The sequence below is a fragment of the Streptomyces cyanogenus genome (assembly GCF_017526105.1).
Classification (GTDB): Bacteria; Actinomycetota; Actinomycetes; order Streptomycetales; family Streptomycetaceae; genus Streptomyces; species Streptomyces cyanogenus.
The window spans coordinates 3,367,111-3,424,781 of sequence record NZ_CP071839.1 but is presented as its reverse complement, the minus strand read 5'-3'; the positions used below and the strand labels follow the sequence as shown (position 1 = coordinate 3,424,781).

The following is a 57,671-nucleotide window of genomic DNA, read 5'->3' as shown; positions in this document are numbered from 1 at the left end:
GCGGAAGCACCACCGTGGTCGGCCGACTCGCCCTGGGCATCACCCTGTTGGCGTTCGGGCTCGGTACCACCGGTGTCATCGACGGCGTGGCCGTGTCCGACGCCGTGTCAGTGGCCCACTACGTGGGCGGAGTTGCCCTGTTCCTCATCGGTCTGCTGGCCCTCCGGGACCGTGACGGCTTTTCCGGTACGGGCTTCGCGGCCCTCGGCGCCCTGTGGTTCACCTGGGCGGTCGCCGGGCACTCGTCCGCCAACGCGGGCGGGCTCTTCCTGCTCCTGTTCGCCCTCGTGGCGCTCACGCTGACCCTCGCCGGCGGGGACAGCCTCGGCCAGGTCGTGCACGGCCTGCTGTTCCTGGCGATGCTCGTGCTCGCCGTGGCGCAGTTCACGGACAGCTCGGCCCTGACCAAGGTCGGCGGCTGGGTGGCCGCCGTCTCGGGGGCGGTGGCCTGGTACGCGGCCACGGCCGCGCTGGCCCACTGGCCGACGGCCCTTCCGGGGCGTGCTGCGGGCCGGGGGGTGACGGCCGCCGGCTGATGAGCAGCAGCACGGGAAGGACCCCCGTGTGAAGGTGGCCGCACGGGGGTCCCTTTTCTGCGCCTGAACCGGGGCGTCTTACTCCACCGTGACCGACTTGGCGAGGTTCCGCGGCTTGTCGATGTCCCGGCCCAGGGCCTTCGCCGTGTGGTAGGCGAGGAGCTGGAGGGGGATGCCCATCAGGATGGGGTCGAGTTCGTCCTCGTTCTTCGGGACGAGGATCGTCTGGTCCGCCTTCTCCTGGTGCCGGTGGGCCACCGCCAGGATCTTGCCCTCGCGGGCCTTGATCTCCTCCAGGGCCGCGCGGTTCTTCTCCAGCAGGTCGTCGTCGGGGACGATCGCGACCGTGGGGAGCGCCGGCTCGATCAGGGCCAGCGGGCCGTGCTTCAGCTCGGAGGCGGGGTAGGCCTCGGCGTGGATGTAGGAGACCTCCTTGAGCTTGAGGGACGCCTCGCGGGCCACCGGGTAGCCCCGGACGCGGCCGATGAAGAGCATCGAGCGGGCTTCGGCGTAGCTCTCCGCCAGCTGCCTGATGTCCTCCTCCTGCTTGAGGATCTCGGTGATCTGCTCGGGCAGCTTGCGCAGGCCCGCGATGATCCGCTTGCCGTCGCGCACCGACAGGTCGCGGGTGCGGCCCAGGTGCAGGGCGAGCAGGGCGAAGGCGACCGTGGTGTTGGTGAAGCACTTGGTGGAGACGACGCAGACCTCGGGGCCGGCGTGGACGTAGATGCCGCCGTCGGCCTCACGGGCGATCGCGGAGCCGACCACGTTGACCACACCGAGGACCCGGGCGCCCTTGCGCTTGAGCTCCTGGACGGCGGCCAGCACGTCGTACGTCTCACCGGACTGGGAGACCGCGACGTACAGGGTGTCGGGGTCGACCACCGCGTTGCGGTAGCGGAACTCGGACGCCGGCTCGGCGTCGGCGGGGATGCGGGCCAGCTCCTCGATCATCTGGGCGCCGATCATGCCCGCGTGGTACGAGGTGCCGCAGCCGAGGATCTTCACGCGGCGGATCTGCCGGGCCTCGCGGGCGTCCAGGTTCAGGCCGCCCAGGTGCACGGTGGAGAAGCGGTCGTCGATGCGGCCGCGCAGCACGCGGTCCACGGCGTCGGCCTGCTCGTGGATCTCCTTGTGCATGTAGGTGTCGTGGCCGCCCATGTCGTACGACGCCGCCTCCCACTCCACGGTGGTCGGTTCGGCCGAGGTACGGGTGCCCTCGGTGGTGTACGTCCGGAAGTCGTCGGCCTTGAGGGTGGCCATCTCGCCGTCGTCGAGGGTCACTATCTGCCGGGTGTGGGCGACCAGCGCGGCGATGTCGGAGGCGACGAACATCTCCTTCTCACCGATGCCGAGGACGACCGGGGAGCCGTTGCGGGCCACCACGATGCGGTCGGAGAAGTCGGCGTGCATCACCGCGATGCCGTAGGTGCCCTCGACCACCCGCAGGGTCTCGCGGACCCTGTCCTCCAGCTTCTCGGCCTGCGAGCGGGCGATCAGGTGGACGAGGACCTCGGTGTCGGTCTCGGAGAGGAACTCGACGCCGTCCGCCTCCAGCTTGCGGCGCAGGTCGGCGGCGTTGTCGATGATGCCGTTGTGGACGACGGCCACCTTCTGGTCGGCCGACATGTGCGGGTGGGCGTTCACGTCGGAGGGGGCGCCGTGGGTGGCCCAGCGGGTGTGGGCTATGCCGGTGGTGCCCTTGAAGCGCGCCGGGACCTTGGCCTCCAGGTCGCGCACCCGGCCCTTGGCCTTGACCATCTTCAGGCCGGGCGTCTTCGGGGAGGTGACGACGATGCCCGCGGAGTCGTAGCCGCGGTACTCCAGGCGCTGGAGACCCTCCAGCAGGAGGGGGGCGACGTCACGCTTCCCGATGTATCCGACAATTCCGCACATATATAGAGGTATCCCTTGGCTGTCGCTGGTCCGGCTCCGGCTGGTTTCAGCCGTAGACCATGCGGCGCAGCTGCCTGAGCGTCAGCTCCGGCGGCGCCACCGCCCGGTATTTCAGGTCCGCCTCGATCCGTTCGAAGATCTCCGTGTTCACCAGGCCCTGGGCCTGGAGTTCGCGGTGGCGGCGACGGACGTACTCCTGGGCCGTCTCGTCGAAATAGGCGAGCACGTCCTGGACCACGCGCAGCGCCTCGCCCCGGCTGAGGGGCGTGGACCGCGTCAGATGATCAAGAAGTTCGTCGTGCACCCGGTAGATCCTGGAGTACCGGCGCGTCTTTCGCAAGATTCGTGCCCGATTCCGGGCAAGTGACTGTTGAAAGTCTCATGGCGCTCTGTTCGCAAGCTGTCCATCCGGTGTCTTGCGTCTCGTTGCCCGGACGGACGAGTTTCAGACGTCATGGACATTCCTCGTATGGGAGTACCCGAGAAGCTGGCCGCGCGCATGAGCATGGCCGAACAGCACGAGTACCTGCGCGCCAGATTCTCGCGGCGCACCATGATCAGGGGCGGCGCCGTCACGCTGGGCGCCGTCGCCGGTGGCGCGTTCGTGCCGGGCGCCACCGCCCGGGCCGCCGTGCCGGCCCTGGGGGCACCTCCCACGCCGTTCAGGCAGTGGGGGAGCACCGCCTCCGCCCCCGCGGCCGTCGACGGCTCCCTCGTCGCACCCTTCGGCCGCCATCTGGCCTGGGGCAACGACCCGCGCACCGAGATCACCGTCTCCTGGCAGGTCCCGGTCGCCGTGAAGAAGCCGTTCATCCGCATCGGCGCCCATCCCTGGGACCTCTCCCGGAAGATCGAGGCCGAGGTGCGCACCCTGTACACCCCGGCCGGTGTCGGTGCGAGCGGCGACCACACCCAGTACTACCTGCACGCCAAGCTGACCCACCTGCGCCCCGGCCGGACCTACTACTACGGCGTCGGCCACCAGGGCTTCGACCCGGCCGCACCGCACCTGCTGGGCACCGTGGGCACCTTCACCACCGCCCCCGCGCACAAGGCGCCGTTCACCTTCACCGCCTTCGGCGACGAGGGTGTCGGCTACCACGGTCTGGCCAACAACAGCCTCCTCCTCGGCCAGAACCCGGCCTTCCACCTGCACGCCGGCGACATCGCCTACGCCGACCCGTCCGGCGCGGGCAAGACCTCCGACGCCGGCTTCGACTCGCGCACCTGGGACTCCTTCCTCGCCCAGACCGAGTCGGTCGCCAAGCAGGTCCCGTGGATGCCCGCGTACGGCAACCACGACATGGAGGCCTGGTACTCGCCCAACGGCTACGGCGGCGAGGAGGCCCGCTGGAACCTGCCGGACAACGGCCCCGACAAGAAGAACCTGCCGGGCGTCTACTCCTTCGTCTACGGCAACACCGCGGTCATCTCGCTCGACGCCAACGACGTCTCCTTCGAGATCCCGGCGAACCTGGGCATATCAGGCGGAACGCAGACGAAATGGCTGGAAGGCCAACTGAAGAAGTTCCGCGCGTCGAAGGACGTGGACTTCATCGTCGTCTTCTTCCACCACTGCGCCTACTGCACCTCCACCGCACACGCCTCGGAAGGCGGTGTGCGCCAGGAGTGGGTGCCGCTGTTCGAGAAGTACACCGTGGACCTGGTCATCAACGGCCACAACCACCAGTACGAGCGCACCGACGTCATCAAGGCGGGCAGGGTCTCCAAGGAGCTGCCGATCGGCGGCACCGCCTACCCCGAGACCGACGGTGTGGTGTACGTCACCGCCGGCGCGGCCGGCCGCAGCCTGTACGCCTTCTCCGCCCCGGACTCCTACGAGGGCCACGAGCACAAGACCGACTCCGTGGCCTCCTTCGTCAACACCAAGGACGGCAAGGTCGACGAGACCGTCGCCTGGTCCCGGGTGCGGTACCTGAACTACTCCTTCCTGCGCGTGGACGTCACGCCCGCCCCCAGGGGCCGGCAGACCACGCTGAAGGTGTCGGGCATCGCCGAGACCGGCAACCGCATCGACCACTTCACGGTGTCCCGCAAGGCCCAGTAGCCCCTGGCGCGGGCGGTCCTCACAGGCGCTTGAGGACCGCCCGCTTGGCCAGGGTGAACTCCTCGTCCGTGAGCACCCCGTCACGGTGCAGCTCGCCCAGCTCGCGCAGCCGGCGCAGCAGGGCGTCGTGGTCGTCCCCGGCCCGCTCCCCGGCCGGCTGCGGCGGGATCCTCCGCGGGTCCGGCCCGGCCGCCGAGGGGTGCGGCAGGCGCGCCTGCACGGCCGCCGCCACCAGGGCCGTCAGCGGGTCCTTCCGGAAGCCCCACAGCTCCACCGCGTTCGGGTCGTACTTGGGCGGCGCGGTGACCGGGGCGCCGCGCACCAGGAACCGCAGATGGCCGTTCTCCAGGCCGGCCGCCGGCTGCCACTCCACCCCGGTGATGTCCCCGAGGGGGATCGTGCGCGGGCCGGCGGAGGCCTTGGCGCCCTCCGTCTTCCAGTTCCACTCCAGCCGCACCCGCTCCCCGTCGAAGCCCGCCGTGCCGTCCCCGGCCGACACCGACACCGGCAGCGACGGGCCCGGCAGCAGGTAGGAGCCGGACGGTTCCGGGGACACCCCCGCCAGCGCCAGGGCCCTGCGCAGCTCGTCGGCGACGTACTCGGCGACGCCGTACCGGTCCGGCTCCACGGCCAGCTGGTACGGGTCGTGCGGCTCGGTGAGCCGGCCGGCGGTGGCCTGGAGCAGCGGGTCGGCGCCGTCGCGCAAGCGCAGCCTGAGCCGCCCCGCCTTCCGGCCCTGTTCGAACGAGACACCGGCCAACGCCTGAAGCGGTACGGCGAGTTCCCCCAGCTCGCGGCGGAGCAGGCCCACGTTCCTGTCCCGGCCCGGGGTGAGGCGCAGGGTGTCGCCGTCGAAGGCCCAAGTGCCGTCCTTCTGGATGATTTCCGCCATGCGGGGATTGTTCCACCCGGTCTGCGGGACAGTGGTCTCGACCATGTCAGATGGTCACCCCTTCCGAAGGGAGTGCTTGTGAGACGGAACCACAGCACGACTCCCCGCTTGTCCCGGGTCCTCGGATCCCTGCTGCTGCTCGCGGCGGCCGGCGTCGTCACCCTCGGCGCGGCCCCCTCGGCGCAGGCCGCCGCCCCGGTCCCGCTGGACCGGGTGGTCCCGGCCCCCGCCTCGGTCACGCCGGGCGGAACGCCGTACCGCATCACCCGGGACACCCGGGTCCGCGTCGACGGAACCGCCGAGGTCCGCCGCATCGGCGCCTATCTGGCCGGCCTGCTCCGCCCGGCCACCGGCTACCCGCTGCCGGTCACCGACCAGGGCACCGGCGGTATCCGACTCGCCCTGGCGCAGGGCGACTTCGGTGCCGAGGGCTACCGGCTGCACAGCGGCGCGGACGGTGTCACCCTCACCGCCCGCACCCCCGCCGGGCTCTTCCACGGCGTCCAGACGCTGCGTCAGCTCCTCCCGGCCGCCGTCGAGAAGGGGACCGTGCAGCCCGGGCCCTGGCCGATCGCCGGCGGCACCGTGCAGGACCACCCGCGCTACGCCTACCGGGGCGCCATGCTGGACGTCGCCCGGCACTTCTTCACGGTCGCCCAGGTCGAGCGCTACATCGACCAGTTGGCCCTCTACAAGATCAACGAGCTGCACCTGCACCTGAGCGACGACCAGGGCTGGCGCATCGCCGTCGACTCCTGGCCGCGCCTGGCCTCCTACGGCGGCTCCACCCAGGTCGGCGGCGGCCCCGGCGGCTTCTACACCAAGGCCGACTACCGGGAGATCGTCCGGTACGCGGCCTCCCGCTACCTGGAGGTCGTGCCCGAGATCGACATGCCCGGCCACACCAACGCGGCCCTCGCCTCCTACGCGCAGCTCAACTGCGACGGGGTGGCGCCCCCGCTGTACACCGGCACCCAGGTCGGCTTCAGCTCGCTGTGCGTGCCCCGGCAGGTCACCTACGACTTCGTGGACGACGTGATCCGGGAGCTGGCCGCCCTCACCCCCGGCCGCTACCTGCACATCGGCGGCGACGAGGCGCACTCCACGAGCCACACCGACTACGTCGCCTTCATGGACCGCGTGCAGCCGGTCGTCGCCTGGTACGGCAAGACGGTCATCGGCTGGCACCAGCTCGCCGGCGCGCACCCGGCCCGCGGTGCCCTCGCCCAGTACTGGGGCCTGGACGGCACCAGCGCGGCGGAGAAGGAGCAGGTCGCGCAGGCCGCCCGGAACGGCACGGGCCTGATCCTGTCCCCGGCCGACCGGGTCTACCTCGACATGAAGTACACGAGCGACACCAGGCTCGGCACCAGGTGGGCGGGCCTGGTGGAGGTGAGGCGCTCCTACGACTGGAACCCCGGCGCCTACCTGCCGGGAGTCCCGGACACGGCGATCCGGGGCGTCGAGGCGCCGCTGTGGACCGAGACCCTGGCCCGGTCCGCCGACCTGGAGTACATGGCGTTCCCGCGCCTGGCCGGTGCCGCCGAGCTGGGCTGGTCACCGGCGGCCACGCACGACTGGGAGGCCTACCGGGCGCGGCTGGCCGCCCAGGCCCCGCGCTGGGACGCCCTCGGCATCCACTACTACCGGTCGCCCCAGGTGCCCTGGCCGACCCGCTGACCACCTGCCGACGGGCACCCCGGAGGACCGTACTCCGGGGTGCCCGTCCGTCCGGGGTGCCGTCAGAGGCCGGCGATGGGGTTCTTCAGGGTGCCGACCAGCTGGAGCGCGCCGGAGGGGTCGGCGAGGTCCACCATCTGGCGGTTGTTGCGCAGCTGGAGCCGGTTCAGGCAGGACAGGGCGAACTCTGGGGCGAACATGTCGTACTGGCGGAACCGGTCGGCCAGCTCCGGGTTGGCCTCCTGGTACTCGCGGGTGACCTCGGCGACCGTGCGCCAGAAGCCGTCCTCCGTCAGGATGCCGTCGGCGGCGAGGCGGGCGGCGAGGAAGCGGAAGAAGCAGTCGAAGACGTCCGTGAAGACCGACAGCAGTTTCGTGTCCTCGGGGACCTCGACGCGGATCCGCCGCACCTCCGGCGGCAGGGCCGCGTCCGGGTCCATGACGGCGATCTCCTCGGCTATGTCCTTGTAGACCGCCCGCTGCACGGCGCCGTCCTTCAGCACCAGCACGACGTTCTCGCCGTGCGGCATGAACACCAGGTCGTAGGCGTAGAAGCTGTGCAGCAGCGGGACGTAGTAGGCCCGCAGGTACTGCCGCAGCCACTCGGCCGGAGGCAGGCCGGAGCGCTCGATCAGCGCGCCCGCGAGGGAGGCGCCCCGGTGGTCGACGTGCAGCAGGGAGGCCATGGTCGCGAGGGTCTCGCCGTCCCGCAGCGAGGGCACCGGGCTCTCCCGCCACAGCGCGGCCAGCATCTTGCGGTACGGCGAGTAGCGGTCGGTGGCCCGCTCGTACTCCAGGTGCCGGTAGCCGACGGCGGCCCGCTCCCGGATGATCGACAGGCCGGTGGACTTCAGTACCGGGTCGCTGTCGATGAGCCGGGCCAGCCAGTCGTTGATCGCCGGGGTGGCCTCCATGTAGGTGGCCGACAGACCGCGCATGAAGCCCATGTTGAGCACCGACAGGGCCGTCTTCACGTAGTGCTTGTGCGGGGCGCTGGTGTTGAAGAAGGTCCGGATCGACTGCTGGGCCAGGTACTCGTCGTCGCCCTCGCCGAGGCAGACCAGCAGCTCACGGGCGACCTCGGCGGCGAACGTGACGCTCAGCTTGTTCCACCACTGCCAGGGGTGGACCGGGATGAACAGGTACTCGGCCGGGTCCAGGCCCCGGCCGGTGAGGACGGCACGGAACCGCTCCACCGTCTTCTCGCCCAGCTCCTCCCGCAGGAACGACTCGTACTCGATGCCGGCGCCGGCCGTGAAAGCGGCCCGCGAGCGGTGCGCGGCCAGCCACACCAGCCGGACGGGGCTCGCCGTCTCGGGGGCGTACGACAGGTACTCGTGGATCCCGAAACCGAGCCGCCCGTTGTTGGCGACGAAGCACGGGTGGCCCTCGGTCATCCCGGCCTCGACCTCCTGGAAGCCGCTCCGGGCCAGCTCGGCGGAGGTCACCTGCGGCTTGGTGAGCTTGTAGCAGGTGCCCGACAGTGTCGAGGAGATCTCCTCCAGGTACACCGGCAGGATCTCGTCGCTCAGCCCCAGCGACTCCTTCAGCTCGATGAAGAAGTCCAGCGCGGCCAGCGGGAGTTCGGTGCCGTCGCGGTGCCGGGTGACGGAGTCCGGGTCGATCTCCCAGTGGTCCAGGGCCCGCCGTACGGCGCTGAACCGGTAGCTGGTGAGCCCGTCGTCGCTGCGGACGACGTACCGGTCGCCGTCCTCCTCCGGGGTGATCAGGCGCTCGTGCGCGAACTCGGCGAGCGCCTTGCGCAGCAGCAGCCGGTTGGCGGTCGCCCAGCGCCCGGGCGACAGATGGGCCACGGCGTCGGCGAGGGTCATGCGGCCACCGCCTTCTCGAACTGCTCGCGGGTGCAGAAACTCAGCAGCGCCCGCTTCTCCGGCTTGTCGATCTCCCGCTCGGGCACGAAGCCGACGGCCGCGTTCAGGGCGTGCACGGCCGTGTTGCGCACGTCCGGCTCGACGACGACCCGCCGCACCGACGGGTCCTCGAAGAGACGGAACATCACGGCGGTGATGACCGACCTGGTGAACCCGTGCACGGGGGAGTCGGTGGCCGGCACCAGGAAGTGCATCCCGACGTCCCCGGACCGCGGCTCGTACAGCCCGACCAGCTCCCGGTGCGCGGGGTCGTAGTGCTCCATCAGGAACGCGGGCGTGCCGTCCCTGGTGAGACCGAGCAGCGCGTGGTGGTGCTCGTCCGCCGCGATCTCCATGTAGGCGCGTTCGACGTCTTCCAGCTTCGCGTCCTGCATCATCCAGAACGCGGCCTTGGGGTGGGTGACCCACTGGTGCAGGAGCTCGGCGTCCTTCAGGGGATCGAGGGGGCGGAACGTGAAGGTCATACGGCGAACTCCTGGAAGGCGATGGTCTTCTCGACCGGGTAGTACTCCGTGCCGAGCAGCTCACGGATGATGTACGCGTTGCGGTACGCGCCCATGCCCAGGTCGGGGCTGGTGACGCTGTGCGTGTGGACGCCGGCGTTCTGCAGGAAGACCCCGCGGCCGGTGACGTCGACGGCGTAGTTGCGGGCGACGTCGAAGCGGCCGTGCCCGTCGAAGCGGAGGCGGTCCCGGACCGGGTCCAGGAAGGCCGGCGGGGTGTAGTGGTAGCCGGTGGCCAGGACCAGGCCCTCGGTGCGGATCTCGAAGTCCTTGCCCTGCTCGTCCTGGTGGAAGCCGAGCGTGTAGGTGCCGTCCTGGTACGTCGCCGTGCGCAGCGTGGAGTTCGTGAGCAGCCGGGTGGGCACCGGACGGTCGCCGCTCTCGACGTTCTTCTGGTACAGCAGGTCGAAGATCGAGTCGATGAGGTCCGAGTTGATGCCCTTGAACAGGCCCTTCTGCTGCTTCTCCAGCCGGTAGCGGGTCTCCTCGGGCAGCGCCCGGAAGTAGTCGACGTAGTCCGGGGAGGTCATCTCCAGGGTCAGTTTGGTGTACTCCAGCGGGAAGAACCGCGGGGAGCGGGTGACCCAGTTGAGCTGGTAGCCGTGGACGTCGATCTCGGCGAGCAGCTCGAAGTAGATCTCGGCCGCGCTCTGCCCGCTGCCGACGATCGTGACGGACCTCTTCTTCAGCAGCTCCGCCTTGCGGTGCACGTACCGGGAGGTGTGCAGGAAGTCCCCGCCGAGCCCCCGGCACGCCTCCGGCACGAAGGGGACCGTGCCGGTGCCGAGCACCAGGTGCCGGGCGCGGTAGGTGTCCCCGGCCTCGGTGCGGACGACGTACAGCTCGTCCTCGTACGTCACCTCGGTGACCGTGGTGCCGAAGCGGATGCTGCTCAGCTGCCCCGCGGCCCAGCGGCAGTAGTCGTCGTACTCGACCCGCAGCGGGTAGAAGTTCTCGCGGATGTAGAATGAGTACAGTCTGCCCTTCTCCTTCAGGTAGTTCAGGAAGGAGTACGGCGAGGTCGGGTCGGCCAGGGTGACCAGGTCCGACATGAACGGGGTCTGGAGGTGGGCGCCGTCCAGGAACATGCCGGCGTGCCACTCGAAGTCGGGCTTGGACTCCAGGAAGACGCCGTCCAGCTCGGCGATCGGCTCGGTCAGGCAGGCGAGGCCGAGGTTGAAGGGGCCGAGCCCGATCCCCACGAAGTCGTGGGTCGTGCTGTGGGCTTCAGGACGCGCGGTCAAGGGACTCTCCCAGGTACTGCTCGGCGTGGCCGGCGATCAGATCGAGGACGGCGGCGATGTCGGCCGTCCGTGTCTCGGGGTTGAGCAGGGTGAACTTCAGGTAGTGGCGGCCGGCCACCTTGGTGCCCGCGACCACGGCGTCACCGGAGGCGAACAGGGCCTTGCGGGCGTGGAGGTTGGCGCGGTCGATCTCGGCGGGGTCGGTGACGGCGGCCGGGACGTAGCGGAAGACGAGGGTGGACAGGCTGGGCTCGACGACGACGTCGTAGCGGGGGTCGGCGGCCAGCAGCTTCCAGCCCTCCCGGGCCAGGTCGCACACCTCGTCGAAGAGCTGCCCGACGCCGTCGGCGCCCATCGTGCGCAGCGTCATCCACAGCTTGAGGGCGTCGAAGCGGCGGGTGGTCTGGAGCGACTTGTCCACCTGGTTGGGAATACGTTCCTGCACCATGCGGCGCGGGTTGAGGTACTCCGCGTGGTAGGTGGCGTGCCGCAGCGTGGCCGCGTCCCGGACCAGCACGGCGGAGGAACTGACCGGCTGGAAGAAGGACTTGTGGTAGTCGACGGTGACCGAGTCGGCGCGCTCGATGCCGTCGATGCGGTCCCGGTACTTCAGGGAGGCGAGCAGTCCGCAGCCGTAGGCCGCGTCCACGTGCATCCAGACGCCGTACTGGGCGCACAGTCCCGCGATCTCCGGCAGCGGGTCGATGGAGCCGAAGTCGGTGGTGCCGGCGGTGGCGACGACGGCCATGGGGACCAGGCCGTCGCTCGCGCAGCGCTCCAGTTCGCGGGCGAGGGCGACCGTCTGCATGCGCTTGTCGTGGTCGACGGGGATCGAGACGACGGCGTCCGGGCCGAGGCCGAGCAGTTTCGCGGACTTCTTCACGCTGAAGTGGCTCACCTCGGAGGCGAAGACGCGCAGCCTGCCGAGGGAGTTCCCCTCTTCCCACCCTGTCCGCCCCGGCTTGGCCTCCTCCCTCGCCAGCAGCAGTGCCTGGAGGTTGGACTGGGTGCCCCCGGAGGTGAAGACGCCGTCGGCGGCCGGGCCGAGGCCGATGCGGGCGGCCGTCCAGTCGATGAGCCTGCGCTCGATGAGGGTGCCGCCGGCCGACTGGTCCCAGGTGTCCAGCGAGGAGTTGACCGCGGAGAGCACGGCCTCGCCGAGCACCGCGGGGATGACGACCGGGCAGTTGAGGTGGGCGAGGTAGCGGGGGTGGTGGAAGTAGACCGCGTCCCGGAGGTAGACGTCCTCCAGTTCGTCCAGCACGGCGGTGGTGTCGCCCAACGGGCGGTCCAGGTCGATCGCGTCGATGGCGGGGGAGAGGGCGTCCACGGTGACGCCGGTGAACGGACGGTCGGTGGTGGCGAGTTTGGCCGCCACCCGCTCGACTCCTTCGGTCACGGAGCGGCGGTAGTGCTCCGCGGTGAGGCCATTGAGCAGGTGCGAGCGCATGTGGGGGTCCTCCGAGGGGACGGTCCGTGCGGGATCAACTTAGGTTAGCCTAACCTAACTTCACGGGCTCGGGGCGCCCCTCTCCAGGAGCGGTGTCACGGAAGGGGTGCGCCCGCTGCTACTCCGCGGCCCGGAGCTGTTCCTCCGTCATGCCCCGCCGCCAGTAGCCGACGAAGGTGACGCGCCGCCGGTCCACCCCGCGCTCGCCGACGAAGTGCCGCCGCAGCGCCTTCACCCGGCCCGACTCGCCCGCGAGCCACACGTACGCCCGCCCGGTGTCCGGCAGCCGGGCGGCCCGTACGGCGTCGACGGCCATGGGGGACCCGTCGTGCCGTACGAGCCACGTGATCTCCGCGTCCGCCTCCGTGCGCACGTCCTGGACGTCACCGGCGTGCGGGACCTCCAGCCAGGCCCGGACCCGGGTACCGGCGGGCAGGGACTCCAGGATGGCGGTCGCGGCGGGTACGGCGGTCTCGTCGGCGCACAGCACGACGAGCCCGGTGTCCTCGGGCGGGCGGAACCGGATCGCCCGGTTGTCGGCGACGGCGGGCCCGAGCAGCAGCACCCGGTCGCCGGCGGCGGCCCGCGCGGCCCAGCGGGAGGCCGGTCCGGCGGGCGCGGCGGCATCCGGTCCGACACCGTGCAGCGCGAAGTCGATGTCGACCTCGTCGGGGTCCCGGCGCAGCGCCCGGAGCGTGTACGAGCGCATCACCGCGCGCACGTCGTCCGGCAGTTCCCGCCAGCCCTGCCACCAGCTGTCGCCCAGCTCCAGTGGCACGACGGGTTCGGTCTGCCCGGGATGCGGGAGGAAGAGGGACAGCGACTGGTCCCGTCCGTCCGAGTGGAAGGCGTGCAGATCGGCTCCGCCGAAGGTGACCCGGACCAGGGACGGACCGAGCCGCCTCGTCCGTACGACCTGAAGAGCGAAGAAACGGAACGGGGCGGCTACGGCCGTCGTCATGTGGGCTCCTGAGAGTGGGGGTTCAGGGCTCTGTGAGGGGTTTCGCCGGGGGTCAGCCGACCTTCTCGGCCTTCTCCAGGGCCTCGGCCAGATTCGTCAGCAGCGGCACGCACTTGTCGTACGACAGGATCGGCTCGGGGGAACGGGAGACGACCTGCCCGGCCTTGACCGCGGGCAGCTTCTTCCACGTGGCCTTGGTGATGTCGGCGGGCTGGATGGCCGAGGAGCGGTCGTCCATCATGATGATGTCGGCCTGGTACTTGTCGACGTTCTCCCAGCTGAGCGACTCGTACCAGCCGCCGCCCTGCTTCTTGGCGCTCTCCGGCGGCTCCACGAAGTTCACGCCGAGGGACTTGAAGTACTCCAGGTCGATGGAGAGGTTGGTGCCGGAGACGTAGAACAGCTGGTCGCTGGCGCTGCCGGCCATCACCTTGAGGTTCGGCTTGGCCTTGGCGGCCGCGCGCAGCCGGGCGGCGGCGTCCTCGAAGCGCTTCCTGGCGTCGGTGACCTTCGCCGCCTTCATGTCCGCGCCGAGCGACTCCGCGAGCTCCCACATGCGCTGCAGCGGCTGGGTGAGCTGACGGTCGTAGACGGAGATGCCGACGCTGGGGGCCAGCTGGGCGATCTTCTTCTTCGACTCCTCGGGGACGTACCAGAGGGTGCCGGCGGCGTCGAACATCGTGGTGATGAGCACGTCCGGGGCGAGCGAGGCGTACTTCTCGATGCTGAACTGGCCCCAGGCGTTGCCGAGGACCGTCACCTTGCTGATGTCCATGTCGCCGGCCTGGACGTCGGGCTTGCCGGCGGTCGTCCTCGTCGGACCGAAGACGCCCTTCACCTGGATGCCGTAGTCGTACAGCGCGGCGCCGACACCGGTGAACGCGACGACGTTCGCGGGGACCTTGTCCAGCTTCACGGTCGTGCCGCGGTCGTCCTTGAAGGACCAGGGCCCCGACTTCCCGGACTTCCCCTGAGCGCCCGAGCCGCTGTCTTTGCCCTTGTCGTCCCCGCAGGCGGCGAGCGCGGCACCGAGACCGAGGGCGCCGCCGGCGGCGAGCAGGCCGCGGCGAGTGACATGGGTGGCACGGGCAAGGGGCATGGGTATGACTGCTTTCGAACGGGGCGAAGCGCCCGTCGGACAAGTTCCAAGGTAGGTTAGCCTAACCTCAGCTGATGTCCAGGGGGCGGATACCTGCCCGTCCGGCCGGTGCGCGCGTCGCGGACGGCTCCCGGACGGCCCGGAGTTGGCGGTACGTCACCGCGGCGGCCGCACACACGACACGGGACCGGCAGCCGTGTGCTGCCGGTCCCGTGCGGGGTGAGCGTCCCGTCAGCTCACCAGGCCCAGTTCGCGCGCGATCAGCATGCGCTGGACCTCGCTCGTGCCCTCGCCGATCTCCAGGATCTTGGAGTCGCGCCACATGCGGGCCACCGGGTACTCGTTCATGAAGCCGTAGCCGCCGTGGATCTGGGTGGCGTCGCGGGCGTTGTCGACGGCGACCGTGGAGGAGTGCAGCTTGGCCAGGGCCGCCTCCTTCTTGAAGGGTTCGCCGGCCACCAGACGGCTGGCCGCGTCCCGCCAGGCCAGGCGGGCCGTGTGGGCCTTCATCTCCATGTCGGCGATCTTGAACTGGATGGCCTGGTTCGCGCCGATGGGCCTGCCGAAGGCGTGGCGTTCCTTGGCGTACTTCACCGACTCGTCCACACAGCCCTGGGCCAGGCCGGTGGCGAGCGCGGCGATCGCGATGCGGCCCTCGTCCAGGATGCGCAGGAACTGGCCGTAACCCCGGCCCCGCTCGCCCAGCAGGTTGGCGGCGGGCACCCGGACGTCGGCGAAGGACAGCTCGCGGGTGTCGGAGGCGTTCCAGCCGACCTTCGAGTACGGCGCCGCCACCGTGAAGCCCGGCGTGCCGGACGGGACGATGATCGCCGAGATCTCCGGCCTGCCGTCCGGCTTGCGGCCGGTCACGGCGGTCACCGTGACCAGGCCCGTGATGTCCGTACCCGAGTTGGTGATGAAGCACTTCGTGCCGTTGATCACCCACTCGTCGGTGTCCGGGTCCAGCCGGGCCGTCGTACGGGTCGCCCCCGCGTCGCTGCCGCCGTCGGGTTCCGTGAGGCCGAACGCGCCCAGGATCTCTCCGGAACAGAGCCGGGGCAGCCACTGCCGCTTCTGCTCCTCCGTGCCGAAGAGGTGGACCGGCATCGCGCCCAGCGACACCCCCGCTTCCAGCGTGATGGCCACCGAGGAGTCGACGCGGGCCAGCTCCTCCAGCGCGATGCCGAGGGCCAGATAGTCGCCGCCCATCCCGCCGTACTCCTCCGGGAACGGCAGCCCGAACAGGCCCATGCGGCCCATCTCGCGGACGATCTCGTACGGGAACTCGTGCCGCTCGTAGAAGTCGCCGATCTTGGGCGCCACGACGTCGTGCGCGAACTGCTCGACCGTACGGCGGAGTTCCTCCAGCTCGGGGCTGAGGCGGTGGTCCATGCTGATCACTGGTCCTTGTGGGAGAGAGCGCGGACGGTACGGGACGGGCTGGGCCGGCCCAGCTGTTCGGCCATCCACACGCTCGTGGCGGTCAGACGGCCGAGGTCGACCCCCGTCTCGATGCCGAGCCCGTGCAGCATCCAGACGAGGTCTTCGGTGGCGAGGTTGCCGGTGGCGGACCTGGCGTACGGGCAGCCGCCCAGTCCGCCCGCGGAGGCGTCGACCGTGGTGACGCCGTGCTGCAGCGCGGCCAGCGTGTTGGCGAGCGCCTGACCGTAGGTGTCGTGGAAGTGCACGCCGATCACGTTCGTCGGCACACCCTCCTCGTTCAGCAGGGAGAGCAGTTCGAGCACATGGCCCGGGGTGGCCACCCCGATCGTGTCGCCGAGGCTCAGCTCGTCGCAGCCCATGTCCCGCAGGGCCGTGCAGACGCGCGCCACCTGGTGCAGCGGCACCGCGCCCTCCCACGGGTCGCCGAAGCACATCGACACATAGCCGCGCACGTGCACGCCCCGGTCCTTGGCCTGCCGCACCACCGGCTCGAACACCGCGAGGGACTCGTCCAGCGTGCGGTTGAGGTTGGCCTTGGCGAAGGACTCGGTGGCACTGGCGAACACGGCGACGCGGTCGGCGCCGAGGGCCAGCGCCCGGTCCAGCCCGCGCTGGTTGGGCACCAGCACCGGAAGGTCGGCGCCCAGCTCCCGGACCAGCGGGAACAGCTCCTCGGCGTCCGCCAGCTGCGGCACCCACTTGGGGTGCACGAAGCTCGTCGCCTCGATCGTGGTCAGGCCCGCCCCGGCCAGCCGGCGGATGAACTCCGCCTTCACCTCGGTCGGTACGGCCGTCTTCTCGTTCTGCAGCCCGTCGCGCGCGCCGACCTCGTGGATCCGCACCCGCGCGGGCAGGGCCGGGGCCGGTACGACCATGGGAAGTTCTCCGGCGGTCACTGCGCCACCTCCTCGTGCGGTGCGACGACGGCCAGCACCTGGTCCATGGCGACCGTGGTGCCCGGCGTCACGTCCAGCTCGGCGACCGTGCCGGCGTGCGGGGCGGAGATGACGTGCTCCATCTTCATCGCCTCGACCACCAGCAGGCTCTGCCCGGCGGCGACCTCGTCCCCGACGGCCACCTTCACCACCGTCACCGTGCCCGGCATGGGCGCGGTCAGCGAGTCGGCGCCCGCGTGGGCCGAGCGGTTCAGGGACGCGGCGACCGGGTCGTGGTCGCGCACGTGCCAGGCGTCCCCGTCACGGCCCAGCCAGTCACCGGCGCGGCGGAAGGTGTGCCGGACGCCGTCGAGGGTGACGGACACCCGGTCCCCGGTGACCGCGTGGGAACCCCGGGGGGTGTGGGTCACCGGTTCCTGCACCCGCAGCGGGAAGGACGGCGGCTTCGGGGTGCCGCCCAGGCGCCAGCCGCTCGGCACCGAGAAGGGGTCGGTCCAGCCCTCCGCGCGCGGGTGCAGCGCCGCCAGCCGCACGGCCGCCGCCGCCTCGTACACCTCCTCGGGCACCTCGGCGGGGACCAGCTCGTCCACCACCCGCTCGACCAGCCCGGTGTCCAGCTCGCCGGCCACCACCGCCGGATGGGCCAGCAGCCGGCGCAGGAAGCCCGCGTTGGTCTGCACGCCCAGCGTGACCGTCTCCGCGAGGGCCGTGCGCAGCCTGCGCAGCGCCGTCGCGCGGTCGGGGCCGTAGGCGATCACCTTGGACAGCATCGGGTCGTACAGGCTGCCCACCTCGGTGCCCTCGCTCAGCCCCGAGTCGGTGCGGACACCGTCGCCCTGCGGCTCGTCCAGCAGCAGCACCGTGCCACCGGACGGGAGGAACCCGCGCGCGGGGTCCTCGGCGCAGATCCGGGCCTCCACCGCGTGCCCGGTCAGCCGCAGGTCCTCCTGCGCGAAGCCCAGCCGCTCCCCGGCCGCCACCCGCAGCTGCCACTCGACCAGGTCGAGCCCGGTGACGAGTTCGGTGACCGGGTGTTCCACCTGGAGGCGGGTGTTCATCTCCATGAAGTAGTACGACGAGGGGTCGCCGCCCGGCACGATGAACTCCACCGTGCCCGCGCCGCGGTACCCGCACGAGCGGGCCGCCTGCACGGCCGCCGCGCCCATCGCGGCCCGGGTCCCCTCGTCCAGGAGGACGCTCGGCGCCTCCTCGATGATCTTCTGGTGGCGCCGCTGGAGGGAGCACTCGCGCTCGCCGAGGTGGACCACGTTGCCGTGGCCGTCGGCCAGTACCTGGATCTCGATGTGCCGGGGCCGGTCGACCCACCGCTCCACCAGCAGGGTGTCGTCGCCGAAGGAGGCGCGGGCCTCGCGGCGGGCGGCGGCGATCTCCTCCTCCAGCACGCTCATGTCCCGCACCAGCCGCATGCCCTTGCCGCCACCGCCGGCGGACGGCTTCAGCAGCACGGGCGCCCCCAGTTCGCGGGCCGCCGCGGCCAGTTCGGGGTCGCGCCCGCCGGGTACCACCGGCACCCCGGCCGCCTTCACCGTCTCCTTGGCACGGATCTTGTCGCCCATGAGCGCGATCGCGTCCGCCGGCGGGCCGATGAAGACCAGCCCCGCCTCCTCGCACGCGCGCGCGAAGCCCGCGTTCTCGGCGAGGAAGCCGTACCCCGGGTGGACGGCCTGGGCGCCGGTGCGGGCGGCGGCCTCCAGCAGCCGCTCCACCGACAGATAGCTCTCGGCGGCCGGCGCCGGACCGATCCGTACCGCCGTGTCGGCCGCCCGGACGTGCCATGCGTCGGCGTCGGCGTCGGAGAAGACCGCCACCGAGCGCACGCCCAGCGAGCGGAGCGTACGGATGACGCGTACGGCGATCTCGCCCCGGTTGGCCACCAGCACTGTGTCGAACACGGTTCCCCTCCTCACATCCGGAAGACGCCGAACTGGGGCTCTCCCAGGGGCGCGTTGGCGCAGGCCGTCAGGGCCAGACCGAGGACCTGACGGGTGTCCAGCGGGTCGATCACGCCGTCGTCCCACAGGCGGGCGGTGGCGTAGTAGGCGTTGCCCTGGCGCTCGTACTGCGCGCGGATGGGCGCCTTGAAGGCCTCTTCCTCCTCGCCCGGCCACTCCTCGCCGCGCGCCTCCAGCTGGTCGCGCTTGACGGTGGCGAGGACGCTGGCGGCCTGCTCGCCGCCCATGACGGAGATCTTGGCGTTGGGCCACATCCACAGGAAACGGGGGGAGTAGGCCCGGCCGCACATCGAGTAGTTGCCCGCGCCGTAGGAGCCGCCGACGACGACCGTCAGCTTCGGCACGCGCGTGCAGGCCACCGCGGTCACCATCTTGGCGCCGTGCTTGGCGATGCCGCCCGCCTCGTAGTCCTTGCCGACCATGAAGCCGGAGATGTTCTGCAGGAACACCAGCGGGATGCCGCGCTGGTCGCACAGCTCGATGAAGTGGGCGCCCTTCTGCGCGGACTCGGCGAACAGGATGCCGTTGTTGGCGACGATCCCGACCGGGTGGCCGTGGATCCGGGCGAACCCGGTGACCAGGGTCTGCCCGAACTCGCTCTTGAACTCGGCGAACCGGGAGCCGTCGACCACGCGCGCGATGATCTCGCGGACGTCGTAGGGGGTGCGGGAGTCGACCGGGACGGCGCCGTACAGCCCGTGGGGATCGACCTTGGGCTCGACGGACGGCTGGACCTCCCAGGGCAGGGAGCGCCGGGCGGGCAGCGTGGCCACGATGTTCCGGACGATCCTCAGGGCGTGCGCGTCGTCCTCCGCGAGGTGGTCGGTGACCCCGGAGATCCGCGAGTGCACCTCGCCGCCGCCCAGCTCCTCGGCGGTGACGACCTCGCCGGTGGCCGCCTTCACCAGGGGCGGCCCGCCGAGGAAGATCGTGCCCTGGTTGCGGACGATCACGGCCTCGTCGCTCATCGCCGGGACGTACGCCCCGCCGGCCGTGCAGGACCCGAGGACGGCCGCGATCTGCGGGATGCCGGCGCCGGACATCCGGGCCTGGTTGTAGAAGATCCGGCCGAAGTGGTCCCGGTCCGGGAAGACCTCGTCCTGCATCGGCAGGAAGGCCCCGCCGGAGTCGACCAGGTAGACGCACGGCAGCCGGTTGTCCAGGGCCACCTCCTGCGCGCGCAGGTGCTTCTTCACCGTCATCGGGTAGTACGTGCCGCCCTTGACCGTGGCGTCGTTGGCCACGATCACGCACTCGCGCCCGCTGACCCGGCCGATCCCGGCGATCACCCCGGCGGCCGGGGCCTGCCCGTCGTACATCCCGTCGGCCGCGAGCGGGGCCAGCTCCAGGAAGGGCGAGCCCGGGTCGAGCAGCGTGTCCACCCTGTCCCTCGGCAGCAGCTTGCCGCGCGCGGTGTGCCGCGCCCGTGCCTTCTCGCCGCCGCCGAGGGCCGCAGCGGCCAGCTTGGCGCGCAGCTCCTCCACGAGGGCGAGATGGGCCTGTTCATTGGCCCGCCAGGCCTCCGACGCGGGGTCTGCCGCGCTCGTCAGCTCCGGTGCCTCCTGCATCCTGCGGTCCCCTCACCCGGTTGTTCGAACCTGTTAATGAGCGTTAACCATTTCCTTCAGGTTAACGACCGCTAACCTCGCTGTCTAGAATTGGCTGCATGGCCACCAGAACCGACGCCCCGACCCGCCGCGAGCAGATCCTCAAGGAGGCCGCCCGGCTCTTCGCCGAGCGCGGTTTCCACGGCGTCGGTGTCGACGAGATAGGCGCCGCCGTCGGCATCAGCGGCCCCGGTCTGTACCGGCACTTCCCGGGCAAGGACGCGATGCTCGCCGAGCTGCTGGTCGGCATCAGCGGGCAGCTGCTGACCGGTGCCAAGCGGCGGCTGGCCGAGGCCGACGGGGTGCCGGCGACCCGCATCCTCGACTCCCTGATCGAGGGCCACATCGACTTCGCCCTGGACGACCGCCCGCTCATCACCCTGCACGACCGCGAGCTCGACCGCCTGCGCGACAGCGACCGCAAGCTGGTGCGGCAGCTCCAGCGGCAGTACGTCGAACTGTGGGTGGAGGTGGTCCGCGAGGTGTATCCGGGCCTGACCGAGCCGGCCGCCCGCTCCGCCGTCCACTCGGTCTTCGGCCTGCTCAACTCCACCCCGCACCTCGGCCGCGCCGGCACCCTCCCCGGCCGCCAGACGACGGCGGCCCTGCTGCACCGGATGGCGCGGGGAGCGTTCGAGGCGGCCGGTGCGGAATAGCGGGTTCCGGCTGTTCCGGCGGGTCGGCGGCCGGATCTGATTCCCTCCGCCCCGGACGAGGGGGCCGTGGACACCGCCCGCGGCCGGAAGGGCGACGCCCCCGTCCTGACGCCCCGGCGTGACGAGCGTTACGGCGGAACCCCCCTGGACGGCGTTCCGTACTCACCGGTACGGTTGAGTGAGCAAGCGCTTAGACATGCCGATGTCAGGTACGTGGAGGTGGCGGCGTGCGCCGTACGGTGTTCAACGAGGATCACGAGGCGTTCCGGGAGACCCTTCGCGCCTTCATCGAGGCCGAGGTCGTACCGGTGTACGACGAGTGGTTCGCCGCCGGCCAGGCGCCGCGCGACTTCTACTACAAGCTCGGTGAGCTGGGCGTCTTCGGCATCAGCGTGCCCGAGGAGTTCGGCGGCGCGGGCCTGGACACCCACAAGTTCGAAGCGGTCATCTACGAGGAGACCGCCCGCGCGGGCATCAACTTCGGCGGCTCCGGCGTGCACGTGCTGCTCGCCCTGCCGTACATCAAGATGCTCGCCACCGACGAGCAGAAGAAGCGGTACCTGCCGAAGTTCGTCACCGGCGAGGAGATGTGGGCCATCGCGATGACGGAGCCGGGCACCGGTTCCGACCTCGCGGGCATGAAGACCACCGCCAGGCTGAGCGAGGACGGCACGCACTACGTCCTCAACGGCGCCAAGACCTTCATCACCGGTGGCGTGCACGCCGACAAGGTGATCGTCTGCGCCCGCACGGCCGCGCCGACCGCCGAGGACCGCCGTCACGGCATCTCCCTGTTCGCCGTGGACACCAAGTCCGAGGGCTACTCCGTCGGCCGCAAGCTGGACAAGCTCGGTCTGCGCACCTCCGACACCGCCGAGCTGGCGTTCGTCGACGTCAAGGTGCCGGTCGAGGACCTGCTCGGCGAGGAGAACAAGGGCTTCTACTACCTCGGCCACAACCTGGCCTCCGAGCGCTGGGGCATCGCCTTCGGCGCCTACGCGCAGGCCAAGGCCGCCGTCCGGTTCGCCAAGCAGTACGTGCAGGAACGCACCGTCTTCGGCAAGCCGGTCGCCCACTTCCAGAACACCAAGTTCGAGCTGGCCGCCTGCCAGGCCGAGGTGGACGCCGCCGAGGCCGTCGCCGACCGCGCGACGGAGGCCCTGGACGCCGGTGAGCTGACCCCGGCCGAGGCCGCCTCCGCCAAGCTGTTCTGCACCGAGGTCGCGCACCGCGTGATCGACCGCTGCCTCCAGCTGCACGGCGGCTACGGCTACATGAACGAGTACCCGATCGCCCGCCTGTACGCGGACAACCGCGTCAACCGCATCTACGGCGGCACCAGCGAGATCATGAAGACGATCATCGCCAAGGACATGGGCCTGTAAGGCCCGCGACACCGACACGCGATCACTGGCCGGTACAACTGACGCCATGAGCCAGGCACTCCAGGATCTCCTCGATCTGCTCGACCTGGAGCAGATCGAGGAGAACATCTTCCGCGGCCAGTCCCGCTCCGCAGTCGTCCCGCGCGTCTTCGGCGGGCAGGTCGCGGCGCAGGCACTGGTCGCCGCCGGGCGGACGGTCCCCTCGGACCGGCCCGCCCACTCCCTGCACGCCTACTTCCTGCGCCCCGGCGACCCGGGCGCGCCGATCGTCTACACCGTGGACCGCATCCGGGACGGCCGGTCCTTCACCACCCGCCGGGTGGTCGCCGTCCAGCACGGCAAGCCGATCTTCCACCTCTCGGCGTCCTTCCAGGTGTACGAGGAGGGGCTGGACCACCAGACGCCCATGCCCGCCGCGCCCGACCCGGCCACCCTGCCCACCTCCCACGAGCGGCTGCGCGGCTACGGCCACCTCGCGCCCGAGGTGGTGGAGCGGTTCCTGGAGGCACGCGAGGCGATCGACCTGAGGTACGTGGACGAGCCGCCGTACGGGCAGTACGGCGAGCCGCGCGAGCCGCACTCCCAGGTGTGGTTCCGCACCAACGGCAAGCTCCACGGCGCCGTGGACGAACCCCTGCTGCACGTCGTCCTCGCCACCTACGTCTCCGACATGACCCTGCTCGACTCCGTGCTGCTCGCGCACGGGCGCGGCGGCTGGGCCGTCGGCGACGTCGTCGGGGCCTCCCTGGACCACGCGATGTGGTTCCACCGGCCCTTCCGGGCCGACGAATGGCTGCTGTACGACCAGCAGTCGCCGTCCGCGCACGGCGGCCGCGGCCTCGGCCAGGCCCGTATCTACACCCAGGACGGACGGCTCGCCATCTCGGTCATCCAGGAGGGCGTGGTCCGCGTTCCGCGACCGGAGTGACCGGCGTGCCGTTCCAGGTGACGTGTGACACATGTGGGTCTAGGCTCTCTGAGTGAAAGCCGCAGCGAACGGCCTGCCCTGTGTACCCGGAGTACGAGGAGCCCGACGCCGTTTCGTCCAACCGGCTGCGGTGACATCTGTAAAGACCGCGCCGCCTTTCCCTCCCTCCACGAGCGGCGACGGCCATCCACCTCGCGCCTTCCGCCGGGAGCCGCGAGAGACGATGGAGATGGAAGGTATTCCCATGCGATCACAGCGCACGAGGCGTCTTGTCGCGTTGTCCGCCTCCGGCCTGCTGCTGGCCGGCGGAGCCGCGATCGGCACGGCCGGAGCCGCCTCTGCGGCGGACCACAGCGACCACAGCTCCTACAGCAGCAGCTGGGGAGACGACGACAACGGACGTCATGGCGACCACGACTGGTGGGGCGACGATGACGACGACTACGGCTACGGCGACCACGGCGACTACGGCGGCGACCACGGCGGCTATGGCGGTGACCACGGCGGCTACGGCGGTGACCACGGCGGCTATGGCGGCGACCACGGCGGCGGAGGCGGCCACGGAGGAGGTGGGCACGGTCACTGACCCGACCGGGTACTGACCGCGGCGTGCGGCCCCGGCAGCGGGACCGCACGTCACGCCTGTCATCCCGTCATACCCGTCACCCCGTCAGGCCAGACCCGCCTCGGCGAGCAGATACGCCGTCATGGGGTCGTAGTAGCGCGGGCTGACGACGTGGTCGTCCAGTGGCACGACGACCTGGACCGTGCCCTCGGACTCGGCGAGGAACAGCGCCGGGTCGTTGCAGTCGGCGTACCCGACGGAGTCGACGCCGTGCTGACCCGCGTACCCGGCCCAGCCGTGGTCGGCGACCACCAGGTCCGGCAGCGGCCGCCCCTCCCGCTCAAGTCCCGTCAGAATGGCCCGCATCGGCTCACCCGAGTGGGTGTGCCACAGCGACGCCCCGTGCTCCAGCACGGCCACGTCCGCGAACTGCATGACGTACCCCTCCTCCGTCTGCAGCCCGTCCGGGATGACCACGATCTCGCAGCCGGCGGCGCGCAACGCGGCGGCCGTGGCCCGGTGCACGTCCAGCAGACCGCCCGGGTGCCCGGTCGCGAACAGCACCCGCTGCCGTCCCCCGGCCGCCTTGCGCAGCCGCGCCGCCATCCGGTCCAGCGCGTCCACGGTCAGCTCGGGGTCGATGGTGTCCTGCCCGTACCGGTACTCCGGGTCGTCGTTGACACCCACCCGCTCGGCCATCACCGCGAGGACGTCCTGCTCGTCCGTCCAGCGGTCGCCCAGCTCCAGGCCGAGCCAGAAGCCCCGGACACCGTTGGCGAGCTGGCGGTAGTGGGAGAGGTTGTTCTCGCGGGGCGTGGCGACGTCCCCCGCGATTCGGGTGCGCACCAGGTGGTCGACGAGCTGGGCGCGGCTGGGTGTCCCGGGTATCGGCATGCCTCCCATTGTGAGGCAGCCCGTGGCCCGCGTCCTTGGCATACCGCCCGCTGGGACGGGGGTCACTCGGGGTCGCCCGGCCCTGTCCTCAGGTCCGCCGCAGCGCGAACCACAGCTCCATGCGGACGTCCGGGTCGTCCAGGTCGGCGGCCAACAGGGCGGCACAGCGGGCGATCCGCTGCCGCACGGTGTTGCGGTGCACGTCCAGCGCCACCGCCGTACGGTCCCAACTGCCGTGCAGGGACAGCCAGGTGCGCAGGGTGTCGGCCAGCGCGGCCTGCCCCGCGAGGGGGGCGAGCAGCGTACGGGCGTGCGTGTCGGCGTCCGCCCGCGGCACCAGGTCCTCCAGCGCCGGCCGGGCGGCGTGCCGGACCAGCGGGGTACGGGTCGCGCGGGCCCGGGCGAGGGCACGGGCGGCCTGGGTGTCGGCGGCCGGCCACTCCGGCGGCCCGGCCGCGGCGCTCACCCCGAGCGTCCAGCCGGGCTGCGGCTCGGGTTCCCGGTCCGCCGGCACCAGCACCCGTACGACGTCACCGGCGAGGTCGACGAGCGGCGAGCCCAGCGCGGCGCCGAGCGCCGAGGCGGCGACCGCGTCCGGGGTCTGCGCCTCCGGCCGTGCGTGGACGACGAGCCACTGCCCGGTGCCGAGCAGGGGGGCCACCTGCTCGGGCGGGGCGCCCAGCAGCAGCCGCACGAGCGCGGAGGACCGGGCCGCCCCGGCCCCGCTCTGGTGCTCACCGGTCAGCAGGGACAGCAGTACGGCGGCGACCGAGGCGATGGTGTGGTCCCCCGGGTCCCGCCGGGAAGCGGCCACGCCGAGCACGAAGCCGGCGCCGGCCCCGAGGGCGTAGACGGCGAGGTGGGTGGAGCCGTGGGTGTCGGTGGCGGAGGTGGGGTGCGGGCGGCCGGGGTCCGGCGCCGGCGCCGCTCCGGTCGCCGGCCGCACCACCGCGGCCAGCTCCGCCAGCGCCGTCCGCACGCCCTGCGGTGTCTCCCGGCCCGCATGCGCGACCTGCGTGCCGTCCGGCCCGTACAACACCGCGCGGCCGCCGAGGCGCTGGGCCAGCTGGCGCAGCACCGAGGGGACCGGATCCGGCCGGGCCGCGGCTGCCGCGAGGCTCTGCTGGGCCTCGGTGACCCGGCGCAGCTCGGCCAGCCGGGCCTGAGCCATCAGCTGCCACACCGCGCGGGCCACGCCGGAGAACGTGGTCTGCGGCGGGACCTCCAGTAGCGGCAGGCCGTGCCGCTGGCAGGCGGCGACCAGGGCGCGCGGGACCGTGTCGTGCACCGGGGCCAGCCCGAAGCCGAGGGCCGCCCCGCCCGCCGCCACGATCCGGGAGACGTAGCCGTCGAAGTACTCCTCCAGCCCCGGACCCATCCGACCGGGGGCGCCCCCGTCGGAGCCGGCCGCCTCCGGGACGTGCACCCCGGCGGTCAGCAGCAGCTCGCCGCCGAGCAGGTAGGGGTAGGGGTCGGCCATCTCCGAGGTGTGCGCCCAGTGGATCACGATCCCCGGATCCGCCGGCCCGGCGATCTGCCGCAGCGCGAGGTCCTCGCGGGCCAGCAGCGCCTGGAGGGGTACCGGTGGGGTCGGTGGGACTGCTGGGGCGATCGTTTCCGGCATGGTGTGCGTTTCCTCCATCCCGCCCCGTTCATATGGATGAAACGTACACTTCGCAGTCGCTTTCCGGCCACCTAGTGTCGGGTGGGCACGGCAGCCGCGGGTACGGGCGGATGTCCCCGCGAGCCGCTGCCGGCACATCCCCGAAGCATCTGCACGACACGCCACCGGACAGTGCGCGAAGGAGGGCCGCCTCATGGCCGTCGACTACACAGTGATCGTCGTCTATCTCGCCGGCATGCTGGCCATGGGCTGGTGGGGCATGCGCCGCGCCAGGTCCAAGAGCGAGTTCCTCGTGGCCGGCCGGCGCCTCGGGCCCGCCATGTACTCCGGCACCATGGCGGCGATCGTCCTCGGCGGCGCCTCCACCATCGGCGGGGTGGGCCTCGGCTACCAGTACGGCCTCTCCGGCGCCTGGATGGTCTTCACCATCGGCCTCGGTCTGCTCGCCCTGTCGGTCTTCTTCTCGGCGCGCATCGCCCGCCTGAAGGTGTACACCGTCTCCGAGATGCTCGACCTGCGCTACGGCGGGCGGGCCGGCGTCATCTCCGGCGTGGTCATGTGGGCGTACACCCTCATGCTCGCGGTGACCTCGACCATCGCCTACGCCACGATCTTCGACGTCCTGTTCGACATGAACCGGACCGTCGCGATCATCCTGGGCGGCTCGATCGTCGTCGCGTACTCCACCCTCGGCGGCATGTGGTCCATCACGCTGACGGACATGGTCCAGTTCGTGGTCAAGACGATCGGCGTGCTCCTGCTCCTGCTGCCGATAGCCGTCGTCAAGGCGGGCGGCTTCTCCGAGATGAAGGCCAAGCTGCCGACCTCGTACTTCGACCCGCTGGGCATCGGCGGCGAGACGATCTTCACCTACGTCCTGATCTACACGTTCGGCATGCTGATCGGCCAGGACATCTGGCAGCGCGTCTTCACCGCCCGCAGTGACAGGACCGCCAAGTGGGGCGGCACGGTGGCCGGAACCTACTGCCTGGCCTACGCCCTGGCCGGCGCGGTGATCGGCACCGCGGCCAAGGTGCTCTATCCCAAGCTGGGCAGCCCCGACGACGCCTTCGCCACCATCGTCAAGGACGAGCTCCCCGTCGGCGTGCGCGGCCTGGTCCTGGCCGCCGCCCTCGCCGCCGTGATGTCGACGTCCTCCGGCGCCCTGATCGCCTGCGCCACGGTCGCCAACAACGACATCTGGTCCCGCCTGCGCGGTGTCGTACGCCGCGACGGCGAGGACCACGACGAGGTCAGGGGGAACCGCGCCTTCATCCTGATCATGGGCCTGGCCGTGATCGGCACGGCGATCGCGCTGAACAACGTGGTCGAGGCGCTCACCGTCGCCTACAACCTCCTCGTCGGCGGCCTGCTCGTGCCCATCCTCGGCGGCCTGCTGTGGAAGCGCGGCACCGTCCAGGGCGCGCTGGCCTCCGTCGTCGTCGGCGGCCTCGCCGTCATCGGCCTGATGGCCGGCTACGGCATCCTCGCCAACGAACCCGTCTACTACGGCCTGCTGGCCTCCCTCGCGGCCTACGTCGCCGTCTCCCTGGCGACCAGGCCCACCGACGAGGCGGTGCTCGCCACCTGGCGCGAGCGTCTCGCCGGCCGATCCCCCGAACTCGTGTCCGAACCGGTCCCGACTCCCCAGTAGAGTCATAGGAAAAGCAGTGCAAGCGCGATGAAGCGCAGGAAAGAAGGCAATTCACCATGAGCAGCAACGAGACGCCCCGCGGCCCCGTCGACTCCTCCCGCATCCCGCGGTACGCCGGACCCGCGACCTTCGCCCGGTTGCCCCGCCTCGACGAGGTCGGCACCGCCGACGTCGCCGTGGTCGGCGTGCCGTTCGACTCCGGCGTCTCGTACCGGCCGGGCGCCCGCTTCGGCGGCAACGCCATCCGCGAGGCGTCCCGGCTGCTGCGCCCGTACAACCCGGCGCAGGACGCCTCCCCGTTCGCCCTCGCGCAGGTGGCGGACGGCGGCGACATCGCCGTCAACCCGTTCAACATCAACGAGGCCGTCGAGACGATCGAGGCCGCGGCCGACGAGCTGCTCGGCACCGGCGCCCGTCTGATGACCCTCGGCGGCGACCACACCATCGCCCTGCCGCTGCTGCGCTCGGTGGCGAAGAAGCACGGCCCCGTCGCCCTGCTCCACTTCGACGCCCACCTGGACACCTGGGACACCTACTTCGGCGCCGAGTACACCCACGGCACCCCGTTCCGCCGCGCGGTGGAGGAGGGCATCCTCGACACCGAGGCGCTCTCCCACGTCGGTACCCGCGGCCCGCTGTACGGCAAGCAGGACCTCACCGACGACGAGAAGATGGGCTTCGGCATCGTCACCTCGGCGGACATCTACCGCCGGGGCGCCGACGAGGTGGCCGACCAGCTGCGCCAGCGCATCGGCGACCGCCCGCTGTACATCTCCATCGACATCGACTGCCTCGACCCGGCGCACGCGCCCGGCACCGGCACCCCGGAGGCGGGCGGCATGACCTCCCGCGAGCTGCTGGAGATCCTGCGCGGGCTGGCCGGCTGCAACCTGGTCTCGGCGGACGTCGTCGAGGTCGCCCCGGCCTACGACCACGCGGAGATCACCTCGGTCGCGGCCTCCCACACGGCGTACGAACTGACCACCATCATGAGCCGCCAGATCGCGGCGGCCCGGAAGGACGCGGAAGCGAAGTGACTCACGACCACGACCTGGTACTCCGCCCGACGCCGGCGCAGATCACCGCCGCCCTGAACCCTCCCCCGGGGCGCAACGGCGGAGACCTGGTCGTGGAGACGCTGGCCGGGCTCGGCGCGACCACGGTCTTCGGCCTGCCCGGCCAGCACGCCCTCGGCATGTTCGACGCCCTGCGCAGGTCCTCGCTGCGTTATGTGGGCCTGCGGGTGGAGAACAACGCGGGCTTCGCGGCCGACGCCTACGGCAGGATCACCGGCCAGGCGGCCCCGCTGCTGCTGTCGACGGGACCGGGCGCGCTGACGTCACTGGCCGCGCTCCAGGAGGCGGCGGCCGCGTCCGCCCCCGTCCTGGCGATCAGCAGCCAGATCCCGACGGCGGGCCTGGGCGGCGGCCGGCACGGCTACCTCCACGAACTCCCGGACCAGGCGGCCTCGTTCCGGGGCGTCGTGAAGTCGGTTCACACGGTCCGTACGCAGTCCCAGATCCCGTCGGCGATCGCGGCGGCCTGGAAGTCGGCCCTGACCGCCCCGCACGGCCCGGTATGGGTGGAGATCCCGCAGGACGTCCTCCTCGCCGAGGCGTCCCTGCCGGTGGTGACGGCGATGGACGCGACCCCGGAGGACCTGGTCCCGCGCCCCGAACTGACGGCCGTGGCAGCCCACCTGCTCTCGCACGCGGCCCGCCCGGCGATCATCGCGGGAGGCGGGGTCGTCCGCGCGGACGCGTCAGGGAAGCTGCGCCGGCTGGCCGAGAAGCTCCAGGCGCCGGTCGTGACCACCTTCGGCGGCAAGGGCGCGTTCCCCTGGAACCACCCCCTGTCGATGCAGTCCTGGCTGGAGGACCGCCACACGACGGACTTCCTGGAGGACGCGGACGTGCTCCTGGTGGTCGGCTCGGGCCTGGGCGAGCTCTCCTCGAACTACCACACGTTCAAGCCCCGCGGCCGAGTCGTCCAGATCGAGGCCGACCTCGGCAAACTGGAGGCCAACCACCCCGCCGTGGGCATCCACGCGGACGCCCGCCCGGCCCTCCAGGCGCTGCTGGAGACGGTGGAGGAGCGCAAGGACGACACGGCACCGCAGCGCGTACGGGACCTCCTGGCCCGCGTGGCCGACCGCATCGCGTCCCAGGACCTCACCCTGGAGCGGAACGTACTGGCCTCGGTCCGCCGCGCCCTGCCCGCCGACTCCCCGTCCTTCTGGGACATGACGATCCTGGCGTACTGGGCCTGGTCGGCCTTCGACCCACAGGGCCCCAACACCATGCACTCGGCCCAGGGCGCGGGCGGCCTCGGCTACGGCTTCCCCGCGGCCCTGGGCGCGGCGACGGCGGACCCGACCCGCCCGGTGCTCGCGGTCTCGGGCGACGGCGGCGCCCTGTACTCGATCGCCGAGCTGGCGACGGCGAAGCAGTACGACCTGCCGGTCACCTGGCTGATCATCGACGACGGCGGCTACGGCATCCTCCGCGAGTACATGACGGACGCCTTCGGCCGGCCGACCGCGACGGAACTGCACCGTCCGGACTACGTGGCGCTCGCGGAGTCCTTCGGCGTCCCGGGCGTCCGCACGACCCCGGAGTCCCTGGAGGAGGACCTGGCCAAGGCCCTGTCCGCGCCGGGCCCCTCGGTGGTCGTCCTCCCGGCGGTGCTGCGGATGTTCGCGCCGACGCACCTGGGCTGACCGAGCGGCCCCGACGGGCGGTCCCCCCGCGTGGGACCGCCCGGCCGGCTTTCACCGTGATGGGGACGGGGTGGCGGGTGATGCGCATACGTGATCTCCACCGACGGTGACCTGCGCAAGCGACCGGGACGGGACGCCGCGGCACCTGACCGGGTGACACATCCGGCGCTGCCTCGGGTTGCGGAACTGACGGACTGTCGGTTGCCTCGTGAGCGGAACACAGGAGAGGCGCCGCGCAGACAGGCCGGACACTGTTCCGTTGGAGGATTCGCATGCGTTACACACACCTGGGTGCGGGGATCGGCCTGGCTCTCGGTGCTCTCGGACTGCAGATCCCGGCCGCCGCCGCCGACGACTCGGATGTCCGTATCGACTCGTGGAAGGCCTACCCGGGCTCCACGGTCACGGTCAGTACGAGCGCCTGCGACCCCGACGCGGACTACGGCAAGGGGAACTCGGAGGTCGGTGGAGACTTCCACCTCTTCGAAGGTGACGAGGAGGGGGAGCTGACCGGCCAGTTCCGGATCCCGGAAGGAGCCAGGCCGGGCAGCAGCGACACCATCACCCTGAAGTGTCCGCCACTGACCAAGCTCACGGAGACGTACCAGGTCATCGGCCGCCCTCCGGCCGGCTCGGTCAGCGCCGGTTTCGGACCGGACGAGGACACGGGCACGAAGCTCGTCCTGGGCGGCGGGCTGCTCGTCACGGCCGCCGCCGGGAGCGTGGTCTGGCTGCGCCGCCGCCCGAACGGCGACCGGACCTGACCGTCCGACCCCCCCCGGCCGGCCCCCCGCCTCGGCCTGTGACCGGCCCCGGAACGGGCTCGGTCCGATGGCCGCGAGGCCCGCACCACCCGCCGCGCCGCACCCGCCGTGAAGCAGAGGCCCGACCGCGATGGCACCCGGACACCCCACCAGCGCTCCCCGAGACGCGTTGAGCCCCGTCGGGCTCCTTCTCGCCTGCGTGATGACGGCGGGCGCCCTGCTGCTGGTCAACGGGGTCCACGGCGGGGAGCCGCCGCGGCCGTCGGCGGCCCAGGCCTTCTCGGCCCCCGCGCACCCCACCGGCCGCACGGTCCGTCCGCTGCCTCCCGCGGATCCGGTCCGGCTCCGGATCGCCGCCATCGGCGTGGACGCCCCGATGACCCGCGTGGGCCTCGACGCGACAGGTGCGCTCCGGACCCCAGCAGGCGGCGAACCCGGCCTCGTCGGCTGGTACGGCGACGGCACGGCTCCCGGCTCGGCGGGAACCGCCGTCGCCACCGGGCACGTGGACACACCCACCGGAGACCCGGGTGTCTTCTACGATCTCGGCGCCCTGGCCCGGGGCGCCACCATCGAGGTCCGCCGGGCGGACCGGCGGACGGCGCTGTTCGCCGTCCGCGCCGTCGAGCTGTACGACCGGGACGAGTTCCCCAGCGAGAAGGTCTACGGCAGTTCCGGCCGGCCCGAGCTCCGGTTGATCACCTGCGGTGGCGGCTACACCAAGCGCACCGGCTACCTGGGCAACGTCGTGGTCTACGCGACGCTGACCGCGGTGACGTAGCCGCCCGGCCGGACGCCGGCCACCGCACGCGGACGCCGGCCACCGCGTAGGAGCCGCCGCCCGCGCTCCGCTCAGCCGCTTTCCCCCCAGTCGCGGAAGCCGTGCGCGCCCCGTCCGGACCCCGTGGGTCGGCGAGGGCCCGGTGAGACACGTCCCTTTCCCCGAACGTACGTACAACTATCGACCCCCTTGGCGAGTCCATCGAGGCAGCGCACGGGTGCGCTCAACGGCGTTCAGGGGGACGCCCGTACGACCTTCAAGGGGACTTTCGATGACTCACCGGACATCCGCTCGGGCGGGTGCGCTCGCGGCCGCCCTCAGTGCCGCGCTGCTCATACCGGCCGTGACCGCCGCCACCCCGGCCGCCGCGGTCACGCCCACCGTGAGCTGTACGTCGGCCAAGGCGGGCCTGGCCGCCAAGCTGAAGAAGGACATCACGGCCGCCCTGGCGAACCGCAAGGGCACCGTCGCCGTCGGCCTGTACGACCGCAGCACCAAGACCACCTGCACCCTGCGGGCCACCAGCGCCTACGACTCGGCCAGCACCGTGAAGGTCACCGTGCTCGCCACGCTGCTGTGGGACGCGAAGAAGCACAACCGGTACCTGACGAGCACCGAGCAGTCGCTCGCCAAGGCCATGATCACCCGGTCCGACAACACCGCGACCAGCAAGCTGTGGAAGCAGCTCGGCATGACGAAGATCAAGGGCTTCCTGACGGCCGCCGGCATGACGAAGACCGTGCCGGGCGCGGACGGTTACTGGGGTCTGACCCGGGAGAACGTCAATGACGAGCAGAAGCTGCTCAAGCTCGTCACCGCCAGGAACAGTGTGCTGAGCGACAACGCCCGTTCCTACATCCTGAAGCTGATGGGCCAGGTCGTCGCGGACCAGCGCTGGGGCACCCCGGCCGGGGCGCCGTCCTCCGTCGCCGTGCACGTGAAGAACGGCTGGCTGCAGCGCTCCACGCACGGCTGGCGGGTGCACAGCCTGGGCACCTTCAACGGCGCCGGCCACGACTACATGATGACGGTGCTGACGCAGGACAACAGCACCATGAGCTACGGGATCACCACGATCCAGAACGTGTCCAAGGCGATCCACAAGGACCTGGTGCCGACCACGCCCGGTGTCACCCGCTACACCCCGACCGACTCGCCGAGCGAGGCGTTCGTCGCCGTACCGCCGCAGGGCTGAGCCCGGGCCTCACGCCGCCCCGCGAGGTCCTGCGCTGCCGGCCGGCCTCGGCCGGGGCGGGCGCAGGCGTCCAGGCGGCGTGAGGCCGCGTCAACAGGCCGCCGCAGTACGCGTATCGGCCGTCGCCCGGCCCTCGCCGACGGGCTGCCGGCCCGATGGCCGACCCCCCCTGATCCTGCGAACTCCCGTACTGCGAACATGCGTACCCGCAGGACGCCCGACCGACGTCACAGGGGGAAGTCTTCATGACCCACCGGATATCCCGCAGAGCCGGGGCATTCACCACCGCCTTCGCTGCCACGCTGCTCGTCTGCACCACCGCCCTTCCGGCCACGGCGGCACCGACGGCCACCGTCGACTGCACGTCCGCCAAGGCGGGCCTGGCCGCCAAGCTGAAGAAGGACATCACGGCCGCCCTCGCGAACCGCGAGGGCACCGTCGGCCTCGGTCTGTACGACCGCTCCACCGGCACCACCTGCACCCTGAACGCCACCACCGCCTTCGACTCGGCCAGCACCGTGAAGGTCACCGTGCTCGCCACGCTGCTGTGGGACGCGAAGAAGAGCAACCGGTACCTGACCGACACCGAGGACGCACTCGCCACGGCCATGATCACCGAGTCGGACAACGACGCGACCAGCAAGCTGTGGAAGCAGTTGGGCGTGGCGAAGATCCAGGGGTTCCTGACGGCCGCCGGCATGACGAAGACCGTGCCGGGCGCGGACGGTTACTGGGGTCTGACCCAGGAGAACGTCAATGACGAGCAGAAGCTGCTCAAACTCGTCACCGCCAGGAACAGTGTGCTGAGCGACAACGCCCGCGCCTACATCCTCAAGCTGATGGGCCAGGTCGTCGCGGACCAGCGCTGGGGCACCCCGGCCGGGGCGCCGTCCTCCGTCGCCGTGCACGTGAAGAACGGCTGGCTGCAGCGCTCCACGCATGGCTGGCGGGTGCACAGCCTGGGCACCTTCAACGGCGCCGGCCACGACTACATGATCACCGTGCTGACCCAGGACGACAGCACCATGGACTACGGCGTGACCACCATCCAGAACGTGTCCAAGGTGATCCACAAGGACCTGGTGCCGACCACGCCCGGTGTCACCCGCTACACCCCGACCGACTCGCCGAGCGAGGCGTTCGTCGCCGTACCGCCGCAGGGCTGACGCCTCCCGGGACGGTCTGACGTACGTCACCTACGGGTTCTGCGGTGACGTGTCCGCGTCGCAGTGTCACGGGGGCCGGACCCAGCGGAGCCGTTCGTTGCGGAGGGATGAAATCCGCTCCCCGTGGCGTTGGTGTCTGCGGTAGAGCAGGTCGAACGGAAGGCACCGGCGTGGCAGCGCAACGGGGATGGGCACGACGCCTGGCGGGATACGCCTGGCGGTATCCGAAGGACGTCGTCCTGGCCCTCGGCTCGTCACTCGCCGGCATGGCCGTCCTGGCCGTCGTCCCGCTGATCACCAAGGTGATCATCGACGACGTGATCGGCGCCCGCACGCGCGACATGGCCCCCTGGGCCGGCGCCCTCGTCGGCGCGGCCCTCCTCGTCTACGCCCTCACCTACATACGCCGCTTCTACGGCGGCCGGCTCGCCCTGGACGTCCAGCACGACCTGCGGACCGAGATGTACGGCACGATCACCCGGCTGGACGGCCGCCGCCAGGACGAGCTGTCCACCGGGCAGGTCGTCGGCCGAGCCACCAGCGACCTCCAGCTGATCCAGGGCCTGCTCTTCATGCTCCCGATGACCATCGGGAACGTCCTGCTCTTCCTGATGTCCCTGGTGATCATGGCGTGGCTGTCGCTGCCGCTGACCCTGGTCGCCCTGGCCGTCGCGCCCGCCCTCGGCTGGATCGCCAAGCGCAGCCGCAGCAGGCTCCACCCCGCCACCTGGTACGCCCAGGCCCAGGCCGCCGCCGTGGCCGGCGTGGTGGACGGCGCGGTGAGCGGTGTCCGCGTGGTGAAGGGCTTCGGGCAGGAGGACCAGGAGACGAACAAGCTGCGCGAGGTCGGCCGCCGGCTGTTCGCGGGCCGCCTGCGCACGATCCGCCTGAACAGCAGGTACACCCCGGCGCTCCAGGCCGTCCCGGCGCTCGGCCAGGTCGCCATGCTGGCCCTCGGCGGCTGGCTCGCCGTACGCGGTCACATCACGCTCGGCACCTTCGTCGCCTTCTCCACCTACCTGGCCCAGCTGGTCGGCCCGGTCCGCATGCTCGCGATGGTCCTCACGGTCGGCCAGCAGGCCCGGGCCGGCACCGAGCGCGTCCTGGAGCTGATCGACACCGAGCCCACCCTGAAGGAGGGCACCAAGGAGCTGCCCGCCGACGCGCCCGCGACCGTCGAGTTCGACGACGTGTCCTTCGGCTACGACCACGAGCATCCCGTGCTGGACGGGCTGAGCTTCGAGATCCGGCCTGGCGAGACCCTCGCCGTCGTCGGCTCCTCCGGCTCCGGCAAGTCCACTCTCTCCCTGCTCCTGCCGCGCTTCTACGACGTCACCCACGGCGCCGTCCTGATCGGCGGCCACGACGTGCGCGAGCTGACCCTGGACTCGCTGCGGGCCGCGATCGGCCTGGTTCCGGAAGATTCGTTCCTCTTCTCCGACACCGTCCGCAACAACATCGCCTACGGCCGCCCGGACGCCACCCAGGAGGAGATCGAGGCCGCCGCCCGCGCCGCCCAGGCGGACCGTTTCATCAGGGAGCTGCCGCGCGGCTACGACACCAAGGTCGGCGAGCAGGGCCTGACCCTCTCCGGGGGCCAGCGCCAGCGCGTCGCGCTCGCCCGCGCCCTGCTCACCGACCCCCGCCTGCTGGTCCTGGACGACGCCACCTCGGCCGTGGACGCCCGCGTCGAGCACGAGATCCACGAGGCGCTGGCGCACGTGATGCGGGGCCGTACGACCCTGCTCATCGCCCACCGCCGCTCCACCCTGAACCTCGCCGACCGCATCGCCGTCCTCGACGGCGGCCGGCTCGCCGACCTCGGCACCCACGACGAGCTCCAGGAGCGCTCGGCCCTCTACCGCCGGCTGCTCACCGACCCCGACGAGCTGGGCGGGGTCTCCCCGGGCCACGCCCGCCCGGCCGAGCCGCAGGAGGACACCTCCGTCCGGGACGAGCTGGACGCCGAGTTCGACGCCGAGCGCGGGGTGACCCCCCGGCTGTGGACCGGCGACCGCGAACCCAAGGACACAGCCCTGTCCGGCACCCCGGCCACCCCGGAGCTGCTCGCCCAGGTGGAGGCGCTGCCCCCGGCCACCGACACCCCGGACATCGACGAGGGCCGCGCGGTCCTGCCCGAGGACTCCTACGGCCTGCGCCGCCTGCTGCGCGGTTTCGGACTGCCCCTGCTCGTCAGCCTGCTGCTGGTCGCCGTCGACGCGGGCGCCGGCCTGCTGCTGCCGGTGCTGATCCGGCACGGCATCGACTCGGGCGTCACGAAGATGGCGATCGGCGCGGTCTGGGCGGCGGCGCTGCTCGGCCTGCTGACCGTGCTCGTCCAGTGGGCCGCGCAGGTCGGCGAGACCCGGATGACCGGCCGTACCGGCGAGCGCGTGCTGTACGCGCTGCGGCTGAAGATCTTCGCGCAGCTCCAGCGGCTCGGCCTGGACTACTACGAGCGCGAGCTGACCGGCCGGATCATGACCCGGATGACGACGGACGTCGACGCGCTCTCCACCTTCCTGCAGACCGGCCTGGTCACCGCGTTCGTCTCGGTCGTCACCTTCTTCGGGATCATGGTCGCCCTGCTGGTGCTCGACCTCCAGCTCGCGCTGGTCGTCTTCGCGACCCTGCCGCCGCTGTTCGTGGCCACCTTCTTCTTCCGCCGGGCGAGCGTGAAGGCGTACGAACTCGCCCGCGAGCGGGTCTCCACGGTGAACGCCGATCTCCAGGAGACCGTGGCCGGGCTGCGGATCGTGCAGGCCTTCCGGCGGGAGCGGGACGGCGGTCGCCGGTTCGCCGAGCGCAGTGACGCCTACCGGAGCGCCCGTATCCATGGCCAGCGGCTGATCTCGGTCTACTTCCCGTTCGTGCAGCTGCTCTCCTCGGTCGCCGCGGCGGCCGTGCTGATCGCGGGCGCGGGCCGGGTGGAGGCGGCCACGCTGACGACCGGCGCCCTGGTGGCGTACCTGCTCTACATCGACCTGTTCTTCGCGCCCGTCCAGCAGCTCTCCCAGGTCTTCGACGGCTACCAGCAGGCCACGGTCTCGCTGGGCCGCATCCAGGAGCTGCTGCGCGAGCCGACGTCCACGCGGTCCGCCACCGAGCCCCTCGACGTGCTCTCCCTGCGCGGTGACATCGCCTTCGAGGGCGTGCACTTCTCGTACGGCGACGAGGAGGAGGCGCTGTCCGGCGTCGACCTGACCGTCCCGGCGGGGCAGACGGTCGCGTTCGTCGGGGAGACGGGCGCCGGCAAGTCGACCCTGGTCAAGCTGGTCGCGCGGTTCTACGACCCGACCGCCGGGCGGGTCACGGTCGACGGCACGGACCTGCGCGCCCTGGACCTCACCGCGTACCGGCACCGGCTCGGGGTGGTGCCGCAGGAGGCGTACCTCTTCCCGGGCACCATCCGCGACGCCATCGCCTACGGCCGCCCCGACGCCACCGACGCCGAGGTGGAGGCGGCGGCCCGCGCGGTCGGCGCGCACGAGATGATCGCGACGCTGGAGGGCGGCTATCTGCACGAGGTCGCCGAGCGCGGCCGCAACCTCTCGGCCGGACAGCGCCAGCTGATCGCGCTGGCCCGCGCGGAACTGGTCGACCCGGACATCCTGCTGCTGGACGAGGCCACGGCCGCCCTGGACCTGGCCACCGAGGCCCAGGTCAACCAGGCCACCGACCGGCTGGCGGGCCGCCGTACGACGCTGGTCGTCGCGCACCGGCTCACCACCGCGGCCCGCGCGGACCGGGTGGTGGTGCTGGACCGCGGCCGGGTCGTGGAGGACGGCACCCACGAGGAGCTGCTGGCCCGCGGCGGCCGGTACGCCGAGCTGTGGCGGACCTTCGTCGGCCAGTCCGAGCCGGAGGAGCCGGTCGGCGTGTCCCGCTGAGCCCCGGGGCCGAGGTGCATCCCTGACGGTCGTGCAACCATCCGACACACCCGTGCGTCCGTACATCAGTACGGGCATCCGGGAGTGTGTCCGATTACGGGGAGGACGACAGTGGACAGTGGTGCGACAGGCCGACGACTGCGCGGGCGACTGGCGCTCGCCGCGGCCGTGCTGGCCGTGTCCGGGGCGCTCACGCTCACGGCGACGGGGACCGCGCAGGCGGCGGGATCGTCCGGCGCCTGCGCCGGGCGGGTGGTGAAGACCCTGCCGTTCAAGACCGGCGTCACCCGGGTCTACCAGCGCAACGGCTACGTCTGTGCCGTCACGGTTGCGAAGGACCCCGGCGCCGCCCGGACCATGTCGGTCAGCGTGCAGGCCCGCGGCAACCGGCCCGTCGTCGACAGCGGCCGTTACCGGTACCACGCCGGCCCGGTGACCGTGCACGCCGGCCACCGCTGTGTCTGGATCAGGGGCGCGGTGGGCCGGTACTCGGTCAGCTCCGGCTGGACCCTGTGCTGAGCGCCCGGCCCCGGCCCGGTGCCGGGGTGACGAGGAGCACTCAAATCCCCCTGGTGTGAGGCAAGTTGCTGGGATAGCTTCCGGCGCACATCTGTCTCACAGGGGAGAGTGCGCATGCGCAAGGCGCTCAGATGGCTGCTGGCGCTCACGGTCTTCATAGGCACGCTGAGCACGGCAACCGGCGCGGCCACCGCCGCCGAGCCCGAGCCCACCGACATCAAGGACCGGCTCCTGTCGATACCCGGCATGAGTCTCGTCCAGGAGAAGCCGTATCCCGGCTACCGCTACTTCGTCCTGAACTACACCCAGCCGATCGACCACCGCCACCCGGACCGGGGCACCTTCCAGCAGCGCATCACCGTGCTGCACAAGGACGTGAGCCGCCCGACGGTCTTCTACACCAGCGGCTACAACGTCTCCACCAACCCGTCGCGCCGCGAGCCCACCCAGATCGTGGACGGCAACCAGGTCTCCCTGGAGTACCGCTTCTTCACCCCGTCCCGCCCCGACCCGGCCGACTGGTCCAAGCTGGACATCTGGCAGGCGGCGAGCGACCAGCACCGCGTGTACCAGGCCCTGAAGCCCCTCTACTCCGCCAACTGGCTGGCCACCGGCGGCTCCAAGGGCGGCATGACGGCGACGTACTACGAGCGCTTCTACCCCCGCGACATGGACGGCGTCGTGGCGTACGTCGCCCCCAACGACGTCGTGAACAAGGAGGATTCGGCGTACGACCGGTTCTTCGAGCGGGTCGGCACCAAGGAGTGCCGGGACCGGCTGAACGCGGTCCAGCGGGAGGCACTGGTGCGCCGTGAGCCGCTGGAGAAGCGGTACGCGCAGTACGCCGCCGACAAGGGCTACACCTTCGACACCATCGGCGGTCTCGACAAGGCCTACGAGGCCGTCGTCCTCGACTACGTCTGGGGCTTCTGGCAGTACAGCCTGCTGAAGGACTGCGAGACCGTCCCGGCGCACGCGGCGACCGCGACCGACGAGGAGATCTGGACCTCGGTCGACACGATCTCCGGCTTCTCCGCCTACACGGACCAGGGCCTGGAGACGTACACCCCGTACTACTACCAGGCGGGCACGCAGCTGGGCGCCCCGACGATCCACTTCCCGCACATCGAGCGGAAGCTGATCCGCTACGGCTACCAGCCGCCGCGCAACTTCGTCCCCCGCTCCATCCCGATGCGCTTCCAGCCGCGGGCGATGCGGGACGTGGACACGTGGGTGCGCCACCACGCCGACCACATGCTCTTCGTCTACGGCCAGAACGACCCCTGGGGTTCGGAACGCTTCCGCCTCGGCGCGGGCGCCCGTGACGCGTACGTCTTCACGGCACCCGGCATGAACCACGGCGCGAACGTGGCGGGCCTCGTCCCGGACCAGAAGGACCTCGCCACGGCCCGCATCCTGAAGTGGGCGGGCGCCTCCCCGTCCACCGTGGCCGAGGCGAGGCCACTGGCGACGTACGACGCGAAGCTGGACGTACGGGACCCGGAGCGGGAGCCGGCGCTGCGGCCGTAGCCTCCGCCGGGTGAGGGACTGGCGGCGGGCGCGAGCCGGCCCGCCGTCAGATCGGCCCGGTACGGGGCCTGCCAGGGCCTGTCTGACAATTCCCGTCTGCCGCGCGACGCCATGCACGCGCTCTCGCCGCACCGGCCCCAGACCCGAGTACGTCCAGTACGAGGGCCTGGGTCCGGCACTCCCCCAGCCTCCGGCCGGGGGGACCCCCAGAGCACGCACCTGACGCCGCGCGGCCGCCCTTCGGGCGACGACGCGAATTGTCGGACAGGCCCTAGGCCTGCGCGCTCTGCCAGGACATCGTCACCTGGAGGTGGCAGGCGGCCCGGCCCTTGGTGATCACCGCCCCCGCCTCGACCGTGAGGTCCACCCCGAAGTCGACCGTGATCACGTCGGGCCGGGCCTTGCGCAGCTCGTCCAGGGCGCTCTGGGCCGCCTGGGCGACCGGTTCCAGCGCCTCCTGCAGGGTCTGCGGTGCCTCGTGCAGGAACTCACCGACGCGTCCGGCCCGCACCGGTCCCTCCGGGCCGGCCGGTGCCTCGACCAGGACGGACCCTCCGCCCTCCAGCGGGATCCGGGTCAGGACTGTCACGGCGCCTCCTCCGTCGCGCGGGGCGTCGGCCCCGCATCCCGGCCAGGATCGGTCATCCGTGGCATGTGCCGCAGCCGGAAGGGGGCCGTACGGGGGAGACGCCGGACGACGGGCGGGCGCCTCTAGTACGTCAGCCCGTACCCGATCGGATACAGCACCCGGGCAGGGTCGTCCGCCCGCTGGACCGGTACCGGCAGTGTGCCGCGCGGGCGCACCCGGCCGGCCAGGACCCTGGCGGCGGCGCGCAGTTCGACGTCCGTCCAGCAGTACGTGGCCAGGCAGGCCGGGACGGCAGGGAACTGCGCGACGTCGTACGGGTTGCGGACGGCCACCGCGACCACCGGCCTGCCCGTGCCCAGCAGGCGCTCCACCAGGGTGCGCTGGGTGCTGGACGCGGTCACGTTGTAGGTGGCCACGACCACCGCGTCCGCGTCCTGGGCGGCCGTCACCGCCTTGTCGACGGTCGCCGCGGAGGGGGCGGTGCCGGTGGGCAGGGCCGTCGCGGTGAAGCCCAGCTCGGTGAGGGCGGCGGCCAGGACGCCGGTGGGCGGGCCGGTGGTGCCGGACGGGGAGGCGAGGTCGGCGCCGACGACCAGGAGCCTGTGCTGCCGGCGGCGGTCGAGAGGCAGGGTGCCGCCCTCGTTGACCAGCAGGGTGGTGGTGCGTTCGGCGATGCGGTCGGCCCTGGCCAGGTGGGCCTTGGTGCCCACCGTGCTGTCGACGGCCGCCGGGTCGGCCCAGGGGTCGTCGAAGAGCCCGCGCCGGGCCTTCAGCCGCAGGATGCGCAGGATCGATTCGTCCAGCCGGGCCTCGGTCAGCTCGCCCTCCCGCACGGCCTTCAGCACGGCGTGGAAGGCCACGTCCAGCGACGGCGGGTTGAGCAGCTGGTCCACGCCGGCCTTGAGGGCGAGCACCGGCACCCGGTCGTCGCCGTACTTGGTGCGCACGCCCTGCATGCCCAGGGAGTCGGTGATCACGACCCCGTCGTAGCCGAGTTCGCCGCGCAGGATGCCGGTGATGACCGGGCCGGAGAGGGTGGCCGGGTCGCCGGAGCCGTCCAGGGCCGGGAACTGGATGTGCGCGGTCATGACGGAGTCGATCCCGGCCCGGATCGCGGCCCGGAAGGGTACGGCGTCCAGTTCCTCCCACAGCTCCCGGCTGTGCGTGATGACCGGGAAGCCGTAGTGGCTGTCGACGGCGGTGTCCCCGTGGCCCGGGAAGTGCTTCGCGGTCGCGGCGACCCCGGCCGCCTGATAGCCCCTCACCTCCGCGGCGACCAGCCCGGCGACCGCGTCCGGGTCGGCGCCGAAGGAACGGACACCGATGACCGGGTTGGCCGGGTTGACGTTCACGTCGGCGTCGGGGGAGTAGTCCTGGTTGATGCCCATCGCGCGCAGTTCGGCGCCCGAGATCCGGCCGAGGGTGCGCGCGTCGGAGCGGGAGCCGCCCGCGCCGACCGCCATGGCGCCGGGGAAGAGGGTGGCGGGCCTGCCGACCCGGCAGACGGCCCCGTGCTCCTGGTCGGTCGCGATGAGCACCGGCAGGCCGCGCGGCTGGTCCAGCGAGGCCCGCTGGATGCCGTTGGACAGGTCGGCGATCTGGTGCGGGTCACGGGTGTTGTGCGCCCAGGCGAAGTAGATGATGCCGCCGACGCGGTACTTCGCGATCAGCTCGGCGGCGGTGCGGACACCGATCTCCCTGAGGTTGGCGTCGACGTCGGCCTGGTCCGGGGCGGTGGCGGAGTGGCCGTAGACCCGCATCACGAAGAGCTGGCCGACCTTCTCCTCCAGGGTCATCCGGGAGATCAGGGCGCGCAGCCGGCGTTCGCCGGGGACGCCGTGGGCGGCGGCGTGGGCGGTCGCCGGTACGGTCAGCGCGGCGGTGAGGCCCGCGGTGGCGGTGAGGACGGCGCGTCTGGACGGCCGTGCGGTGTTTCCCGTGCTTCCCGTGCGTGTGTCGCTTCCCGTGCCGGTGTCGCTTCCCGTGCTGGTGTCGTGCACGTGCGCTCCTTCCAGAGGAGAACCGCTGAAGGAAACTTCCGAGGAGTCACCAATATCCGGGAAGTTTCTTTCCGTCAAGGGAAAGCACAGTAACCAGGAAGGGGCCGCCGGCCGCGCATTCCCGGGGGCGCGTCCAGCCCCTGGACAGCCGGGACCGCGCACCCGACGAGGCGTCATCATGCGGCCATGCCCGCTGTCGACATCCCCGGTTCCAAGTCCCTCACCGCCCGCGCCCTCTTCCTCGCCGCCGCGGCCGACGGGGTCAGCACCCTCGTCCGGCCCCTGCACTCCGACGACACCGAGGGCTTCGCCGAGGGCCTGACCCGGCTCGGCTACCGGGTCGGCCGCAGCGCGGACGCATGGCAGGTCGACGGCCGCCCGCAGGGCCCCGCGGCCGCCGAAGCCGACGTCTTCTGCCGGGACGGCGCCACCACCGCACGCTTCCTGCCCACCCTGGCCGCCGCCGGCCACGGCACCTACCGCTTCGACGCCTCCCCGCAGATGCGCCGCCGCCCCCTCGGCCCGCTCACCCGCGCCCTGCGCGACCTCGGTGTCGACCTGCGGCACGAGGAGGCCGAGGGCCACCATCCGCTCACCGTCCACGCGGCCGGCGTCGAGGGCGGCGAGGTGGTGCTGGACGCGGGCGAGTCCTCCCAGTACCTGACCGCGCTGCTGCTGCTCGGCCCGCTGACCCGCACCGGCCTGCGGATCCGGGTCACCGACCTGGTCTCGGCGCCCTACGTGGAGATCACCCTCGCGATGATGCGGGCCTTCGGCGTGGAGGTCGCCCGGGACGGCCTGGTGTACGACGTCCCGGCCGGCGGCTACCGGGCCACCACCTACGCGATCGAGCCGGACGCCTCCACCGCGAGCTACTTCTTCGCCGCGGCGGCCGTCACCCCGGGCCGTGAGATCACCGTGCCCGGCCTCGGCTCCGGCGCGCTCCAGGGCGACCTGCGGTTCGTGGAGGTGCTGCGCCGGATGGGCGCCGAGGTGGAGGTCGCCGAGGACCGCACGACCGTGCGCGGCACGGGCGAACTGCGCGGGCTCACGGTGAACATGCGGGACATCTCCGACACCATGCCGACCCTGGCCGCCATCGCGCCGTTCGCCTCCGGACCGGTCCGCATCGAGGACGTCGGCAACACCCGGGTGAAGGAGTGCGACCGCCTGGAGGCCTGCGCGGACAACCTGCGGCGGCTCGGTGTGCGGGTCTCGACCGGCCCCGACCGGATCGAGATCCACCCGGGCGAGCCCGCGCCCGGAGCCGAGATCAGGACCTTCGGCGACCACCGCATCGTGATGTCCTTCGCCGTCACCGCCCTGCGCACGCCCGGCCTGACGTACGACGACCCCGGCTGCGTGCGCAAGACGTTCCCCGGCTTCCACGAGGCGTTCGCGGCACTGCCCGCCGCCGGCTGACGGCACCGAGGGGCCCTGGACCCGGGGACACGGGCGGGAGAGGATCACCGGCATGACCACACGCTCGTACCTGATTCTGCACGGCTGGCAGAACCACCGTCCCGAGCCCCACTGGCAGCACTGGCTCGCCGACCGGCTCACCGCCGCCGGCCACCGGGTCGGCTACCCGCAGCTGCCCGACGCCGACGACCCCGACCTGGACGTCTGGCTCGCCGAACTCGCCCGGCAGCTGGAGGAGTCGGACGCCTCGGGCGAGCTGGTCGTGGTGGCGCACAGCCTGTCCTGCGTGCTGTGGCTGCACGCCGCCGCCCGGGGCATGAAGCAACTGCGGCACGCCGGCCGGGTGCTGCTGGTCTCCCCGCCCTCCGGTTCCGTGCTCGCCCGGTACCCGGAGGTGGCCGCCTTCGCCCCGCCCGCGCTCGACTTCACCCTGCCCGGGCCGACCCGGCTGGTCGCGGGCGACGACGACCCCTACTGCCCCGAGGGCGCGGGCCCGCTCTTCGCCGAGCCGCTCGGCATCCCCGCCGACATCCTGCCCGGCGCCGCCCACCTCGACCTGGACGCCGGGTACGGCTCCTGGCCGGCGGTCCTGGACTGGTGCGTCGACGGCACCGCGCCGCTCACGCCTCGTCCGGCGTCCCGCTGACCCGGTCGCGCAGCTCGGGCGTCGTCGTCGCGACCGCCGCCACCGCCAGGACGCACAGCAGGCCGCCGCTGAGCAGGGCGGTCGTGCCCGAGGTCCAGCCGGCCAGCAGACCGCCGCGCACGTTGCCGAGGCTCGGGCCCGCCTGGCCGACGATCTGCTCGGCCGCCGTGACCCGGCCGAGCAGCGCGTCCGGGGTGCGGGTCTGCACGATCGTGGAGCGGGAGACCACCGCCGTGGCGTCCGCCGCGCCGGCCAGCGCGAGCAGGGCCAGACCCAGCCACGGGCTGCCGGCCAGGCCGAACAGGATCAGCGCCGCGCCCCAGGTGGCGGACGCGCACAGCATCACCGGGCCCGGCCGGGCGAGCCGGGTCAGCGGGCCGGACAGCGCGGTCGCCGCGACACCGCCCACCGCCAGCGCCGACAGGAACAGGCCGAGGGTGCGCGGATCGCCGCCGAACCGCTCGGCGTTGACCAGCGGGAACAGGCTCACCGGGAACGAGAGCACGGTGGCGGCGAGGTCGGTGACCAGCGCGCCCCGCACCACCCGGTGCCCGGCCAGGAACCTCAGCCCGTCCAGCACCCCGTGCACGCCCGCCCGCGACGGCTCGCCCTGCGGCGGCAGCGCGGGCAGCCCACGGGCGCCGTAGAAGGCGAGGCCGAAGCTGAGGGCGTCCAGCAGATAGCAGACGCCGATGCCGAACCAGCCCAGCAGCAGCCCGGCCAGGGCGGGTCCGAGCAGCATCATCGACTGACCGGTGACCTGCTGCAGCGCCAGCCCGGCGGCCACCTGCTCCTTGGGCAGCAGCCGCGGTACGAAGACCCCGGCGGCCGGGGCGCCGAGCGCGCCGAAGGCCGACTGCACGGCGACGAGCAGCAGGACGGCCGCCACCGGCACATGCCCGGTGAAGCCCTGCACGGCCAGCAGCAGCGAGCAGACCGCCTGGCCGACGGTCGCGGCGAGGAAGACCCGGCGCCGGTCGGCCCGGTCCGCCCAGGCCCCGGCGAACAGCCCGAACACCACCAGCGGCAGCGCCTGCGCCAGCCCCACCGCACCGGTCCAGGCGGTGCTGCGGGTCATGTCCCAGACCTGGTACATGACCGTCACCATGGTCATGAACCCGCCGAGGACGGACACGGTCCGGCCGATCAGCAGCCGCCGGAAGACGGGGGAGGTGCGCAGCGGCCGTACGTCTATGAGCGAGCGGGCGAGGCTCATGGGCGGAAGCGGGCGCACGGCCCCGGTGGCTGGATCACCGGGGGAGGCTAGCCGCGGACCCGGGCGCCCGCCAGTCGTTTTCTCCGCGCGGGGCCGCGGGTCAGGCCGCCTCGCCCAGCAGCCGCGCCAGGTGCTCGCGGCCGGCACCGAGCAGATCCGGAAGCGGCGCGGCACCCTCGTACCAGCGCTTCTCGTACTCCCAGCACAGCCAGCCGTCCCAGCCCTGCCGGGACAGCACGTCCACGCACTCGGTGAGCGGCAGCACCCCGGTGCCGAGCGGCAGCGGGGTGGTGTCCTCGGCGGAGGCGATGTCCTTGACCTGGACGTAGCCCAGGTGCGGGGCGAGGGCCGCGTACGTCTCCGACGGCTGCTCACCGCCCAGCCACGTGTGCATCACGTCCCACAGCGCGCCCACCTGCCGGTGCCCGACCGGGCCGAGGATCCGGATCGCGTCGGCGCCGGTGCGGTGCGAGTCGTGGGTCTCCAGCAGGATCCGCACGCCCAGCGCCGAGGCGTCCTCGGCGGCGGTGCCGAGCCGCCGGGCGGCGATCGCGTCCGACTCCTCCCGGGGCCGGTCCGGATCGGCGCCGGGGAGGACGCGGACGAAGGGCGCGCCCAGGTCGTGGGCGAGTTGGAGCAGGTCCCGGATCTCCGCCAGCACCGGGGCGTCCTCGCCCGGGGCGGCGACGCGCGCGTACCCGGCGACGCCGAGCACCTCGATGCCCGCGCTCCGGAACAGGGCCGCGGTCTCGGCGCGCTGGGCGGGCGTCAGGCCCGGGTGCACGGGCTCCTCGGGGTGGGCGCGCAGTTCGACGCCGTGATAGCCGTGGGTGGTCGCGAGCGTGAGGACCTCCGGGACGGGCAGGCCGGGGACACCGAGAGTGGAGAACGCCAGCTTCATGGTCACGGACCCTACTCGCTCCTACCCCCACACCCCAGCCGTCACTCACCCGCACCGCCCAGTACCGGCCGACCGGCCGGGCCGACGACGGCGGACGGGCGGTTCGCCGCGGTTCGTGGGTGTGCCGGAGGAGGTGGTGGGTGGTTCGGTGCGGTTCGCGGGTGTGCCGTAGCAGGCGGTGGTCCGTGCGACGCCGTTCACGGTGTGCCGTAGCAAGCGGTGGGTGGTGCGGCGCCGTTCACGGTGTGCCGGAGGGGGCGTCGGGCCGCTCGGCGTGGTTCGCGCGCGCCGGACCGTGTGCGTCATTCGCCCGGTCCGCGCGCGCCGCCGGTTCTACCGGGCCTGCCGGGCGGGCCGGTACACGTTCAGCTGCGCCCCCGTCTTCGCGGTGGCCGACGACACCAGCTCCCAGGTCCGCTTGCCCCCGTCCGCCGGGAAGATCGACTTACCGCCGCCGAGCAGCACCGGCATGACCACGAGCTGCAACTCGTCCACCAGCTCCGCCTCGATCAGCGCCCGCACCAGCGTGGGGCTGCCCATCATCGCCAGGTCCCCGCCCTCCGCGGCCCGCAGCTCCCGCACCTTGTCCAGGGCCTCGGCACCCGGGATCCGCACGGTGTTCTCCCAGCTCAGCTCGGCGTCGCCGAGGGTGTCGGACACGACGTACTTGCGCAGGGAGTTGAGCCGGTCGGCGAAGGGGTCCCCCGCCCGCTCGGGCCACGTGGCGGCCATCGTCAGATACGTCCGCCGCCCGTACAGCAGCGCCTCGGCCCGCTCCAGCCCCGCGGCGAACGCCCCGCCGACCACCTCCGGATCGAAGAACGGATGCGACCAGCCCCCGTGCGCGAACCCCCCGTCGGTGTCCTCCTCGGGCCCGCCCGGGGCCTGCACGACTCCGTCAAGGCTGATGAACTCGGTGACGACGACACGCATGGTGTTGCTCCTCGGCAAGTGTCCGTTGCTGACGACGGTGTAGACGGCCGGCGGTCCGAGAACTCATCGGTGCCGCCCGGAAGGCGGGGGAACGAGCAACCTGGGAGGCGCTGGGCCGTACCGGCGTACGGCGCCGCGGAGTGGGCGCACCCACCACACCACCGGGCCCCGGCCGCCGCCCCGGCACCCCGCACCCTCACTCCCGCGGAACCCCGGAGGACCCCCGCACCATCAACTCCCCCCGCATCGAGGCGATCCCCCCGGGCGGCGGCTCCTCCCGGCCCATCGCGATGCGTCCGGCCCGCGCCCCCGCCTCCGACAGCGGCAGCCGGACCGTCGTGAGGGACGGCACCGCGTCGATGCTGAACGGCAGGTCGTCGAAGCCGGCCACCGAGACGTCCTCGGGGATGCGCAGTCCGGACTCGCGCAGGGCGGCGCAGGCGCCGAGAGCGACGGAGTCGTTCGCGGCGACGATCGCCGTCAGGGAGGGATCGCGGCGCAGCAGCTCCAGCGTGGCCTCGTAACCGGACCGGCGGTCGTAGCGGCCGTGGACCGTCCGGCGCGGGTCCTCCTCGATGCCCGCCGCCGCGAGCGCGGCCCGGTGGCCCTCCAGGCGGTGCCGGGTGGTGGTGCGTTCCTCGGGGCCGGCGATGTAGCCGAGCCGGCGGTGGCCGAGGCCGATCAGGTGGTCGGTCAGCGCGCGGGCGCCGCCCCGGTTGTCGAAGGTGAGCGCGACGGCCTGGGTGTCCGGCGCCGGCGGGCGTCCGCACAGCACCACCCGGGTCCCGGCGTCCGCCAGCTTCCGCAGCTTCCCGGCGACCGCGGCCGCGTGCGCCGCGTCCTCCACGGCCCCGCCGGTCAGCACCACGGCCGCGGCCCGCTGCCGCTGGAGCAGCGTGAGGTAGGTCAGTTCGCGCTCGGGGGAGCCGCCGGTGTTGCAGACGACCGCCAGGCGTTCGCCGCCCGCGCGCCCGCCCGGCCCGCCGATCTCGGCCTGGATCGCGCTCGCCATGATCCCGAAGAACGGGTCGGCGATGTCGTTGACGAGGATGCCGACCAGGTCCGAGGTGGCCGCGGCGAGCGCGCTGGCGGGACCGTTGAGGACGTAGTCCAGCTCGTCCACCGCCCGCAGCACCCGCTCGCGGGTGGACGCGGCGACCGGGTAGTTGCCGTTCAGCACGCGCGACACCGTCGCGGGGGAGACCTGGGCGCGGGCCGCCACGTCCGCCAGGGTCACCGTCATCTCGTCGTCCTCCGGTCACGCGTCATGTCGTACGCCCTCGTAGACAGCCAGGCACACGTCCTGGTTCCGAGCAGACCTTAAGGCCACGACCCCCCGTTGTTCGCCCCCTCGAACAACTCGAAGCGGACACGGTCTTGTACGGACCACGTCCAGAGGCTAGCTTCTCAGTGTAGAAAGCGCTTGCTACACCGGCTCCGCGAAGGGGACTCACGTGACACGCAAGACGGTGCGTATCGCCATGAACGGCGTGACCGGGCGCATGGGCTACCGCCAGCACCTCGTCCGGTCGATCCTCGCCCTGCGTGAACAGGGCGGCCTCGACCTCGGCGACGGCACCGTGCTCTGGCCCGAACCGGTCCTGCTCGGCCGCCGCGAGCACGCCCTGCGCGAGATCGCCGAGCGGCACGGCCTCGACCACGTCTCCACCGACCTGGACGCCGTCCTCGCCGACCCGGGCATCGACATCTACTTCGACTCCCAGGTCACCTCCGCCCGCGAGGAGGCCCTCACCAAGGCGATCGCGGCCGGCAAGCACGTCTACACCGAGAAGCCCACCGCCACCGGCCTCGACGGCGCCCTCGCCCTCGCCCGCCTCGCCCACGACAAGGGCGTCAAGCACGGCGTCGTCCAGGACAAGATCTTCCTGCCGGGCCTGCTGAAGCTGAAGCGGCTCGTCGACGGCGGCTTCTTCGGCCGGATCCTGTCCGTGCGCGGCGAGTTCGGCTACTGGGTCTTCGAGGGCGACTGGCAGCCCGCCCAGCGCCCCTCCTGGAACTACCGGGCCGAGGACGGCGGCGGCATCGTCGTCGACATGTTCCCGCACTGGGAGTACGTCCTGCACGAGCTGTTCGGCCGCGTGAGGTCCGTGCAGGCCCTCGCCACCACCCACATCCCGCAGCGCTGGGACGAACAGGGCAAGCCCTACGACGCCACCGCCGACGACGCCGCCTACGGTGTCTTCGAGCTGGAGGGCGGCGCGATCGCCCAGATCAACTCCTCGTGGGCGGTCCGCGTCCACCGCGACGAACTCGTGGAGTTCCAGGTCGACGGCACCGAGGGCTCGGCCGTCGCCGGCCTGCGCAGGTGCCGCGTCCAGCACCGCAGCGCCACCCCCAGGCCCGTGTGGAACCCGGACGTCCCCGCCACCGAGGTCTTCCGCGACCAGTGGCAGGAGGTGCCCGACAACGCCGAGTTCGACAACGGCTTCAAGGCCCAGTGGGAGCTGTTCCTCAGGCACGTCCACGCGGACGCCCCCTACCACCGGGACCTGCTGGCCGGCGCCCGCGGCGTGCAGCTCGCCGAACTGGGCCTTCGGTCCTCCGCCGAGGGCCGCCGCATCGACGTGCCGGAGATCGTCCTGTGACCATCCGACTCCCCGCGGCGGACGGCACCCTGCGCGCCTACGAGCCCCGCACCGAGCCGCAGGCCTTCTCCGCCGGCACCCCCTTCACTTCTCGTACGGTCTTCTCCGCGGCCCACGTCGTCGCCGACCCGTACGCCGACGTCTCGCCCGGCTCGCCCGCCGCCGTCGACTGGGACGCCACCCTCGCCTTCCGCCGCCACCTGTGGTCCCACGGTCTCGGTGTCGCCGAGGCCATGGACACCGCCCAGCGCGGGATGGGCCTGGACTGGGCGGGCGCGGCCGAGCTGATCCGGCGCGGCGCGGCCGAGGCGCGCGCCGTCGGCGGCCGCATCGCCTGCGGAGTCGGCACCGACCAGCTCACCGCCGGCAGCCCGGCCGGCATCCGCGCGGCCTACGAGGAGCAGCTCGCGGTCGTCGAGGAGGCCGGCGCCCAGGCCGTCCTGATGGCGTCCCGCGCCCTGGCCGCGGCGGCGAAGGGCCCCGAGGACTACCTGGTGGTCTACGGCCACCTCCTGCGCCAGGCCGCCGAACCGGTGATCCTGCACTGGCTGGGCCCCATGTTCGACCCGGCCCTGGAGGGCTACTGGGGGTCGGCCGACCTGGACGCGGCCACCGAGACCTTCCTGGAGGTCGTCGCCGCGCACCCCGACAAGGTCGACGGGGTCAAGATCTCCCTGCTGGACGCGCAGCGCGAGGTCGACCTCAGACGGCGGCTGCCGCAGGGCGTGCGCTGCTACACCGGTGACGACTTCCACTACCCCGAGCTGATCGCGGGCGATGACCAGGGCTTCAGCCACGCCCTGCTCGGCATCTTCGACCCGCTGGGCCCGCTCGCGGCCGAGGCGGTACGGGTCCTGGACACCGGGGACGTCAAGGGGTTCCGTGAGCTCCTCGACCCGACGGTGGAGTTGTCCCGCCACCTCTTCCAACCGCCCACCCGCTTCTACAAGACGGGCGTGGTCCTGCTCGCCTGGCTCGCCGGCCACCAGAGCCACTTCACGATGGTCGGCGGCCTCCAGTCGGCCCGCTCCCTGCCGCACCTGGCCCGCGCCTACGAACTCGCCGACTCCCTCGGCCTGTTCCCGGACCCCCGGCTGGCGGAGGAGCGGATGAAGAGCCTGCTGAGCGTGTACGGGGTGGACCGGTGAGCACGGATCTCGCGCGTTTCTCCATCAACCAGATGACGGTAAGGCAGCTGTCGATGCCCGAACTGGTCGACGCCTGCACCGGGTTGGGAATCGGCAACGTGGGCCTGTGGCGGGAACCGGTCGAGGCGTACGGCCTGGAGGCGACCGCCAAGCTGGTCCGCGACGCCGGCCTGACGGTGACGACCCTGTGCCGGGGCGGCTTCCTCACGGCGACCGACCCCGCCGACCGGGCCGCGGCACTGGCCGACAACCGCGCGGCCGTCGACGAGGCCACCGCGCTCGGCACGGACACCCTGGTCCTGGTCTCCGGCGGCCTCCCGGCGGGGAGCAGGGACCTGCGCGGCGCCCGGGAGCGGATCGCGGACGCCCTCGCCGTCCTCGCCCCGTACGCGGCCGAACGCGGGGTACGCCTCGCCATCGAGCCCCTGCACCCCATGTACGCCGCCGACCGCTGCGTGGTCTCCACCCTCGCCCAGGCCCTCGACCTCGCCGAACGCTTCCCCGCGCACCAGGTCGGGGTGACCGTGGACACGTACCACGTGTGGTGGGACGACCAGGCACCCGCCCAGATCGCCCGCGCGGGCGCGGCCGGCCGGATCCACAGCTTCCAGCTCGCCGACTGGACCACCCCGCTGCCCGAGGGCGTCCTCAACGGCCGCGGCCAGATCGGCGACGGCTCGATCGACATGCGCGAGTGGAAGGGATACGTGGAGGCCGCCGGCTACACCGGACCCATCGAGGTCGAGCTGTTCAACGAGGGCCTGTGGGCCCAGGACGGCCGGGAGGTCCTCGCCCGGACGGCGGAGCGGTTCGTGGAGCACGTGATCCGCTAGCGGGCCGGCGCCGGAAAAACCGCGGGAGTGGGTGCAACCATTCCGTCGCCTGCGGTGTCGTACATGACGTCGGAACCACGGGGGACCCGGGGGGGTTGCGGGTTCCGGCGGGGAGGGGAGACCGAGGGGGCGTGTCCGGGCCTGCGGGCCGGGAAACGCCCCCTCGAAGCGTCTGCGACGGCGCCGGGCCGGAAGAACACCACGCAGCGCAGCAGCACGTTCGCGTATGGGCCGGCCTCTCCGGTGCAGTCGGGCTCCGGCCGACCGCTCCTTCAGCCGCTCGTGCGGCCGGCTGCTGTGCGCCCGGCCAACCGGCGCCAGGCCGGCGCACCGGCCGGGTGCCGGGCGAGGATCCCCGCCTTCCTCACAGGGCGTCCACCTCCGCTGCCGTCGGGTACGACTCCTGTGCGCCCCGCCTCGTCACGGCCGCCGCGCCGACCCGGGCGGCGTACGCCGCCGCCTCCGCCAACGCCGCGCCCGCGCCCAGCTTCCAGGCCAGGGCCGCCGTGAACGCGTCCCCGGCACCGGTGGTGTCCACCGCGTCCACCGCGACCGACGGCACCCGGGTCACCCCGGAGGCGTCGCCCACCAGCGCGCCCTCCGCGCCCAGCGTCACCACCACCGAGCGCGGCCCCTTGGCCAGCAGCAGCCGGGCCCAGTCCGCGGGGTCCTCGCTCACACAGGCGGCACCGAGGATCACCCGCGCCTCGTGCTCGTTCACGATCAGCGGGTCGCAGGCCGCCAGCACCTCCGCGGGCAGCTCCCGCGGCGGGGACGGGTTCAGCACGAAGCGGCCGCCCGGCGCCAGGTTCCGCACCACCTCCACGACCGTCTCCAGCGGGATCTCCAGCTGCGCCGACACCACCCGGGAGGCGTGGAACAGGCTCGTCGCCGCCCGCACGTCCGCGGGCAGCAGCCGGGAGTTGGCGCCCGGCGACACCACGATGCTGTTGTCACCGGAGGGGTCCACGGTGATCAGTGCGACTCCCGTCGGGTCCCGGCCCACCAGCACCCCCACCGTGTCGACCCCGGCCGCGCGCAGGGAGTCGATCAGCAGCCGGCCGTGGCCGTCGTCGCCGACCCGAGCCAGCAGGGCCGTACCGGCACCCAGCCGGGCGGCGGCGACCGCCTGGTTGGCGCCCTTGCCGCCGGGGTGCACGGCCAGGTCACCGCCGAGCACCGTCTCCCCGGCGGCCGGCCGCCGCTCGACATCGATCACCAGGTCGGCGTTGGCCGAGCCCACGACCAGAAGGTCGTAGTCATACATCCGTTGACTCCTCTGCGAGATGACCCGGTTCCACCTTCTCGCCCCGGACCGCCTTCGAGCCCGCCCGGGTGCCGTCGAAACCGACCACACGGGGCGCCGGCAAGAGGTGGGGCGGCCGACCAATCGTGAGCGGCGGATGCACGTGTGATTGGCGGATTCGGGGCACTCCGCCGACCTGCCCCATCCGCTGACACGGCGTTTTCCTCCGGCCCCTTGGAACGAATCCGCCCATCACGACGGAGAGGCGTACAAGCCCCCGCCCCCGAAAGGAAGCGCGGTCTCCCCGGCTTACCTGCGAGCCCCCCCCGGCTGTAAGCCGCCGAACCCGCCCGGCGTGCCGGCGAGGCGCGGCCGCGCCCCCGCCGACCGGTGCCACTCGGCCTGCCCGAGGGCCCGGCGCCGGGCGGGCCACCACTGTTCAGGGCCGCTCGCTCACTCCCCGGTGAACAACTCCGTCGCCTCGGCCGCGTGGACGGCGCGCTGGGCCCAGACCTCCAGCCGGTCGAGGTCCGCGCAGGCCAGCACCCGCTTCCGGACGGCGTCGGACACCGGGATGCCGCGCCATTCCAGGATGCGCAGGATCATCTCTTGGCGGTCCTGGATGCGGCCCTGCTCCAGGCCCTGCTCCCGTCCCTCTTCCCGTACCTGCTCGGCCAGCGGGTGTCGCCAGAAGTACTGGATCGCCGTCATCAATTCCCTCCACATCTGCTTCGCCTGGGGGTCGGCCAGGCACGAGTCGACGAACTGCACGAAGACCGCGGCACTGTCGGGGTCGATGGTCCGCAGGGCGGATGCCAGGGATTCCAGTATGGCCGGAGCCTGCGGACCACGCCCGTGTGTCATCGCCGACAGCACCGCAAGAGGGACGTCCCGCTCGGCCTGCCGCTCATCCGCGATCACCGGCACGTTGTCCGGCCCCAGCACCAGCGGACGCACCGTCAGCGAGTCCCACCCCGGGAAACCGAGCCGGATCGGACGCGAGGCCCACCTCGCCGTAGCACTGCTCTGCGTGATGACGATGAGCACCGGCTCGCACCGGTACTTCTCGTACAGGTACGACAGGTAGTACGGCCAACTGCCCCGCTTCCGGTCGTCCACCTTCCCCTGCGACTCGACCACGAGCAGGTAGGTGCCCTCGTCCGTCTCCGCCCGCAGCAACGTGTCCACACGGCGCTCGACCGGTTCGATCTCGGTGAGATCCACGTTCAGCGCGGCGATCTCCCTGGGCTCGGGGAACGGAACGTGCAGCACCTTCTGTAACGCCTTCGTCAGCAGCGTCGGATCCTTCTGGAAGATCCGGTGCAGCGCCTCGTGCGACGAGCCCACCATCACGCCACCCCCAGCTCGCACCACACGTACTTCCCCCGGTCCCCGAACCGCGCCGACGGCTGCCAGCCCCAGTACTCGGCGCAGGCCACCACCAGGCCCAGCCCCCGCCCTTCCTCCCGCTCCACCGCCTGCTCCAAGGGCACCGGCGGCTCCGGCGGTGCCGGGTCCGTGTCCCACGCCCCGATCCACACCACGCCCTCCCGGGAGCGCCGCACCCGCAACGCCGCCGGCCCCTTGGTGTGCCGCACGGCGTTGGAGATCAGCTCCGTCGCCAGCAGCTCCGCCGTGTCCACGAGCCCGGTCAGTCCGTGCATCGTCAGGATCATTCGCAGGGTGTGGCGGCAGACGGTGACGGCTCTGGGGTCGTTGGGGATGCAGAGCGTGTAGTCCCAGTCCCAGGTTTCGGGCATGCCTCATCAACTCCGGTGGCTGAAGGGGAGATTCGACGCACGGTGCGCTTCCGCTGCGTGTGCGGTGCGTCACCGACGGTAGACCTTATTGTTTAAGTCCGGCAAGCCGGTCGCGTAATCTGTCCCTCGAACGAGCAGCTTGGGCAGGGGCGTTGGAAGGATCGGCCATGGCATTGAGGAACGAGCCGACGGCACGTCAGATGCGCCTGGCAATCGAGCTGCGCAGACTCCGCGAGGCGGCAGGGCTGACCGCCCGGGAAGCGGCGGCGCTTCTCGGCGTGAGCGCTCCGCAGATCAGTCAGATCGAGGCAGGTCTTTCGGGTGTGAGCGAGAAACGGCTGCGTCGCCTCGCATCCCACTACGTGTGCGCAGACCAGGACTTCATCGACGCCCTGGTGGCGATGGCCACCGACAGGACGCGTGGCTGGTGGGAGGAATACCGGCGGTTGCTGCCGACTTCGTTCCTGGACCTCGCGGAACTGGAGCACCACGCCACGTTCCTGCGTGAGGTGGCGATCCTGCACGTGTCCGGCCTCTTGCAGACGGAGGAATACGCCCGCGCGGTCTTCTCTTCGAGAGTGCCCGAACTGACTGCTGATGAGCTGGAGCTGCGGGTCCGCCATCGAATGCGGCGCCAGCAGATCACCGTTCCCTACGAGTTGGTGATCCATGAGGCGGCCCTGCGTATCAGGGTCAGCGACCGCAACGCCTCCCGAGCCCAGCTGACCAAGCTGCTGCACCTGTCCGAGGCGGACAACATCACCGTACGCGTCATCCCGTTCGACCTGGACGGCTTCACCAGGGCCTCCAGCACCATGACGTACGTGGGCGGACCTCTCCCGAAGTTGGACACGGTGGTGCGGGACGCCCCTCACGGCTCAGTGTTCATCGATTCCGAAGCACAGCTCAACGCCTATCGAACGCGTTTCCGTAGGGTGGAGGCTGTTTCGCTCGACCCCGACCGGTCGCGCGACTTCATCCACAAGCTGGCCAAGGAGCTGTGAGGTATCCATGACCACCCTCGTCAACTGGCGTAAGTCGTCGTACTCGGGCGAGGGCGACGGCAACGCCTGCGTAGAAGTCGCCACCACCCCCACCCACACAGCCGTCCGCGACTCGAAGGCCCCCACCCGTATCCCCCTCACCTTCCCCACCCCCGCCTTCACCGCCTTCCTCGAAGGCCTGAAGAAGCAACACCCGCGTCCCTGACCGTGCGAAACATGGCCCCCCGGGTGCACGATGAAGGAGGGGGCTCGGGGTACTTCAAGATGCCGCACCCCACTCAGCGCAGGGGACACCCCCATGTCCGAAACATCTGGAAGAAGTCGAACGTTCAAACGGCCGCGCCCGGCCCCCGCGTACGCCTTCCTGCTGGCCGGAGTCCTCGCGGGCACCGCCCCGGGCGCCGTCCCGGCGAACGCGGCCCCCGCTTCGGCCCCGGACTCCGCCCCGGCGTCGGCCACCAAGGCGGGCCCGTTCGGCCCGAGCACCTGTAAGCAGGGTTACGTCTGGCGGGAGTCGCATCCGGAGGACCACGTCTGCGTGACCCCCGACGTCCGCACCCAGACCTGGAACCAGAACAGGGCGAACTATGGGAACACCGACGACAACGGCCGGTGCCGGGACGGCCTCGTGTTCCGGGAGGCCATACCGGGTGACGAGATATGCGTGACCCAGTCCGTACGGGACGCCGCCCGCAAGGCCAACGAGCAGGCCGCGATGCACTGGGAGGCCACCTGGGACCGGGTGTACCCGGACGGCTACGTCCCCTTCCCGTTCACGGACGCCGGCCACGAGTACAAGATCCGCAGCTCGTACACGGCGGCGCGCAACGGCAAACAGGTGCTGTACGTGGACGTGTGGCAGGGCAGCACCCAGGACGGCACCGGCACGGTGGTCTGGGACTACTGGGGCGGCGCAAACCAGCGTTTCGTCTTCCGCCGGGCCGGCAACGACCTCGC

Annotated in this window: 49 protein-coding genes (2 of these 49 only partly in view); 25 read left to right on the top strand and 24 right to left on the bottom strand. The window is 71.9% G+C overall.

Annotated elements, in window-relative coordinates; translation table 11 throughout:
- Positions 1-536: the 3' portion of a GPR1/FUN34/YaaH family transporter gene (locus tag S1361_RS15290; RefSeq protein WP_208032401.1), read on the top strand. Its footprint begins 25 nt before the window's first position; 536 of the gene's 561 nt are visible here — the last part of the coding sequence; the start codon falls outside the window, past its left edge; the stop codon is at positions 534-536.
- Positions 537-614: 78 nt separating this feature from the next.
- Here the strand turns inward: S1361_RS15290 and glmS are convergent, their stop codons facing one another.
- Positions 615-2,432: a glutamine--fructose-6-phosphate transaminase (isomerizing) gene (gene glmS, locus S1361_RS15285; protein WP_208032400.1), complete on the bottom strand. Its 1,818-nt coding sequence runs from the start codon at positions 2,430-2,432 to the stop codon at positions 615-617.
- 46 nt (positions 2,433-2,478) lie between these two features.
- The gene (locus tag S1361_RS15280) at positions 2,479-2,736 is read right to left on the bottom strand and encodes a hypothetical protein (protein WP_030347655.1); all 258 of its coding nucleotides are present in this window, start codon (positions 2,734-2,736) and stop codon (positions 2,479-2,481) included.
- Between the two features lie 165 nt (positions 2,737-2,901).
- Here S1361_RS15280 and S1361_RS15275 point away from each other — a divergent pair, with 165 nt between their 5' ends.
- Positions 2,902-4,500, top strand: coding sequence for a purple acid phosphatase family protein (locus S1361_RS15275; RefSeq protein WP_208032399.1), 1,599 nt, complete (start codon positions 2,902-2,904; stop codon positions 4,498-4,500).
- Positions 4,501-4,519: 19 nt separating this feature from the next.
- Here S1361_RS15275 and S1361_RS15270 read toward each other — a convergent pair whose 3' ends face one another.
- Positions 4,520-5,392, bottom strand: coding sequence for a DUF4429 domain-containing protein (locus S1361_RS15270; RefSeq protein ID WP_208032398.1), 873 nt, complete (start codon positions 5,390-5,392; stop codon positions 4,520-4,522).
- 78 nt (positions 5,393-5,470) lie between these two features.
- Here S1361_RS15270 and S1361_RS15265 point away from each other — a divergent pair, with 78 nt between their 5' ends.
- A complete protein-coding gene (locus S1361_RS15265) occupies positions 5,471-7,072 on the top strand; it encodes a beta-N-acetylhexosaminidase (protein ID WP_208032397.1) in 1,602 nt (533 codons plus the stop codon).
- Positions 7,073-7,134: 62 nt separating this feature from the next.
- Here the strand turns inward: S1361_RS15265 and S1361_RS15260 are convergent, their stop codons facing one another.
- From S1361_RS15260 to S1361_RS15215, 10 genes are all read right to left on the bottom strand, one after another.
- Complete coding sequence (locus tag S1361_RS15260; RefSeq protein ID WP_208032396.1) at positions 7,135-8,904, bottom strand: IucA/IucC family protein; 1,770 nt, start codon at positions 8,902-8,904, stop codon at positions 7,135-7,137.
- Positions 8,901-9,428, bottom strand: a complete 528-nt coding sequence (locus S1361_RS15255) for a GNAT family N-acetyltransferase (protein WP_208032395.1) — start codon at positions 9,426-9,428, stop codon at positions 8,901-8,903. Before S1361_RS15255 ends, S1361_RS15260 begins: the two co-directional genes overlap by 4 nt.
- Positions 9,425-10,711 (bottom strand): lysine N(6)-hydroxylase/L-ornithine N(5)-oxygenase family protein, encoded by a 1,287-nt coding sequence (locus S1361_RS15250; RefSeq protein ID WP_208032394.1) that lies wholly within the window; start codon positions 10,709-10,711, stop codon positions 9,425-9,427. Before S1361_RS15250 ends, S1361_RS15255 begins: the two co-directional genes overlap by 4 nt.
- Positions 10,695-12,161 (bottom strand): lysine decarboxylase DesA, encoded by a 1,467-nt coding sequence (desA, locus tag S1361_RS15245; RefSeq protein WP_208032393.1) that lies wholly within the window; start codon positions 12,159-12,161, stop codon positions 10,695-10,697. The genes S1361_RS15250 and desA overlap by 17 nt, the downstream gene beginning before the upstream one ends.
- A 118-nt stretch (positions 12,162-12,279) precedes the next feature.
- Positions 12,280-13,122, bottom strand: a complete 843-nt coding sequence (locus tag S1361_RS15240) for a siderophore-interacting protein (protein ID WP_208032392.1) — start codon at positions 13,120-13,122, stop codon at positions 12,280-12,282.
- A 52-nt stretch (positions 13,123-13,174) separates the two neighbouring features.
- The gene (locus S1361_RS15235) at positions 13,175-14,221 is read right to left on the bottom strand and encodes an ABC transporter substrate-binding protein (RefSeq protein WP_208032391.1); all 1,047 of its coding nucleotides are present in this window, start codon (positions 14,219-14,221) and stop codon (positions 13,175-13,177) included.
- Between the two features lie 231 nt (positions 14,222-14,452).
- Positions 14,453-15,613 carry an acyl-CoA dehydrogenase family protein gene (locus tag S1361_RS15230; protein WP_208032390.1) on the bottom strand — a complete coding sequence of 387 codons (1,161 nt, stop codon included), beginning with the start codon at positions 15,611-15,613 and terminating at the stop codon, positions 14,453-14,455.
- A gap of 5 nt (positions 15,614-15,618) precedes the next feature.
- The gene (locus S1361_RS15225) at positions 15,619-16,539 is read right to left on the bottom strand and encodes a hydroxymethylglutaryl-CoA lyase (protein ID WP_425088019.1); all 921 of its coding nucleotides are present in this window, start codon (positions 16,537-16,539) and stop codon (positions 15,619-15,621) included.
- A 17-nt stretch (positions 16,540-16,556) separates the two neighbouring features.
- Complete coding sequence (locus S1361_RS15220) at positions 16,557-18,473, bottom strand: ATP-binding protein (RefSeq protein WP_208032388.1); 1,917 nt, start codon at positions 18,471-18,473, stop codon at positions 16,557-16,559.
- Positions 18,474-18,484: 11 nt separating this feature from the next.
- Positions 18,485-20,101 carry a carboxyl transferase domain-containing protein gene (locus tag S1361_RS15215; protein WP_208032387.1) on the bottom strand — a complete coding sequence of 539 codons (1,617 nt, stop codon included), beginning with the start codon at positions 20,099-20,101 and terminating at the stop codon, positions 18,485-18,487.
- Positions 20,102-20,199: 98 nt separating this feature from the next.
- Between S1361_RS15215 and S1361_RS15210 the strand changes: the two genes are divergently transcribed.
- From S1361_RS15210 to S1361_RS15195, 4 genes are all read left to right on the top strand, one after another.
- Positions 20,200-20,796: an SACE_7040 family transcriptional regulator gene (locus S1361_RS15210; RefSeq protein WP_208032386.1), complete on the top strand. Its 597-nt coding sequence runs from the start codon at positions 20,200-20,202 to the stop codon at positions 20,794-20,796.
- A gap of 227 nt (positions 20,797-21,023) precedes the next feature.
- Positions 21,024-22,181, top strand: a complete 1,158-nt coding sequence (locus S1361_RS15205) for an acyl-CoA dehydrogenase family protein (protein ID WP_208032385.1) — start codon at positions 21,024-21,026, stop codon at positions 22,179-22,181.
- Between the two features lie 46 nt (positions 22,182-22,227).
- The gene (locus S1361_RS15200) at positions 22,228-23,109 is read left to right on the top strand and encodes an acyl-CoA thioesterase (RefSeq protein WP_208032384.1); all 882 of its coding nucleotides are present in this window, start codon (positions 22,228-22,230) and stop codon (positions 23,107-23,109) included.
- A 244-nt stretch (positions 23,110-23,353) separates the two neighbouring features.
- Positions 23,354-23,695, top strand: coding sequence for a hypothetical protein (locus tag S1361_RS15195; protein WP_208036976.1), 342 nt, complete (start codon positions 23,354-23,356; stop codon positions 23,693-23,695).
- 84 nt (positions 23,696-23,779) lie between these two features.
- On the opposite strand, the gene S1361_RS15190 is transcribed toward S1361_RS15195, so the two are convergent.
- Together S1361_RS15190 and S1361_RS15185 are read right to left on the bottom strand one after the other, a co-directional pair.
- Entirely contained in the window at positions 23,780-24,568 is a 789-nt protein-coding gene (locus S1361_RS15190) for a phosphatase (protein ID WP_208032383.1), read from the bottom strand.
- Between the two features lie 88 nt (positions 24,569-24,656).
- The gene (locus S1361_RS15185) at positions 24,657-26,210 is read right to left on the bottom strand and encodes a PucR family transcriptional regulator ligand-binding domain-containing protein (RefSeq protein ID WP_425086608.1); all 1,554 of its coding nucleotides are present in this window, start codon (positions 26,208-26,210) and stop codon (positions 24,657-24,659) included.
- A 175-nt stretch (positions 26,211-26,385) separates the two neighbouring features.
- On the opposite strand from S1361_RS15185, the gene S1361_RS15180 reads away from it, so the two are divergent.
- The 10 genes from S1361_RS15180 (at position 26,386) to S1361_RS15135 (ending at position 40,410) form a co-directional block, all read left to right on the top strand.
- Positions 26,386-27,846: a sodium:solute symporter family protein gene (locus S1361_RS15180; protein ID WP_208032381.1), complete on the top strand. Its 1,461-nt coding sequence runs from the start codon at positions 26,386-26,388 to the stop codon at positions 27,844-27,846.
- 56 nt (positions 27,847-27,902) lie between these two features.
- Entirely contained in the window at positions 27,903-28,883 is a 981-nt protein-coding gene (speB, locus tag S1361_RS15175; RefSeq protein WP_208032380.1) for an agmatinase, read from the top strand.
- Positions 28,880-30,565 carry a thiamine pyrophosphate-binding protein gene (locus tag S1361_RS15170; RefSeq protein ID WP_208032379.1) on the top strand — a complete coding sequence of 562 codons (1,686 nt, stop codon included), beginning with the start codon at positions 28,880-28,882 and terminating at the stop codon, positions 30,563-30,565. The genes speB and S1361_RS15170 overlap by 4 nt, the downstream gene beginning before the upstream one ends.
- 272 nt (positions 30,566-30,837) lie before the next feature.
- On the top strand, positions 30,838-31,329 hold the full coding sequence (locus tag S1361_RS15165) for a sortase (RefSeq protein ID WP_208032378.1): 492 nt from the start codon (positions 30,838-30,840) through the stop codon (positions 31,327-31,329).
- Between the two features lie 202 nt (positions 31,330-31,531).
- Positions 31,532-32,110 carry a class F sortase gene (locus S1361_RS15160; protein ID WP_425088017.1) on the top strand — a complete coding sequence of 193 codons (579 nt, stop codon included), beginning with the start codon at positions 31,532-31,534 and terminating at the stop codon, positions 32,108-32,110.
- A gap of 271 nt (positions 32,111-32,381) precedes the next feature.
- Positions 32,382-33,305, top strand: a complete 924-nt coding sequence (locus S1361_RS15155) for a serine hydrolase (protein WP_208032376.1) — start codon at positions 32,382-32,384, stop codon at positions 33,303-33,305.
- Between the two features lie 245 nt (positions 33,306-33,550).
- Positions 33,551-34,471 carry a serine hydrolase gene (locus S1361_RS15150; protein ID WP_208032375.1) on the top strand — a complete coding sequence of 307 codons (921 nt, stop codon included), beginning with the start codon at positions 33,551-33,553 and terminating at the stop codon, positions 34,469-34,471.
- A gap of 170 nt (positions 34,472-34,641) precedes the next feature.
- Entirely contained in the window at positions 34,642-38,361 is a 3,720-nt protein-coding gene (locus S1361_RS15145) for an ABC transporter ATP-binding protein (protein ID WP_208032374.1), read from the top strand.
- 111 nt (positions 38,362-38,472) lie between these two features.
- Positions 38,473-38,880, top strand: coding sequence for a hypothetical protein (locus S1361_RS15140; RefSeq protein ID WP_208032373.1), 408 nt, complete (start codon positions 38,473-38,475; stop codon positions 38,878-38,880).
- Positions 38,881-38,994: 114 nt separating this feature from the next.
- Positions 38,995-40,410: a S28 family serine protease gene (locus S1361_RS15135; RefSeq protein ID WP_208032372.1), complete on the top strand. Its 1,416-nt coding sequence runs from the start codon at positions 38,995-38,997 to the stop codon at positions 40,408-40,410.
- A gap of 271 nt (positions 40,411-40,681) precedes the next feature.
- Here the strand turns inward: S1361_RS15135 and S1361_RS15130 are convergent, their stop codons facing one another.
- Positions 40,682-40,999, bottom strand: a complete 318-nt coding sequence (locus tag S1361_RS15130; RefSeq protein WP_208032371.1) for a CU044_2847 family protein — start codon at positions 40,997-40,999, stop codon at positions 40,682-40,684.
- Positions 41,000-41,121: 122 nt separating this feature from the next.
- Entirely contained in the window at positions 41,122-42,999 is a 1,878-nt protein-coding gene (locus tag S1361_RS15125) for a glycoside hydrolase family 3 protein (protein WP_208032370.1), read from the bottom strand.
- 186 nt (positions 43,000-43,185) lie between these two features.
- On the opposite strand from S1361_RS15125, the gene aroA reads away from it, so the two are divergent.
- Both aroA and S1361_RS15115 read left to right on the top strand, forming a co-directional pair.
- Positions 43,186-44,421 carry a 3-phosphoshikimate 1-carboxyvinyltransferase gene (aroA, locus tag S1361_RS15120; protein WP_208032369.1) on the top strand — a complete coding sequence of 412 codons (1,236 nt, stop codon included), beginning with the start codon at positions 43,186-43,188 and terminating at the stop codon, positions 44,419-44,421.
- Between the two features lie 52 nt (positions 44,422-44,473).
- Positions 44,474-45,067: an alpha/beta hydrolase gene (locus tag S1361_RS15115; RefSeq protein ID WP_208032368.1), complete on the top strand. Its 594-nt coding sequence runs from the start codon at positions 44,474-44,476 to the stop codon at positions 45,065-45,067.
- On the opposite strand, the gene S1361_RS15110 is transcribed toward S1361_RS15115, so the two are convergent.
- The 4 genes from S1361_RS15110 to S1361_RS15095 all read right to left on the bottom strand — a co-directional run bounded on the left by S1361_RS15110 (position 45,042) and on the right by S1361_RS15095 (position 49,360).
- Complete coding sequence (locus S1361_RS15110) at positions 45,042-46,283, bottom strand: MFS transporter (RefSeq protein ID WP_208032367.1); 1,242 nt, start codon at positions 46,281-46,283, stop codon at positions 45,042-45,044. The genes S1361_RS15115 and S1361_RS15110 overlap by 26 nt on opposite strands.
- A 100-nt stretch (positions 46,284-46,383) precedes the next feature.
- Positions 46,384-47,184 (bottom strand): sugar phosphate isomerase/epimerase family protein, encoded by an 801-nt coding sequence (locus S1361_RS15105; RefSeq protein ID WP_208036610.1) that lies wholly within the window; start codon positions 47,182-47,184, stop codon positions 46,384-46,386.
- A gap of 333 nt (positions 47,185-47,517) precedes the next feature.
- Entirely contained in the window at positions 47,518-48,117 is a 600-nt protein-coding gene (locus tag S1361_RS15100) for a dihydrofolate reductase family protein (RefSeq protein WP_208032366.1), read from the bottom strand.
- A 196-nt stretch (positions 48,118-48,313) separates the two neighbouring features.
- Positions 48,314-49,360, bottom strand: coding sequence for a LacI family DNA-binding transcriptional regulator (locus S1361_RS15095; protein ID WP_208032365.1), 1,047 nt, complete (start codon positions 49,358-49,360; stop codon positions 48,314-48,316).
- A gap of 211 nt (positions 49,361-49,571) precedes the next feature.
- Between S1361_RS15095 and S1361_RS15090 the strand changes: the two genes are divergently transcribed.
- From S1361_RS15090 to S1361_RS15080, 3 genes are read left to right on the top strand one after another with little or no spacing between them, the layout of a single operon-like run.
- Positions 49,572-50,723 carry a Gfo/Idh/MocA family protein gene (locus S1361_RS15090; protein WP_208032364.1) on the top strand — a complete coding sequence of 384 codons (1,152 nt, stop codon included), beginning with the start codon at positions 49,572-49,574 and terminating at the stop codon, positions 50,721-50,723.
- Positions 50,720-51,871, top strand: a complete 1,152-nt coding sequence (locus S1361_RS15085) for a dihydrodipicolinate synthase family protein (RefSeq protein ID WP_208032363.1) — start codon at positions 50,720-50,722, stop codon at positions 51,869-51,871. Before S1361_RS15090 ends, S1361_RS15085 begins: the two co-directional genes overlap by 4 nt.
- A gap of 32 nt (positions 51,872-51,903) precedes the next feature.
- The gene (locus S1361_RS15080; RefSeq protein ID WP_208036609.1) at positions 51,904-52,704 is read left to right on the top strand and encodes a sugar phosphate isomerase/epimerase family protein; all 801 of its coding nucleotides are present in this window, start codon (positions 51,904-51,906) and stop codon (positions 52,702-52,704) included.
- Positions 52,705-53,068: 364 nt separating this feature from the next.
- Here S1361_RS15080 and S1361_RS15075 read toward each other — a convergent pair whose 3' ends face one another.
- From S1361_RS15075 to S1361_RS15065, 3 genes are all read right to left on the bottom strand, one after another.
- Positions 53,069-53,971 (bottom strand): ribokinase, encoded by a 903-nt coding sequence (locus S1361_RS15075; RefSeq protein WP_208032362.1) that lies wholly within the window; start codon positions 53,969-53,971, stop codon positions 53,069-53,071.
- A gap of 432 nt (positions 53,972-54,403) precedes the next feature.
- Entirely contained in the window at positions 54,404-55,300 is an 897-nt protein-coding gene (locus S1361_RS15070) for a hypothetical protein (RefSeq protein WP_208032361.1), read from the bottom strand.
- Positions 55,300-55,710, bottom strand: coding sequence for an ATP-binding protein (locus S1361_RS15065; RefSeq protein WP_208032360.1), 411 nt, complete (start codon positions 55,708-55,710; stop codon positions 55,300-55,302). The genes S1361_RS15070 and S1361_RS15065 overlap by 1 nt, the downstream gene beginning before the upstream one ends.
- A gap of 167 nt (positions 55,711-55,877) precedes the next feature.
- On the opposite strand from S1361_RS15065, the gene S1361_RS15060 reads away from it, so the two are divergent.
- From S1361_RS15060 to S1361_RS39210, 3 genes are all read left to right on the top strand, one after another.
- The gene (locus tag S1361_RS15060) at positions 55,878-56,714 is read left to right on the top strand and encodes a helix-turn-helix domain-containing protein (protein ID WP_208032359.1); all 837 of its coding nucleotides are present in this window, start codon (positions 55,878-55,880) and stop codon (positions 56,712-56,714) included.
- Between the two features lie 7 nt (positions 56,715-56,721).
- On the top strand, positions 56,722-56,919 hold the full coding sequence (locus S1361_RS15055) for a DUF397 domain-containing protein (protein WP_208032358.1): 198 nt from the start codon (positions 56,722-56,724) through the stop codon (positions 56,917-56,919).
- A 93-nt stretch (positions 56,920-57,012) separates the two neighbouring features.
- Positions 57,013-57,671 carry the 5' portion of an RICIN domain-containing protein gene (locus S1361_RS39210; RefSeq protein ID WP_243769179.1) on the top strand. 292 nt of this gene lie beyond the right edge of the window, so only the first 659 of its 951 coding nucleotides appear in the window; it begins with the start codon at positions 57,013-57,015; its stop codon lies beyond the right edge, outside the window.

Excerpts from the sequence above, each read along its gene's own strand:
- S1361_RS15200 (WP_208032384.1), top strand. The coding sequence starts at position 22,228 with ATGAGCCAGGCACTCCAGGATCTCCTCGATCTGCTCGACCTGGAGCAG.
- glmS (WP_208032400.1), bottom strand. The coding sequence starts at position 2,432 with ATGTGCGGAATTGTCGGATACATCGGGAAGCGTGACGTCGCCCCCCTC.
- S1361_RS15100 (WP_208032366.1), bottom strand. The coding sequence starts at position 48,117 with ATGCGTGTCGTCGTCACCGAGTTCATCAGCCTTGACGGAGTCGTGCAG.
- S1361_RS15260 (WP_208032396.1), bottom strand. The coding sequence starts at position 8,904 with ATGACCCTCGCCGACGCCGTGGCCCATCTGTCGCCCGGGCGCTGGGCG.
- aroA (WP_208032369.1), top strand. The coding sequence starts at position 43,186 with ATGCCCGCTGTCGACATCCCCGGTTCCAAGTCCCTCACCGCCCGCGCC.
- S1361_RS15230 (WP_208032390.1), bottom strand. The coding sequence starts at position 15,613 with ATGGACCACCGCCTCAGCCCCGAGCTGGAGGAACTCCGCCGTACGGTC.
- S1361_RS15235 (WP_208032391.1), bottom strand. The coding sequence starts at position 14,221 with ATGCCCCTTGCCCGTGCCACCCATGTCACTCGCCGCGGCCTGCTCGCC.
- S1361_RS15065 (WP_208032360.1), bottom strand. The coding sequence starts at position 55,710 with ATGCCCGAAACCTGGGACTGGGACTACACGCTCTGCATCCCCAACGAC.
- S1361_RS15135 (WP_208032372.1), top strand. The coding sequence starts at position 38,995 with ATGCGCAAGGCGCTCAGATGGCTGCTGGCGCTCACGGTCTTCATAGGC.
- S1361_RS15115 (WP_208032368.1), top strand. The coding sequence starts at position 44,474 with ATGACCACACGCTCGTACCTGATTCTGCACGGCTGGCAGAACCACCGT.
- S1361_RS15150 (WP_208032375.1), top strand. The coding sequence starts at position 33,551 with ATGACCCACCGGATATCCCGCAGAGCCGGGGCATTCACCACCGCCTTC.
- S1361_RS15275 (WP_208032399.1), top strand. The coding sequence starts at position 2,902 with ATGGGAGTACCCGAGAAGCTGGCCGCGCGCATGAGCATGGCCGAACAG.
- S1361_RS15105 (WP_208036610.1), bottom strand. The coding sequence starts at position 47,184 with ATGAAGCTGGCGTTCTCCACTCTCGGTGTCCCCGGCCTGCCCGTCCCG.
- S1361_RS15095 (WP_208032365.1), bottom strand. The coding sequence starts at position 49,360 with ATGACGGTGACCCTGGCGGACGTGGCGGCCCGCGCCCAGGTCTCCCCC.
- S1361_RS15055 (WP_208032358.1), top strand. The coding sequence starts at position 56,722 with ATGACCACCCTCGTCAACTGGCGTAAGTCGTCGTACTCGGGCGAGGGC.
- S1361_RS15210 (WP_208032386.1), top strand. The coding sequence starts at position 20,200 with ATGGCCACCAGAACCGACGCCCCGACCCGCCGCGAGCAGATCCTCAAG.
- S1361_RS15225 (WP_425088019.1), bottom strand. The coding sequence starts at position 16,539 with ATGGTCGTACCGGCCCCGGCCCTGCCCGCGCGGGTGCGGATCCACGAG.
- S1361_RS15075 (WP_208032362.1), bottom strand. The coding sequence starts at position 53,971 with ATGTATGACTACGACCTTCTGGTCGTGGGCTCGGCCAACGCCGACCTG.
- S1361_RS15180 (WP_208032381.1), top strand. The coding sequence starts at position 26,386 with ATGGCCGTCGACTACACAGTGATCGTCGTCTATCTCGCCGGCATGCTG.
- desA (WP_208032393.1), bottom strand. The coding sequence starts at position 12,161 with ATGCGCTCGCACCTGCTCAATGGCCTCACCGCGGAGCACTACCGCCGC.
- S1361_RS15070 (WP_208032361.1), bottom strand. The coding sequence starts at position 55,300 with ATGGTGGGCTCGTCGCACGAGGCGCTGCACCGGATCTTCCAGAAGGAT.
- S1361_RS15110 (WP_208032367.1), bottom strand. The coding sequence starts at position 46,283 with ATGAGCCTCGCCCGCTCGCTCATAGACGTACGGCCGCTGCGCACCTCC.
- S1361_RS15255 (WP_208032395.1), bottom strand. The coding sequence starts at position 9,428 with ATGACCTTCACGTTCCGCCCCCTCGATCCCCTGAAGGACGCCGAGCTC.
- S1361_RS15080 (WP_208036609.1), top strand. The coding sequence starts at position 51,904 with ATGACGGTAAGGCAGCTGTCGATGCCCGAACTGGTCGACGCCTGCACC.
- S1361_RS15155 (WP_208032376.1), top strand. The coding sequence starts at position 32,382 with ATGACTCACCGGACATCCGCTCGGGCGGGTGCGCTCGCGGCCGCCCTC.
- S1361_RS15190 (WP_208032383.1), bottom strand. The coding sequence starts at position 24,568 with ATGCCGATACCCGGGACACCCAGCCGCGCCCAGCTCGTCGACCACCTG.
- S1361_RS15270 (WP_208032398.1), bottom strand. The coding sequence starts at position 5,392 with ATGGCGGAAATCATCCAGAAGGACGGCACTTGGGCCTTCGACGGCGAC.
- S1361_RS15195 (WP_208036976.1), top strand. The coding sequence starts at position 23,354 with ATGCGATCACAGCGCACGAGGCGTCTTGTCGCGTTGTCCGCCTCCGGC.
- S1361_RS15185 (WP_425086608.1), bottom strand. The coding sequence starts at position 26,210 with ATGGAGGAAACGCACACCATGCCGGAAACGATCGCCCCAGCAGTCCCA.
- speB (WP_208032380.1), top strand. The coding sequence starts at position 27,903 with ATGAGCAGCAACGAGACGCCCCGCGGCCCCGTCGACTCCTCCCGCATC.
- S1361_RS15215 (WP_208032387.1), bottom strand. The coding sequence starts at position 20,101 with ATGCAGGAGGCACCGGAGCTGACGAGCGCGGCAGACCCCGCGTCGGAG.
- S1361_RS15165 (WP_208032378.1), top strand. The coding sequence starts at position 30,838 with ATGCGTTACACACACCTGGGTGCGGGGATCGGCCTGGCTCTCGGTGCT.
- S1361_RS15240 (WP_208032392.1), bottom strand. The coding sequence starts at position 13,122 with ATGACGACGGCCGTAGCCGCCCCGTTCCGTTTCTTCGCTCTTCAGGTC.
- S1361_RS15060 (WP_208032359.1), top strand. The coding sequence starts at position 55,878 with ATGGCATTGAGGAACGAGCCGACGGCACGTCAGATGCGCCTGGCAATC.
- S1361_RS15160 (WP_425088017.1), top strand. The coding sequence starts at position 31,532 with ATGACGGCGGGCGCCCTGCTGCTGGTCAACGGGGTCCACGGCGGGGAG.